Source organism: Pararhizobium sp. DWP1-1-3 (assembly GCF_049896125.1).
In the GTDB taxonomy this organism is placed as follows: Bacteria; Pseudomonadota; Alphaproteobacteria; order Rhizobiales; family Rhizobiaceae; genus Pararhizobium.
Window position 1 is genome coordinate 1 of the sequence record NZ_JAFCTR010000023.1, and the last position, 55,376, is coordinate 55,376.

At 58.5% G+C, this 55,376-nt stretch carries 43 protein-coding genes and 2 pseudogenes; 25 read left to right on the forward strand and 20 right to left on the reverse strand.

What is annotated here, in order from left to right:
* Positions 1 to 3,305 (reverse strand): beta strand repeat-containing protein (locus ACP7BS_RS27760; RefSeq protein WP_426240680.1); only part of this gene is annotated, 3,305 nt, incomplete at its 3' end.
* Between the two features lie 373 nt (positions 3,306 to 3,678).
* Positions 3,679 to 4,974 carry an ABC transporter substrate-binding protein gene (locus ACP7BS_RS27765; RefSeq protein ID WP_426240714.1) on the reverse strand — a complete coding sequence of 432 codons (1,296 nt, stop codon included), beginning with the start codon at positions 4,972 to 4,974 and terminating at the stop codon, positions 3,679 to 3,681.
* 235 nt (positions 4,975 to 5,209) lie between these two features.
* On the opposite strand from ACP7BS_RS27765, the gene ACP7BS_RS27770 reads away from it, so the two are divergent.
* A complete protein-coding gene (locus tag ACP7BS_RS27770; RefSeq protein ID WP_426240681.1) occupies positions 5,210 to 6,175 on the forward strand; it encodes a transglutaminase-like cysteine peptidase in 966 nt (321 codons plus the stop codon).
* Positions 6,176 to 6,309: 134 nt separating this feature from the next.
* Here the strand turns inward: ACP7BS_RS27770 and ACP7BS_RS27775 are convergent, their stop codons facing one another.
* From ACP7BS_RS27775 to ACP7BS_RS27785, 3 genes and pseudogenes are all read right to left on the reverse strand, one after another.
* Positions 6,310 to 6,708: an MATE family efflux transporter gene (locus ACP7BS_RS27775; RefSeq protein WP_426240682.1), complete on the reverse strand. Its 399-nt coding sequence runs from the start codon at positions 6,706 to 6,708 to the stop codon at positions 6,310 to 6,312.
* Positions 6,654 to 6,881, reverse strand: coding sequence for an MATE family efflux transporter (locus ACP7BS_RS27780; protein WP_426240683.1), 228 nt, complete (start codon positions 6,879 to 6,881; stop codon positions 6,654 to 6,656). Before ACP7BS_RS27780 ends, ACP7BS_RS27775 begins: the two co-directional genes overlap by 55 nt.
* 92 nt (positions 6,882 to 6,973) lie before the next feature.
* A pseudogene (locus tag ACP7BS_RS27785) lies at positions 6,974 to 7,447 on the reverse strand (polysaccharide biosynthesis C-terminal domain-containing protein); the annotation flags it as partial.
* Positions 7,448 to 7,753: 306 nt separating this feature from the next.
* Between ACP7BS_RS27785 and ACP7BS_RS27790 the strand changes: the two are divergent.
* The gene (locus ACP7BS_RS27790) at positions 7,754 to 8,155 is read left to right on the forward strand and encodes a hypothetical protein (protein ID WP_426232610.1); all 402 of its coding nucleotides are present in this window, start codon (positions 7,754 to 7,756) and stop codon (positions 8,153 to 8,155) included.
* A 372-nt stretch (positions 8,156 to 8,527) separates the two neighbouring features.
* Here the strand turns inward: ACP7BS_RS27790 and ACP7BS_RS27795 are convergent, their stop codons facing one another.
* The gene (locus tag ACP7BS_RS27795) at positions 8,528 to 10,606 is read right to left on the reverse strand and encodes a carboxy terminal-processing peptidase (RefSeq protein ID WP_426232609.1); all 2,079 of its coding nucleotides are present in this window, start codon (positions 10,604 to 10,606) and stop codon (positions 8,528 to 8,530) included.
* 311 nt (positions 10,607 to 10,917) lie between these two features.
* On the opposite strand from ACP7BS_RS27795, the gene ACP7BS_RS27800 reads away from it, so the two are divergent.
* Positions 10,918 to 11,523: a J domain-containing protein gene (locus tag ACP7BS_RS27800; protein WP_426232608.1), complete on the forward strand. Its 606-nt coding sequence runs from the start codon at positions 10,918 to 10,920 to the stop codon at positions 11,521 to 11,523.
* 189 nt (positions 11,524 to 11,712) lie between these two features.
* Here the strand turns inward: ACP7BS_RS27800 and ACP7BS_RS27805 are convergent, their stop codons facing one another.
* On the reverse strand, positions 11,713 to 12,612 hold the full coding sequence (locus ACP7BS_RS27805) for a LysR family transcriptional regulator (protein ID WP_426240684.1): 900 nt from the start codon (positions 12,610 to 12,612) through the stop codon (positions 11,713 to 11,715).
* Between the two features lie 119 nt (positions 12,613 to 12,731).
* On the opposite strand from ACP7BS_RS27805, the gene ACP7BS_RS27810 reads away from it, so the two are divergent.
* The 7 genes from ACP7BS_RS27810 (at position 12,732) to ACP7BS_RS27840 (ending at position 19,961) form a co-directional block, all read left to right on the forward strand.
* Positions 12,732 to 13,661, forward strand: a complete 930-nt coding sequence (locus tag ACP7BS_RS27810; protein ID WP_426240685.1) for a VOC family protein — start codon at positions 12,732 to 12,734, stop codon at positions 13,659 to 13,661.
* A gap of 105 nt (positions 13,662 to 13,766) precedes the next feature.
* Complete coding sequence (locus ACP7BS_RS27815; RefSeq protein WP_426240686.1) at positions 13,767 to 14,456, forward strand: hydrolase; 690 nt, start codon at positions 13,767 to 13,769, stop codon at positions 14,454 to 14,456.
* Positions 14,457 to 14,526: 70 nt separating this feature from the next.
* The gene (locus tag ACP7BS_RS27820) at positions 14,527 to 14,817 is read left to right on the forward strand and encodes a XapX domain-containing protein (protein WP_426240687.1); all 291 of its coding nucleotides are present in this window, start codon (positions 14,527 to 14,529) and stop codon (positions 14,815 to 14,817) included.
* Positions 14,817 to 16,799, forward strand: a complete 1,983-nt coding sequence (locus ACP7BS_RS27825; RefSeq protein ID WP_426240688.1) for an amidohydrolase — start codon at positions 14,817 to 14,819, stop codon at positions 16,797 to 16,799. Before ACP7BS_RS27820 ends, ACP7BS_RS27825 begins: the two co-directional genes overlap by 1 nt.
* 10 nt (positions 16,800 to 16,809) lie before the next feature.
* Complete coding sequence (locus ACP7BS_RS27830; RefSeq protein WP_426240689.1) at positions 16,810 to 17,241, forward strand: DoxX family protein; 432 nt, start codon at positions 16,810 to 16,812, stop codon at positions 17,239 to 17,241.
* On the forward strand, positions 17,238 to 18,839 hold the full coding sequence (locus tag ACP7BS_RS27835) for an MFS transporter (protein WP_426240690.1): 1,602 nt from the start codon (positions 17,238 to 17,240) through the stop codon (positions 18,837 to 18,839). Before ACP7BS_RS27830 ends, ACP7BS_RS27835 begins: the two co-directional genes overlap by 4 nt.
* Before the next feature lie 285 nt (positions 18,840 to 19,124).
* Positions 19,125 to 19,961, forward strand: coding sequence for an alpha/beta fold hydrolase (locus ACP7BS_RS27840; RefSeq protein ID WP_426240715.1), 837 nt, complete (start codon positions 19,125 to 19,127; stop codon positions 19,959 to 19,961).
* A 99-nt stretch (positions 19,962 to 20,060) separates the two neighbouring features.
* Here ACP7BS_RS27840 and ACP7BS_RS27845 read toward each other — a convergent pair whose 3' ends face one another.
* A complete protein-coding gene (locus ACP7BS_RS27845) occupies positions 20,061 to 20,966 on the reverse strand; it encodes a helix-turn-helix transcriptional regulator (RefSeq protein ID WP_426240691.1) in 906 nt (301 codons plus the stop codon).
* A 284-nt stretch (positions 20,967 to 21,250) separates the two neighbouring features.
* Here ACP7BS_RS27845 and ACP7BS_RS27850 point away from each other — a divergent pair, with 284 nt between their 5' ends.
* Complete coding sequence (locus ACP7BS_RS27850; protein WP_426240716.1) at positions 21,251 to 22,084, forward strand: helix-turn-helix domain-containing protein; 834 nt, start codon at positions 21,251 to 21,253, stop codon at positions 22,082 to 22,084.
* A gap of 301 nt (positions 22,085 to 22,385) precedes the next feature.
* On the opposite strand, the gene groL is transcribed toward ACP7BS_RS27850, so the two are convergent.
* Both groL and groES read right to left on the reverse strand, forming a co-directional pair.
* A complete protein-coding gene (groL, locus tag ACP7BS_RS27855) occupies positions 22,386 to 24,011 on the reverse strand; it encodes a chaperonin GroEL (RefSeq protein ID WP_426240692.1) in 1,626 nt (541 codons plus the stop codon).
* Between the two features lie 64 nt (positions 24,012 to 24,075).
* A complete protein-coding gene (gene groES / locus ACP7BS_RS27860; protein ID WP_426240693.1) occupies positions 24,076 to 24,372 on the reverse strand; it encodes a co-chaperone GroES in 297 nt (98 codons plus the stop codon).
* 816 nt (positions 24,373 to 25,188) lie between these two features.
* Between groES and ACP7BS_RS27865 the strand changes: the two genes are divergently transcribed.
* Positions 25,189 to 25,413 carry a hypothetical protein gene (locus tag ACP7BS_RS27865; protein ID WP_426240694.1) on the forward strand — a complete coding sequence of 75 codons (225 nt, stop codon included), beginning with the start codon at positions 25,189 to 25,191 and terminating at the stop codon, positions 25,411 to 25,413.
* Positions 25,414 to 25,505: 92 nt separating this feature from the next.
* On the opposite strand, the gene ACP7BS_RS27870 is transcribed toward ACP7BS_RS27865, so the two are convergent.
* Both ACP7BS_RS27870 and ACP7BS_RS27875 read right to left on the reverse strand, forming a co-directional pair.
* Complete coding sequence (locus ACP7BS_RS27870) at positions 25,506 to 26,102, reverse strand: hypothetical protein (protein WP_426240695.1); 597 nt, start codon at positions 26,100 to 26,102, stop codon at positions 25,506 to 25,508.
* 423 nt (positions 26,103 to 26,525) lie between these two features.
* Positions 26,526 to 27,503, reverse strand: a complete 978-nt coding sequence (locus tag ACP7BS_RS27875) for a helix-turn-helix transcriptional regulator (protein ID WP_426240696.1) — start codon at positions 27,501 to 27,503, stop codon at positions 26,526 to 26,528.
* Positions 27,504 to 27,681: 178 nt separating this feature from the next.
* On the opposite strand from ACP7BS_RS27875, the gene ACP7BS_RS27880 reads away from it, so the two are divergent.
* The 4 genes from ACP7BS_RS27880 to ACP7BS_RS27895 all read left to right on the forward strand — a co-directional run bounded on the left by ACP7BS_RS27880 (position 27,682) and on the right by ACP7BS_RS27895 (position 32,540).
* Complete coding sequence (locus tag ACP7BS_RS27880; RefSeq protein ID WP_426240697.1) at positions 27,682 to 29,886, forward strand: TonB-dependent receptor; 2,205 nt, start codon at positions 27,682 to 27,684, stop codon at positions 29,884 to 29,886.
* Position 29,887: 1 nt separating this feature from the next.
* On the forward strand, positions 29,888 to 30,271 hold the full coding sequence (locus tag ACP7BS_RS27885) for a hypothetical protein (RefSeq protein ID WP_426240698.1): 384 nt from the start codon (positions 29,888 to 29,890) through the stop codon (positions 30,269 to 30,271).
* Positions 30,268 to 31,563 carry a RhtX/FptX family siderophore transporter gene (locus tag ACP7BS_RS27890; RefSeq protein ID WP_426240699.1) on the forward strand — a complete coding sequence of 432 codons (1,296 nt, stop codon included), beginning with the start codon at positions 30,268 to 30,270 and terminating at the stop codon, positions 31,561 to 31,563. Before ACP7BS_RS27885 ends, ACP7BS_RS27890 begins: the two co-directional genes overlap by 4 nt.
* A 386-nt stretch (positions 31,564 to 31,949) precedes the next feature.
* Positions 31,950 to 32,540 (forward strand): 3'-5' exonuclease, encoded by a 591-nt coding sequence (locus ACP7BS_RS27895; protein WP_426240700.1) that lies wholly within the window; start codon positions 31,950 to 31,952, stop codon positions 32,538 to 32,540.
* 156 nt (positions 32,541 to 32,696) lie between these two features.
* Here the strand turns inward: ACP7BS_RS27895 and ACP7BS_RS27900 are convergent, their stop codons facing one another.
* The 4 genes from ACP7BS_RS27900 to ACP7BS_RS27915 all read right to left on the reverse strand — a co-directional run bounded on the left by ACP7BS_RS27900 (position 32,697) and on the right by ACP7BS_RS27915 (position 37,837).
* The gene (locus tag ACP7BS_RS27900) at positions 32,697 to 33,629 is read right to left on the reverse strand and encodes a sugar phosphate isomerase/epimerase family protein (protein WP_426240701.1); all 933 of its coding nucleotides are present in this window, start codon (positions 33,627 to 33,629) and stop codon (positions 32,697 to 32,699) included.
* 53 nt (positions 33,630 to 33,682) lie between these two features.
* The gene (locus ACP7BS_RS27905) at positions 33,683 to 35,206 is read right to left on the reverse strand and encodes a glycerol-3-phosphate dehydrogenase (RefSeq protein WP_426240702.1); all 1,524 of its coding nucleotides are present in this window, start codon (positions 35,204 to 35,206) and stop codon (positions 33,683 to 33,685) included.
* A 74-nt stretch (positions 35,207 to 35,280) separates the two neighbouring features.
* Positions 35,281 to 36,852 (reverse strand): FGGY-family carbohydrate kinase, encoded by a 1,572-nt coding sequence (locus ACP7BS_RS27910; RefSeq protein ID WP_426240703.1) that lies wholly within the window; start codon positions 36,850 to 36,852, stop codon positions 35,281 to 35,283.
* Between the two features lie 25 nt (positions 36,853 to 36,877).
* Entirely contained in the window at positions 36,878 to 37,837 is a 960-nt protein-coding gene (locus ACP7BS_RS27915; protein ID WP_426240704.1) for a sugar-binding transcriptional regulator, read from the reverse strand.
* 591 nt (positions 37,838 to 38,428) lie between these two features.
* Between ACP7BS_RS27915 and ACP7BS_RS27920 the strand changes: the two genes are divergently transcribed.
* The 7 genes from ACP7BS_RS27920 to ACP7BS_RS27950 all read left to right on the forward strand — a co-directional run bounded on the left by ACP7BS_RS27920 (position 38,429) and on the right by ACP7BS_RS27950 (position 47,155).
* A complete protein-coding gene (locus ACP7BS_RS27920; protein WP_426240705.1) occupies positions 38,429 to 39,085 on the forward strand; it encodes a DUF2291 family protein in 657 nt (218 codons plus the stop codon).
* Positions 39,082 to 40,623, forward strand: a complete 1,542-nt coding sequence (locus tag ACP7BS_RS27925) for a sugar ABC transporter ATP-binding protein (RefSeq protein ID WP_426240706.1) — start codon at positions 39,082 to 39,084, stop codon at positions 40,621 to 40,623. The genes ACP7BS_RS27920 and ACP7BS_RS27925 overlap by 4 nt, the downstream gene beginning before the upstream one ends.
* A gap of 26 nt (positions 40,624 to 40,649) precedes the next feature.
* Complete coding sequence (locus ACP7BS_RS27930; protein WP_426240707.1) at positions 40,650 to 41,780, forward strand: ABC transporter permease; 1,131 nt, start codon at positions 40,650 to 40,652, stop codon at positions 41,778 to 41,780.
* A 34-nt stretch (positions 41,781 to 41,814) separates the two neighbouring features.
* On the forward strand, positions 41,815 to 42,774 hold the full coding sequence (locus ACP7BS_RS27935; RefSeq protein WP_426130044.1) for a D-ribose ABC transporter substrate-binding protein: 960 nt from the start codon (positions 41,815 to 41,817) through the stop codon (positions 42,772 to 42,774).
* Between the two features lie 360 nt (positions 42,775 to 43,134).
* Positions 43,135 to 44,670 (forward strand): FGGY-family carbohydrate kinase, encoded by a 1,536-nt coding sequence (locus tag ACP7BS_RS27940; protein WP_426240708.1) that lies wholly within the window; start codon positions 43,135 to 43,137, stop codon positions 44,668 to 44,670.
* The gene (locus ACP7BS_RS27945) at positions 44,667 to 45,443 is read left to right on the forward strand and encodes a DeoR/GlpR family DNA-binding transcription regulator (RefSeq protein WP_426240709.1); all 777 of its coding nucleotides are present in this window, start codon (positions 44,667 to 44,669) and stop codon (positions 45,441 to 45,443) included. Before ACP7BS_RS27940 ends, ACP7BS_RS27945 begins: the two co-directional genes overlap by 4 nt.
* Positions 45,440 to 47,155, forward strand: a complete 1,716-nt coding sequence (locus tag ACP7BS_RS27950; RefSeq protein WP_426240710.1) for a glycerol-3-phosphate dehydrogenase/oxidase — start codon at positions 45,440 to 45,442, stop codon at positions 47,153 to 47,155. The genes ACP7BS_RS27945 and ACP7BS_RS27950 overlap by 4 nt, the downstream gene beginning before the upstream one ends.
* Before the next feature lie 139 nt (positions 47,156 to 47,294).
* On the opposite strand, the gene lhgO is transcribed toward ACP7BS_RS27950, so the two are convergent.
* From lhgO to ACP7BS_RS27970, 4 genes are all read right to left on the reverse strand, one after another.
* Positions 47,295 to 48,503 (reverse strand): L-2-hydroxyglutarate oxidase, encoded by a 1,209-nt coding sequence (gene lhgO / locus ACP7BS_RS27955; RefSeq protein WP_426240717.1) that lies wholly within the window; start codon positions 48,501 to 48,503, stop codon positions 47,295 to 47,297.
* Positions 48,504 to 48,575: 72 nt separating this feature from the next.
* A complete protein-coding gene (wecC, locus tag ACP7BS_RS27960) occupies positions 48,576 to 49,832 on the reverse strand; it encodes a UDP-N-acetyl-D-mannosamine dehydrogenase (RefSeq protein ID WP_426240711.1) in 1,257 nt (418 codons plus the stop codon).
* Positions 49,825 to 50,655, reverse strand: a complete 831-nt coding sequence (locus ACP7BS_RS27965) for a WecB/TagA/CpsF family glycosyltransferase (RefSeq protein ID WP_426240712.1) — start codon at positions 50,653 to 50,655, stop codon at positions 49,825 to 49,827. The genes wecC and ACP7BS_RS27965 overlap by 8 nt, the downstream gene beginning before the upstream one ends.
* A gap of 1 nt (position 50,656) precedes the next feature.
* On the reverse strand, positions 50,657 to 51,946 hold the full coding sequence (locus ACP7BS_RS27970) for a hypothetical protein (protein ID WP_426240713.1): 1,290 nt from the start codon (positions 51,944 to 51,946) through the stop codon (positions 50,657 to 50,659).
* Positions 51,947 to 52,284: 338 nt separating this feature from the next.
* Here ACP7BS_RS27970 and ACP7BS_RS27975 point away from each other — a divergent pair, with 338 nt between their 5' ends.
* Entirely contained in the window at positions 52,285 to 53,211 is a 927-nt protein-coding gene (locus ACP7BS_RS27975) for a glycosyltransferase family 2 protein (protein WP_426232577.1), read from the forward strand.
* A 636-nt stretch (positions 53,212 to 53,847) separates the two neighbouring features.
* Positions 53,848 to 55,376: pseudogene (locus ACP7BS_RS27980) on the forward strand (hypothetical protein); the annotation flags it as partial.

A 55,376-nucleotide genomic window follows, 5' to 3' on the forward strand; every position in this document is an offset into this window, starting at 1 on the left:
GCGGGGGTGTTGTTCGTGGCGGTGAACGCAACCGAGCGGTCGCCATTGCCACCCAGGTCGCTGTCGGCGTTATCCGCACCCCAACGAATGTTCAGCGCACCCGTGGCAACAGCCGTCAGGCCGTCGCTCTCATTATTGCCGCCATTAACCGCTTCGTCTTCCGCAGTGCCACGAACCTCTTCGCCACGAACAGGAACATCGTCGATGACATTGACCTTGAAGGTGTTTTTGGCGATATCGCCGTCGCTGTCAGTGGCGGTGTAGTTAAAGGTCAGCGACAGGCTGTTCTCGCCATTGGTGCCGTCGCCGGCCGCATGATCGAGCGGCTTGACCAGCGTGAAGTCATAGCTGCCGTTGGCAACATCCGAGACTTTGGCAAAGAACACGAGATTGCCCGAGCCTTCGCCCGTCAAGGCGGTCGGGGCCGTGGGGCCGGTGTAACCGACCAGTGTACCGTCCGGAAGAACTGTCGTTGTGACCGCCAGACCAAGCGAGGTCAACGTCGCGCCATGGGCGCCGGAGACGGCAACCGTGGCATTGGTGAAGGCAACCGAACGGTCGTTCAGACCGCCGGCATTGGCATTGTCGGAACCCCAGTTGATGTTGAGAGACACGCCAGTGACGGCAGCCGAGAAGTCATCATCCTCATTGTTGCCGCCGTTGACGGCTTCGTCCTCGACCGTCGAACCCGTGCCTACGTTGGCAACCGGTGCATCGTCGATGACACCAACGGTGAAGGTGTTGCTGCTCTTGTCGCCATCGCTGTCGGTGGCGGTATAGTTGAAGGTCAGCGACAGGCTGTTCTCGCCATTGGTGCCGTCGCCGGCCGCATGATCGAGCGGCTTGACCAGCGTGAAGTCATAGCTGCCGTTGGCAACATCCGAGACTTTGGCAAAGAACACGAGATTGCCCGAGCCTTCGCCCGTCAAGGCGGTCGGAGCCGTGGGGCCGGTGTAACCGACCAGTGTACCGTCCGGAAGAACTGTCGTTGTGACCGCCAGACCAAGCGAGGTCAAAGCTGTGCTGCTGGCACCGGAGACGGCAACCGTGGCATTGGTGAAGGCAACCGAACGGTCGTTCAGACCGCCGGCATTGGCATTGTCGGAACCCCAGTTGATGTTGAGAGACACGCCAGTGACGGCAGCCGAGAAGTCATCATCCTCATTGTTGCCGCCGTTGACGGCTTCGTCCTCGACCGTCGAACCCGTGCCTACGTTGGCAACCGGTGCATCGTCGATGACACCAACGGTGAAGGTGTTGCTGCTCTTGTCGCCATCGCTGTCGGTGGCGGTGTAGTTGAAGGTCAGCGACAGGTTGTTCTCGCCATTGGCGCCATCGCCGGCCGCATGATCGAGCGGCTTGACCAGCGTGAAGTCGTAGCTGCCGTTGGCAACATCCGAGACCGAGGCAAAGAACACCACGTTGGACGAGCCTTCGCCGGTGATCGCCGTGGGGGCCGTATCGCCGGTGTAGCCGACCAGCACGCCGTTGATCAGGACGGTCGAGACGGTCAAACCAAGCGAGGTCAACGTCGCGCCATGGGCACCGGAGACGGCAACCGTGGCATTGGTGAAGGCAACCGAACGGTCGTTCAGACCGCCGGCATTGGCATTGTCGGAACCCCAGTTGATGTTGAGAGACACGCCAGTGACGGCAGCCGACAACAGGTCATCCGGCTCGTTGTTGCCGCCGTTGACGGCTTCGTCTTCGACCGTCGAGCCCGTACCCACGTTGGCAACCGGTGCATCATCGATGACACCAACGGTGAAGGTGTTGCTGCTCTTGTCGCCATCGCTGTCGGTGGCGGTATAGTTGAAGGTCAGCGACAGGCTGTTCTCGCCATTGGTGCCGTCGCCGGCCGCATGATCGAGCGGCTTGACCAGCGTGAAGTCGTAGCTGCCGTTGGCAACATCCGAGACCGAGGCCAAGAACACCACGTTGGACGAGCCTTCGCCGGTGATCGCCGTGGGAGCCGTATCGCCGGTGTAGCCGACCAGCACGCCGTTGATCAGGACGGTCGAGACCGTCAGGCCAAGCGAGGTCAGGGCTGTGCTGCTAGCGCCGGAAACTGCGACAGTGGTGTTGGTGAAGGCGACAGAACGGTCATTTGCACCACCCAGATTGGCGCTGTCGGCACCCCAGTTAATGTTCAGTGAAACGCCGGAGATACCGGCGGTGAAACCGTCGGCTTCGTTGTTGCCGCCGTTGACGGATTCGTCCTCGACCGTCGAGCCCGTGCCCACGTTGGCAACCGGGCCGTCATCGCGGATATCGATCGATGCGTTGCCGATGACGGTGTCGCCGTCCTTGTCGGTGACGGTGTAGGTGAACTGCAGGCGCAGGAGATCGTCGGCGCCGCTCTGGCCCTGATCCGGATGATCGAGAGCGTGCAGTTGCTGGAAGGTGAAGGCGCCGGTCGCCGTATTGGTAACCGTCAGGGTAAACACCACGGCGCCACCGGCGGTGCCGGTGAGTGTCAGGCCATCTGCCGAGACGGTGACGACGACGGCGGCGCCGCCCGATGTCAGCGCGGTGGCGAAACCTGTCTGCGTGGGCTCATCGATATTCAGCGTGTTGACATAGGCGATCGACGCAATCTGGCCGGTATCGGCGCCGGGCACGAAACCGAAAATTCCGTCAATGGTCTGGTTTTCGAATGTACCATCGGCATTTGCCGTTTCCGTAATGAAGCTCAAGGCAGTTTCGGTGATGATCGGGGTGTCGTCGAACAGCAGACCGTTGCCATCGCCGTTCGGGTCACCGAATTCGGTGTTTGCCAGAAGATCGGCCAGAGGACCGGCCTCCTGGGTGCTTTGCTGCAACGTATCCTCGAAATTGCCGCCCGAACTCTGTGGTCCAGAACCAGTGGCCGAGTAGGAACCATCCGGACCGGCGGCGACGTTGACGCCATCCTGTTCAAGAACAGCAAGAAGCACCTGCTGGGGAACCTCAACATCACCAATGATGAAAGTCGGGATGCGCAGCGCGCCGTTGACGATGGTCACTTCCGTGCCGTCTGCCTGCACCAAAATGAGATTGGCTCCATCGACGCGGATTTCATCGACCGTCACATCAGCCGGGAGACGCGCGATGTTGTTCTGATCCGGCACGATCTCCTTCGGCCGTTCGCCAGCGGCGGCAACTTCGGCAGGCAGCCGGGCCGACTTGGAGGACGCGCCATTATCCGTCGCCTGGGCCATTTCAATATCAGTGGCTTGCCGGCCATCGTCCTGAAATTCCAACGAGAACTCGGACGCGGACTGATCGGCATCGATGGCGGAAATATTCAGATCTTCAATAGACATAATGGCAAACCCCTCACAGAAACATGATCGCACTCAAATACCTGAGGTTCGCCGAACGCAATACTTCCTTAACTATGGAGACATATTCGGTTATACATCACCCCAAAAAAGGACAGGACTTGGTTAACTTTAGCGACGGAAAAAACGCCCTGGAACCGCTGTTGCAATCAGGCGGCCGGTCGTAGAAACATCGATCCCTGGTAGGCTGCCGGTTCGGCAAACGGACGCTTTTGGGCGAGCAAACAGCACCAGCGGCCTGCGGAGCGATCCACAGGCAGTCAGCACCACACAGACGGCGCCAGACAGGTTTTTTGCATGCAGGCGTCACGCAGCCGCAAAGCGGTGCACGGGCGGCAACCCGGTTAGTGCCGGGTCAGTTCTTCACGGAAGCCGGTCCGGACATTCGTTCGAGCCTGCCGTTGCTTATGACGTATGGCGTCAGCTTGCGCTCGGCCTGACCGGACGCAGTCAGGCGAAACAGGCCGGTTATGCCGGTAAAGCCTGCTTTCCGGGTCAGAAGCTCAGGCGTCAGCCCCGCTGGACCCTTCGCCCTGATGATCCCCGATGCGAGCGCGACCGCATCATATCCGTAGGCTGCAGCCGCCGACAACGGACGGCCGTAGCGCCTGTTATAACGCTCAGCGATCAAAGCGCGGTTTTCGCGATCAACCGAGGCAATCATGACGCCCGTTACACCGGGGGCCGACAAAACCTCCTCTGGCCAGCCGCTCGTTCCGATGAACGCCATTTTCGGCGGCGCGCCGGATGTTTTGACGGCAGAGACCAGTCCGGCCACTGCGCTGGTATTGCCAAGCACGAGGACAGCATCGGCACTTTTCAAAACAGCCTGCGCGCTCAATGCCGCTTCTGACACGCCAGCACTGCTGGCGACGTAACGCGGCGATGCCAGAACCATGCCGCCAGCGGCACTCGCCGCTGACAGTATCCCCGCCTCATAGCCTGCCGGATAGTCCGACGGTACAAAGAAAACAAACTTGCGGCGTCCACTTGCGGCTGCGGCCTTCACACCTGCAATTGCACTATCGACTTCATCGGACGCGAAATTGAACACGCCGCCGGAAGCGCTCACCCGGCGCCCGACATTGATGAGCAACGGACGCTGATCGGCTGGCATTGCAGCGATAGCGGACGTCACGTCGCCAGGCGCATAGCTGACGAGAACAACGGAACCACGGGCCTTGGCGGCGGCCGCTTCCGAAACGCCGGCTGTAGCGCCCTTGGATACATCGGCCACTCGGGCATGCACCATGTCCTCGCCGAGTTCACCGGTCGCAAGTGCCGCGCCATCGCGGACATCCCGCGCCTCGCCCATGACGTATCCGGCCGGCGCCTTTGCCAGGATGAGGGTGATCTCCGCACCCTTGTCGCCGAAAGCTTCGGTAACGGACGTCGAAGGCGGTGGCCTCAGGTCATTCTTTCCCTTGACGCCACCCAGACCGTCGACTTCGGACTGACACGAGGCAAGCGCCAATACCAAGCCCGAGGCCAGAACGAGGTTGGAAAGGCGGCCGCTGATGGATTTCCTCAAGTGGAATGAGAAAGCCAGCGGTCCGGTCCGGATAGCCTCAACATCTCCAGACGGCGCCTCAAGACAAGGGCTCAAACGTCCGGCGCCCGGCAGGATGCCGGCGCTCCACGATCCACGCATTTTCAGCAAAGCTCTCTCCCCAACGCATGCACTTAAGTTTCGGTTCTGCCGATGTTCTTTTCCGCCCAATAAAGCCGACTGCGAGCAAGGACGCTGATTGATAGAACATTAAAAATTTCTTTCAATGTCTTTTCTCATTCGACGTTTTATTTTTATCCAAGGTTATCTACGCCTCCTCACGGTAACTTTATCGATCCGTCCTAATGTTTCTCCAACCGCCGGAGAACGTGGACAAATGAAAAAGAAAATGAAAAACTATATCTTCGCCATTGCTTTTGCCACAGCTGTAATTCCAAGTCATTCCTTGGCAAATTCGACAGGCGTAGTTGAAAATAAACAATTTGGGCAAAATTCTACTTATTTCCCGCCGCTGTCCTTGATTCCAAAAACGATCTTCTATTCTGCCCTTGCGTTAAAGCAGCAGATCACAACGCTGTATTTCCCACCGGCCCCAATTCTGACAACAACCGTGGATGGCAACATTCAAACCGGCGCGATCCCGGCCAAGCTGGCCGATCCCGCAGCCGTTCGCTCCGAAGAAACCAGAGGCACGACCCAGACCGCGTCGAAAGCGGTGTTCGGCACCGTGGCGTTTCCATTGAAACGCCTTGGCGCCCTGAAGAAGTTTGCGCCGTCTTTCAGTCAGATAAAGGATGGTTCCGAATGGAACTGCCCGGCAGGAACCTGCAACGCGGCGGCGCTTGCGATCAAAGCGTCCGCTTCCCGCGTGGCTCAGGCTTCATTGCGCGACAAGTTGAACGACATCAATGCGACGGTAAACGGCTCGATCCGCTATAGTCGCGACGCCGATACCTACCAGACGACGGACAACTGGGCCAAACCCAGCGAGACGCTGAAGCGCCAGACCGGCGATTGCGAAGATTTTGCCATTCTGAAGATGGCGGCTTTGCATGCCAGCGGTGTCAGCCTGGATGATATGTCCGTCGTCGTTCTCTACGATCAGAAACGCCGTTTCTATCACGCCGTTCTCTCGGTTTCGGCCGGCAACCGATTTTACATACTCGACAATATGCGCAATGCGGTCCTGAGCGACGACCAGTTGACGGACTACGTACCGCTCTACTCGATCCTCAATGGCCGCGGCTATTTTCACGGACTGCCGGTTTCGCGGTCCAAGCAGATGGCGGGCAATGTACTGCCATTGGAAAAGGTCGCACCTGGCGAAGGCTCCGTCCCCTGAAATTCAGGCCACAGACGTCCAGCTTTGCCGCAAGCCCCTTTTCGGAAACAGGCAGTCGCCCCCATCTGGTCGGCCAGACAGCATTGATTAGGCACGGAGACTGCGACTTTGCTGTGTGCATTGCCGCTTGCTGCCTATGGGTTGTTCGCCCGGATCCGCACCAGCCGGAAAAATCGCGCAGGCAGCACGATGGCACTCATGGAAAGACCAGCGGCAAATCCAATCCACACGCCCAAGGGGCCTACCGACGTGTGGAAGGCGAGGCAATAGCCCAAGGGTAGCGCCAGCAGCCAATATGAAACGATGGACACAGCCGACGGCCATTTGGTGTCGTTCAGCCCACGCAAAGCCCCAAGTCCGGTAGACTGCAACCCGTCTGCCACCTGCATCAGCGCAATGACCACAAACATGCTGGACGCCAGCGCAACGACGGGCGGGTCCGTGCTCAGCATCCCGGCAATGAAACGGCCTGCGAAGATCAGTGCAACCATCGTCGCCAGCATCCACAGCGCCACGAAGCCGAAAGTTGCCATGCCGATAGGCCTGAGCCGTTCCGGTGCCCCGAGCCGTCGGCCTGCGCGATACGGATGGCAACGGCAGTCGCCATCCCCAGCGGCAGCATGTAAAGCGTTGCGCCAATCGAGTTGACGATCTGGTTGGCGGCGAGTGCGCCGGCGCCGAACCAGCCGAGCATGAAGGTCGCCATGGCCACAGCCCCGTCTCGGCGAGATAGCTGACCCCAAGAGGCAATCCCAGTAGGAACTGCTGCCAGACGCCTTTGCCCGTGACCAACGCCCGCAACCGGAAACGGCGCATTGCCAATGCACGGCGCCAGTAGAGATAGGCTGCGGCAAGTGCGATCGTTTCGGCCAGAACGCTGGCTATTCCCGAGCCAAGAATGCCAAGAGCCGGTATCGGGCCAAGGCCATAAATCAGGAGATAGTTCAGCGGCACGTTGATCGCCACACCGAGAAAAGCAAACCCGACGGCCAGCCAAGGCCTGTCTGTCGCGTCCAGAAGGGACTTCAGCACCAGAAAGACCGAAAAGGGCAACATGAACAGCGCCATCGGCACCCAGTAAAGCCGCGCCTGCGTCTCGGGCAGGTCCATCAATCGAACAATCGGCAGCAGCGCCAGCATAATCATCGCCGCCAAAACACCGCATATCAGCGCCGTGATCATTCCATGCCGGACGGCTGAACTGACCATGCGGGCATCCTTGGCCCCAAAGCCGCCGGCCGTCGAAACGACGACATGTTGAAATATTTTCACCCCGATAACGCCAGCCAGCCATGCGCTCTCGCGAGCATTCAGCTCAGCGAGAAGGACTGCGGCGGTACGCAAACTCTATGGTTGGCCAACACCTCACGGCCCAGTCCCCATAGTGGACATCTCGGCTGAAACAACCGAGATAGCCGCGATTACGGTGCGACTTAGCGCATCGCCGAACAGTAATACACTCTGACGACAATGTAAGAAACGGAAACACTTTGTGACTAAGTGCTTCCGAAATCAGCCATTTTTGACTTGCCGCGCGCCCGCACATGACAGATATTGCTCCCACCTAAGGAAGCGATCATGATTAGAATGATACAAGACCCGGCTGAACTCTCCGGCGAGGATATTACTGGAAAGTATATTCTGCGGAGGCTGAACTATCACTGGTTCGCCTACGGCAAGGCGGCCATCGTGACCGACTGCAAGGGCACTATTCTGCATCTCGAACGCGAGGAAACGGTCTATTCCGAGCGCCTGGGGCGCCGCGCCTATAGCGGCAACGGAAAGCGTTACCCCGGCGGGGTCTGCCCTATTTCCGCAGTGGCTTGCGTTTGCGATACGGCAGATGACGTGAATGCCGTGATCCAGTTGGATGTCGAGGCGCACGACGAATTTTACCAGTTGATCGCCAAAGCGGATGCCAGGGTTCAAGCCTTGGCAGCGTCGTCGCAGAGTAAATTATTCCTGGCCGCCGCGGAGTAAGGCCGAGAGGGCAGCGTGCGACCGGATTGAACCGGTAGGCATCTCAGTTCAAGGAAACTTTGTGCCGCAGCTTGACCGGTGAATTGCGCGGGCCATATCAGATCTCATCGACCATAAAAGGCTCGTTGTCGCTGAATGCGGCGGTTGCGGCGCGGGTATTCGTTGAAATTATCGCGTGGACCGCCAAGGGTGCAATAAACCTGTAGTTATCGCCTTGATGAGAGAGACCTGCTGCCACGGGGATCGCAGGTCGCTCCACAGCCTCCGAGAACCTCTGCCTTGAAGAACACGGACCTGTCCCACCAGCGCATTCCCTTGCGCCGGTCGCATTGGTCAGTGTCCCGCATGCCGTCCGCATTGTTGTATCGCTGCCTATTGCACGCCTTCCAGCAGATCGGCTTCATCCGCAAGAATGGCGGCGGCCTCAGTCAGCAAGATGTCCTTTGCATTCTTGCGGGCGTTTTCGATTGCAATATCAGCGCTCAGGCTGCGTTCGTCCGACTGCAGGCCATCGTCTTCACCGAGGCCCACACCGTCACTTATTTTTGCACGCTCCTTGAGACGGACTGTTTGGGCAGCCAGTTCGTTTCGACGCTGGGTTAGATTGAGGGAGACAACGCCTTTTTCGCGCTGCGCTTTCAGTTCGGCAACGTCTTCAACAAAGCGTTGGAAATCCCGATCGTTGCTTACCCGGGCATCATGGCGCGTTTGCAGCTTCGGCAGCAAAGCCGTCATATCACCAGCGGGCGCATATTTTGCTGGCTTGATCTGTTTCCATGGCAGAGCGTTGTCGTAGCTCGCTTCACCAAAGCTCTTGATATCTGAAAGGCCTGGCAGGTTGATGTCAGGCGTGACGCCGCGCAGCTGTGTCGTCCCACCGTTAACGCGGAAAAACTGGGCAATCGTCAATTTCAATTGGCCGAATTTCGGTTGGCTGTTGTTTGCCGCCTTATCAAGATTGACCACGGTTTGCACTGTGCCTTTGCCAAAACTGGGTTCGCCGACGATCACACCACGGCCGTAGTCCTGTATCGCTGCGGCAAAAATCTCGGAAGCCGATGCCGAACCGCGATTGATCAAAACGCCGACGGGTCCTGTCCAGGCTGGCGCTGCACGATCATTTCTTTCGATCTCTACCCTGCCGTTGGCACCGCGTTGCTGAACCACCGGACCTTTGGCGACAAACAGCCCCGTCAATTCTATCGCCTCGGTCAACGATCCACCGCCATTGTCGCGCAGATCTATCACGACACCTTCGACATCGTCCTGCTTCAGTTCGCGAAGAAGCTTGGCGACGTCGCGGCTTGCACTTCTGTAGTCCGGGTCGCCTTTTCGCCGCGCTTCGAAATCTTCATAGAACGCCGGCAAGGTGACGATTCCGATTTTGCGCGTTGCCGCGCCCTCCTTTATGGACAGTATGGTCTTCCTGGCGGCCTGCTTTTCGAGGCTTATCTTGTCACGTGTCAGACTGATGAGGCGATGGCTGCCATCTGGCCCGGCGTCCGCTGGCAAGATGTCCAACCGGACGACGGAGTCTTTTTCGCCTCGTATCATTTGCACGATCTCATCAAGCCGCATGCCCACCACTTCCTTTACGGGGCCGTCCTTGCCTTGACCGACACCGGTAATGCGGTCTCCGACGGTCAGCTTGCCGGACAACTGCGCCGGGCCACCTGGCACGAGCTCGCGGATCGTCGTGTAGTCATCGCGTTCCTGCAAGACCGCGCCGATGCCGACCAGCGAAAGCTTCATGGAAATATCGAACTCTGTTGCAGCCCTCGCGCCGAAATAGTCCGTATGCGGATCAACCGACGTCGTATAGGCACCCATGAAAGACTGAAAAACGTCGTCGCTTTTGTACTTGAAAGCGCGATCGAGGGAATTTTGATAGCGTTTGTCGAGCGTATCGCGAATAACCGCGTCCGCTTTGCCCGCCAGCTTCAGCCGCAGCCAGTCGCCTTTGACGCGTTTGCGCCAGAGATCATCGCTTTCGGCTTCAGATTGGGCCCAAGGGGCGTTGTCGCGCAACGAGGAATACGATTCCTGCACATTGAAATCGAAGTTCTGTCTGAGCACGCTACGCGCATAGTCCATACGGTCGATAACGCGCTGCTCATACACGTTGAAAATGGAAAACGGGATCCTCAGGTCTTCCCGTTTGATGGCATCGTCAATCTTTGCGCTGTCGACCATGAACCTATCGATGTCTGCCTTTAGGAACAGCATACGGTCCGGATCCAGCGACTTGATGAAGCGGGTCATGATCTTCGCTGACAAGGCGTCATCAAGCGGAACAGGCCTGTAACCGAAGCGCGTCATGAATTGCGCGCTCAAACGCGCGGCTTGCGCCTGCTGCGGTAGTGGTGCCAGAACGGGCGGCGATGCTTCCAGAGCATATGCGGACGGCGCGATTGCCAGGAACATACCAAGCAAGCAGTAGTGTATACGCATTCAGCTGTGATCCAATTCTAAAGTCGTTCGTTGACGAGTACGTTGGTGGAACAATTATGGTTTTTTGGCAACCAAAGGAGTGCGCATGCCTGGAAGGATCAGCTCTTTCGCCAGCTGCTGTGACCAGTCCCGTTATTTGGATCAATTCACGATTGCGTGACGTAAAGCGCCTCAGGGGTGGCAATTAGGCTGATTTTAGAGGATGCCTGTTTAACAAGATCGCCTGGGCGCCCAGTGACACCTCACCGAAAGAGCTTACCGCTCGTCCGCAAATTCTTGCCGTGGTGACGCGCTGCGTCCATATAGGCGACATGACGGTTGATTCGAAAATATTCGTCGGGCTTAAATCTGCCCGTAAAAAAGCCCCCGCCAGCGAACCCGCAGGTCCGAAGTGCCAGTGGGACGGTTGCGAGAAGAGTGGCACGCATCGCGCCCCTGTCGGTCCGGGTGCGGAAGGCCTGTACCTTTTGTTCTGTCTTGAGCATGTGAAAGAATACAACAAGGGATACAGCTTCACTACGGCTCCATCGAGCCCAGAGGTCGCCCGCTACCAAAAGGAAGCGACGACCGGCAGTCGTGCGACCTTCGGAACCCGGGTCACCCAAGCGACCGAAATCCCGATCCCGTCAACTGTACGCTCCGGTTCTGCAAAGACATTGAATGCGCGCAGAACCGCCACACAGCACCAGGCAAAAAGCAGCAGTCTCCAGAGACGGAAACTCAAGGTGCTCGAAGCCAAGGCTTTCGAAACACTCGGCCTGTCGCCGGACGCGACGCCGGAGGAAATCAGGAGCCGCTATAAAGAAAGGCTCAAAATGCACCATCCCGACGCCAACCAGGGAAACCGCAATTCCGAAGACGAGCTTCGCGCATCGATTGAGGCGCACAAGATCCTTAAACTGAACGGATTTTGCTGAGCTCCACAGATGATGCCGTATAGGCCCAAACGATCCAGTGTCGATTGTCTGCCCACCTCTGGGTTCAAGAAAATCCAAACGTGGTGGCCTTGAAGGGGATGGTCTATTGGACGGGAAGTTGGACGCGTGGATGGTCTAATGGCGGCGGCTTGTTGCAGACCCGCCTTTTCCGTTCGCTCTCGCAATAGGCTATTCAATCGCCGTCATGAACGCGGGAACCTGTTGTTCAAAGAACTTCGAAAACGATGCGATGCGCGGTGGTAGCGCCTGATATGGCGGGTAATAGAGGGTAAGCCATAGGTCGGGCGGGGACCAGTTGTGAAGCACATGAACCAACCTTCCCGTGCGCAGATGTTCGGCAATGTGGAATTTCGGCAGCATCGCCACCCCTGCCCCTTCAGCAGCCATATCGGCCAGAACGCCGCCGCTGTTGGCACTAAACGCCCGGCCTGCCGAGATCGTCGCACTCCCACTTCCATCTGATAGCGTCCAAGTCTCCCGCTTGCTTTCGCCACTATAGGCAAGGCAATCATCGGGGTTCAGTTCGTTCGGATGCTGCATTTCGGCAAACCGGCTGCCCGGTGCGGCGACGAGAATACGGCGCACGACGCTGATCTTTCGCCAGATCGTAAACTTGTCCGATGGTGCGGAAGAGATACGGATCGCCAGATCGTAGCCGTCGTCAATGATGTTCACCAGTCCGTCCGCAAGCGAGATTTCGAAGCTGATCTTCGGAAACCGCTCCCTAAAGCCGGCCAGGATGGGTGGCAGGACTTGCTGACCGAACCAGGTCGGCGCGCTGATCCGCAGCCGTCCGTGATCCGCCTTGTGCGCGTTCATTACCTCCTTGCGCGCATTCTCCAACACCTCCATCGCTGGCTGAACCTGGGCGGCGTAGATCGCTCCATCCGTCGTCAAAGATACCTGGCGCGTCGTTCGAACGAAGAGCTGGACACCGAGATCGTCCTCCAGTGCCGCGATTGCCCGTGTGACGGCTGCGGGAGTCATGTCCAATTCGCGTGCCACCCGGGCAAAGTTCCGCTTCTCGGCAGCCAGCAGGAAGGTTCGAAGGGCCTTGTAGTCGTTCATTCTATTATTTCACCCCGCGCAATTCACTGACAATTATTATTGCAATTCAATGGTTGGATCAACCGGCATATGTTTTCAATCACACCAAACGAACAACACCGCATCCAAGGATGGACATCATGATCAAGGATATCAAAGGACTGCATCATATCACGTCGATGGCTTCCGATGCCCGTCAGAACAACGGGTTTTTCACGGATACCCTTGGCCTGCGCCGCGTGAAAAAGACCGTGAACTTTGACGATCCAAACGTTTACCACCTCTACTACGGCGATGAGGCCGGCACCCCGGGCACCGTCATGACCTACTTCCCATTCCCCGATGTGATGCGCAGCAGGCCAGGCGTTGGCGAAGTCAGCGAGACACAGTTCGCAGTGCCGAAAGGCGCCCTCCCCTTCTGGCAGGATCGCCTGGCATCAAAAGGTGCAAACAACGTTCAGGCCGATGTGATTTTCGGCACCAACAGCCTGCGGTTCAATGGACCGGACGGTGAAGGGTTTGCCCTGATCGAAACGGACGACGGCCGCAGAGCTTGGACAGGAGCCGGCATCGCCGACAGCGTCGCCATCCGCGGATTTTCCGGCGCCAAGTTCCGCCTGCATGAGACCGCGGCCACCGCCGAACTGCTCGGGTTCATGGGCTACCAGCGAGCCGAGACCGAAGGCAACGTTACCCGCTTCGTCATGACCGGCGGCAACGGCGCCGACACGATTGACCTTGAGGCTCTGCCCCAGACGCCCTTCGCGAGACAGGGCGCCGGCTCGGTTCACCACATCGCCTTTGCAGTCGAAAACCGCGAAAAGCAACTCGAAGTTCGCAAGGTTTTGATGGATACTGGATATCAGGTTACGCCGGTCATCGACCGTGACTACTTCTGGGCAATCTATTTCCGCACCCCCGGCGGCGTGCTGTTCGAGATCGCCACCAACGAGCCTGGTTTCGACCGCGACGAAGACACCGCACACCTTGGCGAGGTTTTGAAGCTGCCAGCTCGGTACGAACCTTACCGTGATCAGATCGAAGCCGGGCTGACGCCGCTGGCAGCCTAAAATTCCAGCCAGATTGCTTTCCGACAATTCAGCGTACGAACCTTCAAGACGAAACGTCGCCCCTGCCCCATGCCTTTACTCAATCCAATGAAAGGGAAACACCAGATGTCCAATAAACTCCAGGTCCTCACCCCCCAGAACAGCCAGATCATCTTCATCGACCAGCAGCCGCAGATGGCCTTTGGTGTCCAGTCGATCGACCGGCAGGTCCTGAAGAATAACGTCGTCGGTCTCGCCAAGGCGGCCAAGATCTTCAACATTCCGACAACGATCACCACCGTCGAGACCGACAGTTTTTCGGGCAACACCTTTCCAGAGCTGCTCGCCGTGGTTCCCGGGAACGACATCCTCGAGCGAACCTCGATGAACTCCTGGGATGACCAGAACGTACGCGACGCGCTAGCCAAACATGCTGCCGACGGCCGCAAGAAGATCGTCGTCGCCGGCCTGTGGACCGAGGTTTGCAACACGACCTTTGCGCTGTCCTGCATGAATGACACCGATTACGAAATCTACATGGTTGCCGATGCGTCCGGCGGCACCTCGGTTGATGCGCACAAGTATGCAATGGACCGCATGGTTCAGGCTGGCGTGGTCCCCGTCACCTGGCAGCAAGTCCTGCTCGAATGGCAGCGCGACTGGGCCCGCAAGGAAACTTATGACGCGGTTACGTCCCTGGTAAAGGAGCATTCCGGTGCCTACGGCATGGGCATCGACTATGCCGTCACGCATGTTCACGGTGGCGCCGAGCGCGTCAGCCATGGCAAGCGGATCGGTCCGAACCCCGCGAAGTAAAGCCGTCTTCCCTCCGGCAGGACGCCACCTGCCGGAGGGAATTGCTTCCTCCAAGCGAAGGTCATCCCTGATGAAAATCTATCTCCTGTCACTCGGCGCCGGTCTGCTGGTGGGCGTGATTTACAGCCTGCTCAATGTCCGCTCGCCTGCCCCGCCTGTCGTCGCTCTCATCGGCTTGCTTGGCATTCTCGTCGGAGAGCAGCTCGTGCCCTTGGCCAAAAGCATCTGGGCCCGCGAGCCTGCCGCCATTTCCTGGCTTCACCAGGTCAAGCCGCACATGTTCGGTCACCTCCCGAAGGGTGGTTCGAACATGGCGAAGACGGCCTCCCCTGGCGACGATCCGGCATCGGGGGAAAGCTGATGACCACGCGCCGCACATTCCTGGGAGCAGCATCGAGTCTCGCCTTTTCAAACCTGTTTTCAACGGCCAATGCCGCCGATCCCACCAAGACCGGAGCCCCTTCCATGCACGCCGATATCGTTTTCCACAATGGATTGATCACGACGCTTGACCGCGCAAATCCGAACGCCACCGCCGTCGCCGTCAAGGACGGGCTGTTCATCGAGGTGGGGACAGACAGCGACGTCATGGCGCTTGCCGGGCCGGACACGAAGGTCGTTGACCTCAAAGGCAAGCGCATGCTGCCGGGCCTGATCGACAACCACACCCATGTCGTGCGCGGTGGTCTCAATTTCAACATGGAACTCCGCTGGGACGGCGTGCGCTCGCTTGCCGACGCGATGGACATGCTGAGGCGGCAAGTCGCCATTACGCCCGCGCCACAATGGGTGCGTGTCGTCGGCGGTTTCACCGAACACCAGTTCGCCGAAAAACGTCTCCCGACGATCGACGAGATCAATGCCATCGCGCCCGACACGCCTGTCTTCCTGTTGCACCTGTATGATCGCGCACTGCTCAACGGTGCTGCGCTTCGCGCTGTCGGCTACACCAGGGATACACCGAACCCGCCAGGCGGCGAGATCACCCGCGACGCCAACGGCAATCCGACCGGGCTGCTGCTCGCCAAGCCGAACGCCGGCATTCTTTATTCAACGCTCTCCAAGGGGCCGAAGCTTCCGTTCGAATACCAGGTCAATTCCACCCGCCATTTCATGCGGGAACTGAACCGGCTGGGAATTACCGGGGTTATCGACGCGGGGGGTGGTTTCCAAAATTATCCGGATGACTATGCCGTCATTCAGAAACTGTCGGACGAAGCCCAGCTCACGGTGCGCCTCGCCTATAACCTGTTCACGCAGAAGCCGAAGGAAGAAAAGCAGGACTTTCTCAACTGGACGCAATCGGTCAAATACAAGCAGGGCAATGACTATTTCCGCCACAACGGCGCTGGCGAAATGCTCGTCTTTTCCGCCGCCGACTTCGAAGACTTCCGCCAGCCGCGGCCCGAAATGGCGCCGGAGATGGAAGGCGAACTTGAAGAGGTGGTCCGGGTGCTTGCCGAAAACCGCTGGCCGTGGCGCATGCACGCCACCTATGATGAAACCATCAGCCGGTCGCTCGACGTCTTCGAGAAGGTCAACAAGGACATCCCACTCGAAGGGTTGAACTGGTTCTTTGACCATGCCGAGACGATTTCGGATCGCTCGATCGACAGGATCGCGGCACTCGGCGGCGGTATCGCCACCCAGCACCGCATGGCCTATCAGGGCGAGTATTTTGTCGAGCGCTACGGCCATGGCGTAGCCGAGGCCACGCCGCCGATCAAGCGCATGCTTGAGAAGGGCATCAACGTCTCCGCTGGAACGGATGCCACCCGTGTCGCATCGTACAATCCCTGGGTCTCGTTGTCCTGGATGGTCACGGGCAAAACCGTCGGCGGCATGCAGCTCTATCCGCGCACCAACTGCCTCGACCGCGAGACGGCGCTGCGCATGTGGACGGAAAAGGTCACCTGGTTTTCCAACGAGGAAGGCAAGAAGGGCCGGATTCAAAAGGGTCAGTTCGCCGACCTCATCGTGCCGGACAAGGATTTTTTCACCTGCGCCGAAGACGAGATCTCGTTCCTGTCCTCTCAGTTGACCATGGTCGGCGGCAAGATCGTCTATGGTGCCGGCGACTTCAAGGCGCTCGACGAGAACGATGTACCGCCCGCCATGCCTGACTGGTCTCCCGCGCGCACGTTCGGCGGCTATGCGGCTTGGGGCGAACCGCAGGGTGCAGGTTTGAACTCCTTGCGCCGCACTGCGATCTCGACCTGCGGCTGCGCCAGCTCCTGCAATGTCCACGGCCATGACCATGCCGGAGCCTGGACGTCGAAATTGCCGATAGCCGACCTCAAGGGCTTCTTCGGGGCACTTGGTTGCGCCTGCTGGGCCGTGTGAGGAGAGGATGATGATATTGAACGCCCGAAGCCGGAGCGGCCTCGTCTTGCTCATCACATCGCCTTTGGTCCGCCTCGTGGCACTCCTGGCTCTCTGTGCGGCCTATATCCAGGGGCCGTTCACCAAGCTGTTCGATTTTCAGGGTGCGATTGCCGAGATGGAGCATTTCGGCCTCCACCCGGCAACTCTTTTCGCCGTCGTCGTCATTGCGTTCGAACTGACGGCTTCGGCAATGATCCTGTCCGGCGTCCTGCGCTGGCTTGGCGCGCTCGGCCTCGCCGTTTTCACGCTTCTTGCGACCTTCGTTGCGCTGCGGTTCTGGGAGATGCCCGCCGGCATGGAGCGCATGATGGCGACCAACGCTTTCTTTGAACATCTTGGCCTTGCCGGTGCGTTCGTCATTGTCGCCATAATCGACCTTGCAGAGGGAGCGGGCAAATGACCGTCGCGAAATCTTCAGGCGGCAGTTTCGCCCCGCTCCGCCAGCCTGTCTTCGCTGTCCTCTGGGCCGCGACGGTTCTCGGCAACACCGGCAGCTTCATGCGCGACGTAGCCAGTTCCTGGTTGATGACCGATCTTTCGGCAGCCCCCGCAGCCGTCGCGATGGTTCAGGCGGCTGGCACGCTGCCAATCTTCCTGCTCGCAATCCCCGCCGGCGTGCTCTCGGACATCCTCGACAGGCGCAAGTTTCTGATCGCCATCCAGCTCCTGCTCGCCAGCGTCAGCATATCGCTGATGACATTGTCCCATATGGGCATGCTATCGGTCAGCGCACTGATCGGATTGACGTTTCTGGGCGGCATCGGAGCGGCCCTGATGGGACCGACCTGGCAGGCGATCGTGCCGGAACTGGTACCGCGCGAGGACGTGAAGGGGGCAGTTGCGCTCAACTCGCTCGGGATCAATATCGCGCGCTCGATCGGTCCGGCGGCTGGGGGGCTGCTGCTGGCCGCCTTCGGAGCCGCCGTGACCTATGGTGCAGATGTCGCAAGCTACGTTCTCGTCATCGCGGCCCTCGTCTGGTGGCCGCGCGCCAAAAATGCCGATGACGCGCTGTCCGAAAACTTCTTCGGTGCGTTCCGTGCCGGGCTCAGGTACACCCGTGCCAGCAAGCCGCTTCATGTCGTGCTTTTGCGGGCGGCGATCTTCTTTGCTTTTGCCAGTGCCGTCTGGGCGCTTCTCCCGCTGGTCGCCCGTCAACTGCTGGGCGGCGATGCCGGCTTCTACGGCCTCCTTCTCGGCTCGGTCGGTGCAGGCGCTATCGGCGGCGCGCTGGTAATGCCGCATCTGCGCCAGCGCTTCGATTCCGACGGTCTTCTTCTCGGTGCCGCTGTCGTAACGGCTCTGGTCATGGCAGCACTTTCACTCTCTCCGCCGCAATGGTTGGCAATCGTCGTTCTTCTTTTTCTGGGTGCTGCGTGGATCACGGCCCTCACCACTCTGAACGGTGCAGCGCAGGCCGTCTTGCCGAATTGGGTGCGCGGCCGTGGGCTTGCCGTCTATCTCACCGTCTTCAACGGCGCGATGACGGCAGGCAGCCTTGGATGGGGTGCCGTGGGGGAGGCGGGCGGCGTCCCCGCCACGCTTCTGATCGGAGCCGCAGGCCTGCTCATCGCAGGCTTCATCATGCACCGGATCAAGCTTCCGTCCGGCGAAGCCGACCTGGTGTCCTCCAACCATTGGCCGGAGCCTCTCGTTGCCGAGCCGGTCGCACACGACCGCGGCCCCGTGCTCATCCTGATCGACTACCACGTAGAGAAGCATAACCGCGCCAAGTTCCTGCATGCTCTCAACGACATGTCCTCGGAACGCCGGCGCGACGGAGCCTATGGCTGGGGTGTGACGGAGGACTCGGCCGACCCTGAAAAGATCACCGAGTGGTTCATGGTCGAATCCTGGGCGGAACATTTAAGACAGCACAAGCGCGTCTCGAATGCGGATGCCGACCTGCAGAGCAAGGTTCTGGCTTTTCACAGTGGCCCGGAAAAACCGGTCGTTCGACATCTGCTGTCGATCAACAAGCCTGGAAGAGCAACCTGAAGCGACCTATTACCCAAAATCCGCAATTGCGATCTATGCAATTAAATCGACATATTTATTGCAATTGCGGACGTTTATCGCCCGGTTCATTCTTCCTCCATGAACGGGAACAAGACCAAAAAGACTGCAACCAACCTCGCAGGAGCCGCCATGACTGAAAGTCTTTTTCCACTCACCCGCCGTGACGCACTTCGCGCCGGCGCTGTCCTTGCCGCCGCTGTCGCGCTGCCGATGTGGTCCACCTTCGCTGCTACCGCAACACACGCAAACACAGGAGAAAATACCATGGGCTTCGTTACAACCACAGACGGCGTGGAGATCTTTTATAAGGACTGGGGTCCGAAGGAAGCGCAGCCGATCGTTTTCCATCATGGCTGGCCTTTGTCGTCCGACGACTGGGACGCGCAGATGCTGTTCTTCCTGGCGAAGGGCTATCGCGTCGTTGCCCATGACCGTCGCGGTCACGGCCGCTCCGCTCAGGTTTCCGGCGGTCACGACATGGACCACTACGCCGCCGACGCCTTCGCCGTCGTTGAAGCACTCGACCTGAAAAACGCGGTCCATATCGGGCACTCGACGGGTGGCGGTGAAGTTGCCCGCTACGTTGCCAAGCATGGCGAACCCGCTGGCCGCGTCGCCAAGGCTGTCCTCGTTTCTGCAGTGCCGCCCCTGATGCTGAAGACGGCTGCTAATCCTGAAGGTCTGCCGATGGAAGTCTTCGACGGCTTCCGTTCCGCACTGGCCGCCAACCGGGCGCAGTTCTTCCGCGACGTGCCTGCTGGTCCCTTCTACGGCTTCAACCGCGAAGGTGCCGTCGTGCACGAAGGGGTCATTCAGAATTGGTGGCGGCAGGGCATGATGGGTGCCGCAAACGCACACTATGATGGCATCAAGGCGTTTTCGGAAACCGACCAGACCGAGGACCTCAAGGCCATCAATGTGCCGACACTGGTTCTGCATGGTGAAGACGACCAGATCGTGCCGATCGCAGATGCCGCGCACAAGTCCATCAAGCTGTTGAAGAATGGCACGATAAAAACTTATCCCGGCTTTTCGCATGGCATGCTGACCGTCAATGCCGATGTGCTGAACGCCGACCTCCTTGCTTTCATCAAGGCGTGACGTCACAAACGCAATGACGCCGATGGCAATTTGCCGTCGGCGTCTCCTGAATCTCCCGGAACCGCAGCGCCGTTTCGGGAGACATCCTTATCCCCAGCATTAGTGCCGGTTGCGTGAGCGCCACTCGTGCGGTGGTACGCCTGCCGCTTTCTCGAAGACTTCGGCAAAGGCATCCTCCTCGGGAAAACCGCATGTTTCAGCCACTTTGGCGATGGTTTCACCGGTCTTGCTCAAAAAGGACATGGCCATGCTCACCCGGCATCCCGAAATCCATTCGAGCACCGTCTGTCCGGTTGTTGCCATGAAGCCTGAACAGAGGTCGTCCGCCCCAAACCCGCTTGCATCGGCAATCTGATCGATCGTCATAGGCCGTGAGAGGTTCGCAGTTATGTACGTCTTGATACGTTTTTCCTGCATGGACGTCAGCCGGCCGCTGGCCGAAAGACTTTGGGCCGGAGACCGTCCGTAGCGATGCGCAAGATGTGCATTGAATGCCAGCCCAATATGCGGAAGCAGCATGTCCCTCACCTCGTCCGGCATGTCGAACATCGGCATCAAAGCGGCGCCAAGGTTGCGGATGACCTGATCGTCAATTCCGCGGCAAATCTCAAGATCATCGATCTGCGGCTCGCCCGCTTCCTCAGCAAGCTCGGAGAGATGCGCACTTGGGATATGGAAGGCGAGCGCTTCGAAACGTCCCCGCACTGAAATTGCGGAACCGTCTCTTAAATTGATCAGGCAGATCGAGCCTTTGGGATATCTTTTCACAGGTGCTGGGGGCCGGTCCGGCCAGATGTCGCAATGATCGACATCAGCGAGATAGAGCATCACCAGAAACGCATCGTCCGGCGGAAGAATGACCGGGTCGTCGCCCTCTTCGTAAGAACGATCCAGATAGATGACGGAGAGTTGCGCGTCGCGAAGAGGCCTGATCGCCAGTGCTTTTATCGCTTTGACACCGAACCCTGCCGCAATCCTGTCACCCGCCCCCAACACTTCACTCACATTTGCCTCGATCATCTGAACAGCGAATTCTGTATCTGCAACTCAGGCTCCGCCATTTGAACCTATCTATCCTTCATTCAAGCGGTTATCTTGTAGAAAAGCATCCTGAGCGAGGAATTCGATTGATTGTTAGTAGTGGGGAATCCTTGAGCAACCACAGTCTACTGATTCAGCATCCAGCGTTTTCGAGTGGGAGGTAATGTGTCTTGGCCCCAGTCCCCACCGGTAATATTGGATATTCTGCTCGGCAAGTGACCGATGGGTTCGGTTGCTCTTTGACGCAATTGGCTGTCAATCAATCGCTGAAGACCTCCGACATCGCTGTCTTTCGCAAGGCGACATCCGGCACCCGGCTCGATCAGGTGAAGACGCCGGCAAGCAATCGAGGTTTTGTTCTCGGGGTCTCGGCCGTTGCAGGCCATACGCGCCGCATATTCCACAACCATCATGCGACGACCCACGTTTTCCCGGAGAACTCGATTTACATCCGCGATCTCGCCGAAGCCTACAAAGCAGATTTGAGCACGCCTTTCGATTTCCTTTTGTTCGAAATTTCGCAAGCATCGCTCATTAAATTCGCCGATGAGGCCGAACTGACCGGGGTGACGTCGATATCCGCTGCAACCGCATCCAAGGATATCGTACTTGCCAATCTTGCGCGTGCGCTAATCCCGGCTCTTGAAAGGCCAGAGGAAGCAAGCGCGCTGTTCGTCGACCAGATGACGACGGCGATCGGGACCTATCTGGTTCAGCGTTATGGCGGACGACGAAACGCCACCCCCCTCCGGGTGAGAACGCTTTCGCGTGCGCATGAGGACCTGGCGAAGAGCATTCTTCTTGAAAAGATCGAGGGCGACATCTCGATCGCAGAAGTCGCTGAGGCTTGCAACTTGTCACGTGGTTACTTCATTCGCGCCTTTCGGGAAACGACCGGGATGACACCGTATCAGTGGCTTCTCAGCGAACGGATAGACCGCGCCCGTGGGATGCTGCGAACGTCCAACGCTTCGCTTGCCGAAGTGGCCATCACTTGCGGTTTTGCAGATCAGAGCCATTTTACCAGGGTGTTCTCGACTGTCGTCGGCGCAACTCCGGGTGCTTGGCGCCGAAGCTCGTAACCGATGTCCGATCAGCTTCGTGACCAATCACCATCCCAAGATGGAGTGCCTGGGCGCAGCCGTCGTTGGTCGATTACGATAACACAATTTCGATGTGCCGGCGCTGGCCCGCTCCTGGCAACTCTGCCGCAACCCGGATTTCGTGCTGGACTGCGCCAGCCGAAACGCGCGTCCGTGGAAATGCGGGCATTAGCGTACGGGTCAGTTTAAAGATCGTTCTGTATCAAACAATTAAGAGGGATCCGGATGCCGAACCCCTCCTGGTTTGGAATGCTGTCGTTGTTTGCGAAACGAAAACCCGTTACATCATGCCGCCCATGTCAGGCATGCCGCCACCGGCCGCATCCTTCTTGGGCAGTTCGGCAATCATGGCTTCCGTGGTGATCAGCAGCGAAGCAACCGAAGCTGCATTCTGCAGGGCCGTACGGACAACCTTGACCGGATCAACGATACCCATGGCGATCATGTCGCCGAATTCGCCGGTCTGGGCGTTGTAGCCGAAGTTGTCGGTGTTGCTTTCGAGAATCTTGCCGACGATGATCGAGCCTTCGTCGCCTGCATTTTCAGCGATCTGGCGAACCAGCGACTGAAGTGCCTTGCGCACGATGTTGATGCCTGCTGTTTGGTCGTCGTTGGCACCTTTGAGATCGAGAACGATCGAGGCACGCAGCAGAGCGGTGCCGCCGCCTGGAACGATCCCTTCTTCGACCGCTGCACGGGTTGCGTTCAGCGCGTCGTCGATACGGTCCTTCTTTTCCTTCACTTCGATTTCGGTCGCACCACCGACGCGGATGACGGCAACGCCGCCCGAAAGCTTGGCAAGGCGTTCCTGCAACTTTTCCTTGTCGTAGTCGGATGTGGTTTCTTCTATCTGGGCCTTGATCTGGGCGACGCGGCCATCGATCTCGGCCTTCTGACCGGCACCATCGACCAGGATGGTATTTTCCTTGGTAATGGTAACCTTCTTGACCCGGCCGAGCATGTCGAGCGTGACGTTTTCAAGCTTGATGCCGATATCCTCGGACACCACCTGCCCCGAAGTCAAAATCGCAATGTCTTCGAGCATGGCCTTGCGGCGATCGCCGAAGCCAGGAGCCTTGACGGCAGCGATCTTCAGGCCGCCACGCAGCTTGTTGACGACCAGCGTCGCAAGAGCTTCGCCTTCGACGTCTTCCGAGATGATCAGCAGCGGCTTGCCGGTCTGGACGACGGCTTCCAGCACAGGCAAAAGAGCCTGGAGATTGGAGAGCTTCTTTTCGTGCAGCAGGACATAGGCGTCTTCGAGCTCGGCAACCATCTTTTCAGCATTGGTGACGAAATACGGGCTGAGATAGCCACGGTCGAACTGCATGCCTTCGACGACTTCAAGCTCGGTTTCGGCGGTCTTGGCTTCTTCAACCGTGATGACGCCTTCATTGCCGACCTTCTGCATCGCGTCCGCAATGTACTGGCCGATTTCCGTTTCGCCGTTGGCAGAGATCGTGCCGACCTGGGCCACCTCTTCCGACGTGCTGATCTTCTTGGCCTTGGCCACCAGTCCCTTGACCACTTCCGTCACGGCAAGGTCGATGCCGCGTTTCAGGTCCATCGGGTTCATGCCGGCAGCAACGGCCTTGGTGCCTTCGCGCACGATGGCCTGGGCAAGGACGGTCGCGGTCGTGGTGCCGTCACCGGCAATGTCGTTGGTCTTCGAAGCCACTTCACGCACCATCTGGGCGCCCATGTTTTCGAACTTGTCTTCGATCTCGATTTCCTTGGCGACCGTCACACCATCCTTGGTGATACGCGGTGCGCCATAGGATTTGTCGATGATGACGTTGCGGCCCTTCGGGCCGAGCGTGACCTTGACGGCGTCTGCGAGGATGTCGACGCCGCGCAGCAGCTTTTCACGAGCGTCACGGCCGAATTTGATTTGTTTGGCAGCCATAGAAAGAACTCCCGGGCGTATCGCCCAATGGTCTTCATGAGAAGGAAAAACGATGAGGCTGAGATCAGCCGATAACGCCCATGATGTCGGCTTCCTTCATGATCAGAAGGTCTTCGCCGTTGAGCTTGACTTCGGTGCCCGACCACTTGCCGAACAGGATGCGGTCGCCCGCCTTGACGTCGAGCGCGATGAGAGCGCCCTTGTCGTCACGGGTGCCGCTGCCGACAGCGACGATTTCGCCTTCCTGCGGCTTTTCCTTGGCGGTGTCCGGAATGATGATGCCACCCTTGGTCTTGGCTTCGGCCTCGATACGGCGCACGACGACGCGGTCATGCAGCGGGCGGAAATTGGTATCAGCCATGTTTGGATTCCTTAATGGGGCACAGCCGGATGGCTTCTCCCCTGCTGGAGGAGTAGCACTCTCCGCTTAGGAGTGCCAGCAATCATTCTGTGCCAATGAACAATCACAATCCTTGTGTGTTCCAATAATTAAAACATAAATACAGTGTAGTGTGTTAAAGCAGCGGATATCCGATTTATCACGGGAGTCCTGCGATGAAATCATTCTTCGATTCCATTTATCACTTTCAATATGTTCTCTTCTTCATCCAGTGGACATTGACTTTGTCTTTGGCGCTCGGCGCCTGCATGGCTGTCGACAAGGCATATTTCTGAACAGTTCGCTCGTTTTACCTTGTTTTCTTGGCGCAAATGCCAGCTCTCCACCGTCCCGAGCACAACCGAAAGACCATCGAGATGATCAAGTTTCGCCCCAAGACTGAAGAAGAGCTGAAGCTGCCGTCTGCGCCCGCAGCAGACAAGGCCGTCGCCGACAAGCCGGCCGATTCCAAGAAGCGCCCGAAAGACTGAACGCGCCGGGTTTTATCAGCTCGGTGCGGAGAACGCCGTGCTCGACGCGAACGTCTACCAACAGCGCAAGACAAGCACCCCATATCAGGGCAAATGCCAGAACTGTCTTCCGAAAATAATTTTGTCGGCTTCGAAGGCGGTATCCCGATCGCGCGGATACTGCGGAGCCGTGTCTGCCCACCGCCAGCGGCTTCGGTCGAGATTTTTATGAAAAATCACCGGCCTTCAACAAGCCCGATCCGCACACGAACACCACTGAAATCCATGACAAGCCCTGGGGCTTTGCATGTACCGAAAAGGAAATTCCATGAACGTCGATTTTGCCATCACCGGACGCTATGTGCATGAAATAAAAGCGGTTCTTCAATCCGTGGGCATTAACGAGGGCACCGAATATGATGCGCTGCCTTTCAGCCCCGCGAGCCGCGCAAGTGGCAAGCACAGCTTCGCGTTCCGCAACAAGCAGGCTGCTGCCGAGGCCGCCACAACCTGGGAAACGCACGTCAAGCAGCGCGCCCTCTTGCATCGCTGATCTCTAACGCCCGGCGCTGCAAAGCACCGGGCCTCCCGGTGGCGCGCAGGGTGCCGAACACACTCTGCGCACTGCCGGTGCGCGCGTCTGCCCTATTTGGGAAAATCGCGGGTAAAGGCATCGAGCACGTCGATCAGAACTTCGTTGACCTTATCCGTGGTGAAATCGTCCAGTCCGATCACATTATGCCCCACCGATACGCTTTGGGCTGATGAACGGCGGTAATGCTGGAACTGGATATGATCTTCGGTCAGGCTGACCGCGCTTCTGATCGAGCGTCCGGTCAGTTCGCTGGCGATTTCCATCTCGACTTTTGACGACGTTCCCGGAGCGGGCTCCGTGAGGCGCATTTTCGGCATATCCGCCATTTGAAGCTTTTGGTTGAGAATCTCGATAAGGCTTTCGATTTTCGGACGGAAGACCTGTACCCAATTCTCCTCCACCCATTGTTTCCGATCAGCCTTCTTGGATTTGGCCAGTTCGATTTCCTGCTGCTTCCGCCTGGCTTCGCTCTCGATGCGGCTTCCCAGTGCGAGAAGTTTATTCAGGCGCTCATCGGTAAATTTGGACATGGTCATTCCTGGAAACGTTGAAACAGACGGCCAGCAATCGAACATATGGAATATACATTCAGCAAACGCCCGGCATGTTAGACTCAATTCTCTGCCGCAAGAGATATCGGCATGCATCGATAGCATCCAGCGCGGATATCCTTGCATAAAATCGATGCATCGCGGGCAATGCACCCTGCCGGAGTTCTGGAATCGGAAGCCGTGCCGACCCCGCCCCTGAGTTTTCTTCAAATTTAGGGTAGTGCAGGTGAAGGGCAAGAAGGCCAGCATCCCGGCCTGTGCATGGTATTTTCCGCCTGCGCATGATGATGTTAAATCTGCGCCACGACTGTTTCGTCACCAACCCCGCAAGCGATAAACGATGCCGGAATGGCGAACACGGCGTCACGGCATAGTCATCGACCGCCACAAGCCGCCCAAATCACCGCCACACGCCGCCAATGGAGCTTATGCAGATGTGGCCGTGTGACGGAATTTATCGGGCGCGGCCAATGTTCCTGTAGAGGCGCAGAGGATGTCTTCATGCGTTGCAGGCTGCTGCTAACCAATCCGGGCCTTGCCGACGCTGGATGGTGCCATTCCGTAGCGCTTGCGAAAGGTGCGATTGAAATAGGACAGGTCGCCGAAGCCAACATCATAGGCGATGGCGCTGATCGGTTTTGCACCGTTGTTCTGCAACAGCCGCTTCTTGGCCGCGGTCAGTCTCCTGTCGAGAAGGTACCGCGAGAAAGTCGTCCCTTCCTGCTGAAATAGCTTCTGGACATAGCGGGGCGTCACGCCAAGCACCGCAGCAACCGAGCCGATATGAAGGTCGCTGTCGATCAGGTTGGTGTTGATGTAGTCCTTCACCGGCAACAAGCGTCCGGCTGCCGATACCGTTTTGGGTTGCCGGTCGAGATAGGCGATAACAAGCGGCAGGATTTCGTTGAAGTGGGTGTTGGCCATCTCCGCCTCTTTCAGCGAGTGTGGCCCGCGCATCAAAAGGTAAGCCCCATAGGTGATCAGCAGTTGCAGGGGTGGAAATGATTTGGGGATTGGCCGTAACAGCAGCCGGTCGATCGCTTCCGGTGGCATGCCGAAGGAATGAGCCGGAACGCTGCCGCAATCCACTCGCCCTCCCTCCGGCAGCGACCACGTGAATGGCCGCTCACCCGACAGAAACAAAAAATCGCCTGACTGTGCCTCAACCCGCAGGCCATTCTGTTTGACCGACAAGGGACCCTCCATGCTGCGCAGCATCAAGATACGGCCACAGTCCTGTCGTCCCTCGCCCCGAATATGCAGCGACTTGGGCGGGAAAAAACATGAGGTGACACTGAGATCATCAACCTGGCACAGCATCCCATGCAGGCCCTTTAAGCCATCGGCTTCGGCGTCAAGGACGATACTGCCGACGACGCCGGAAAGAAGCTCCGTGCAGAGATCGCGGGTATGTGCCTCGTCGAACCCGGCGGTATCGAAATGAAGTGGGCTGAAGGTGCCGCGTTCGATGCCCGGATCATTGTGATATAATTGCAACTTTTTCACAGACCTTACAATTGTTCGTTTTCAGCAGTGTCTACTTCGCGCCAATCCAAGCCGCGCCTGCCCGAACAGTTTAAACATGACTAATAGACACATGTTTAAACCTTTCGGGCGCCGGGGACCAGAGCTTTCCCATGCTTTGTTGGCACCGAGGGACATTGAGGAGCATCGTATGCATCATCAACTGCGCGCAAGCACTTGCTTAGCGCTGCTTCCGCTCGTTTCGTTTCCGCTGTCGGCTTTTGCACAAGAAAAGCCAGGCGGTGGCGACGCCACGGCCCTGGAAACGCTGGTCGTGACGGCAACACGTGCCGAGAGGCCCATTTCCAGCATTCCCGGATCGGTGATCGTTATCGACCAGAACGAGATCGCCGAGCAGTTGAAGCTGACAAACGATGCCGCAACCGCGGTCTCGAAATTCGTCCCCGGCTTCTCCGTTGCCAACCAGACGCTTTCAGGTGCGTCGGAAAGCTTTCGCGGCCGCGGCGTTCTGGTGCTTGTCGATGGTGTTCCGCGTAACACGCCGCTGCGCGATGTCTCGCGGACCATGTCGTTGATCGATCTTTCCCGCGTCGAACGCATTGAAGTGGTCAATGGTGCCAGCAGCCTCTATGGCTCAGGCGCGACCGGCGGCACGATCAACTTCATCACCAAGAAGGATGCCACCGACAAACCAGTGGTCACGGTCGAGACCAAGGTCAAGGCGTTCACCGAGAATCTCGGCAAGTCGGCAGGCCCGGAAGTCTCTGTTTCAGCGACGCAAAAGATTGGCGATTTCGATTACCTGCTTTCGGCGACCGGCAAAAAAAGCCGCCTCGCCTATGACAGCGATGGCAACGAACTGCCCTCCGACGCGATGCTTGGACAGGGCGGCGGCGATCGCACGAAGTTCGGCGATCTCTATGCCCGCCTAGGCTATGAAGTCGATACCCGGCGCTTTGAAATTTCCGGCGAAATCGTGCGCATGGACCAGAGCCCCGACTGGTTCACCAATCTCAGGTCCAATCCGACCTCTCCCAATTTAGCAGCGCCCTATTCCGGGAAATCGGTCCAGGAAGATTCGAAATATTTCAACGCACGCTATACCGATACCGACTTCGCGCTCGGCTCGCTGGAGGTCAGGTCATTCTACAACGACATGGCGAAACGGTTTCCGTTCACTCAGTACGACGCGATCTACAACAATCAGGTTTACTATTCCGGCAACCCCGCAAGCCCGCAGGCGGCCTATGCGCAGACGACACTCTACACAAAGCGCGCCGGACTGAACGCCACCGTGGAATCCCCGCTGGACGCATTGCGTGAAGGCGCTTCGCTTACTTGGGGTGCCGATTTCACCCATGACAATACTTATCAGACACTGAACAACGGCCTTGATGTCATCAGCCCGATGACGCAGAATTCGATTGCCGCCTTCGCGCAACTGCAGGTGCCGCTCACCGACCGTTGGCAGGTTCAAGGCGGTCTGCGGTATGAACGCTATCACCTCAACGTCGAAAATTTCGTCCGCCCATCGATTTTCTATATCAACCGGGTCTTTCCCGGCATCAATGTCTTGGGCGGCACGTTCGACTATGACAACTGGACTTTCAACCTCGGCTCGACGTTTGATCTGACACCGGACGTTCAGCTCTTCGGCGGCTTCTCGCAAGGGTTTTCGCTGACCGATGTCGGCGGCTTTACCCGGCGCGCGGGTGCAAACAGCACTGCCGAATTGTGCGACGCCTACGGCGCCCTCGTTTGCCCTGGTGCCGGCGCTCCCGACTTCACGGTCAGCTACGCCGATATTGCCCCCGACCCGCAAGTCGTCAACAATTACGAAATCGGCCTGCGCGGCGGCACCGCCGATTATGGCGGCTCCCTGTCCGCCTTCCTTTCGACCTCCGATGACGGCGTCAATTACGACGTGGCGTCGAACCGCGTCTCGCAGCAGAAGGAGGAAATCTGGGGTATCGAAGCGACAGGCTGGTGGCATGCGACCGACAACCTGACCGTCGGCGGCATTCTGGGTTACCGCGAAGGGCGCTACGACACCACTGGCAGCGGCAGCGTAAATGCCTGGCTGCCAAACAACCGCATCGCAACACCAGTGCATGGGACGGTCTATGGAACCTACGCGTTTGAAAATGGCCTCAATCTGCGTGGCGAAGTTCAGTTCTTCACCGGCCGCGACAAGATCACCACGGCACCGGAAATCAAGAGCGCGGCCCTTGTCAACATTCTGGCAAGCCGCAAGGTCGGAGCGGGAGATCTGAGCGTTGGCATCGAGAACCTGTTCGATACGGACTACATGAACCCGACGGCCAGCGCGACGCGCAACAATGTCGTCAACGGCTATGGCCGAACGATCTCGGTCGGCTACAAGGTGACGTTCTAAAATGGTTCGTCTCGACATGGAAGGAGATGGCATAGTCCATCTCCACCTCGGTCCGCCACATGCCGAAAGCGATGAAGCAGCATATTTCGTGGCTCTCGAAACGATCGGTGCGCTCACCGGCGCCTATGTCATGGTGGTTGATATATCCGGTCACTTCCATCTTTCCCGCGACGGTGAAATCCGACAGGCGCAATGGGCCAAGGCGACCCGCGCACAGGTATCGAGCTGCTGCCGGGCACTGGCGCTTGTCCGCGACAAACCCAATCCCCGTTCACAGCAGTCCTTTGCACGGCTTTGGCAAATACCGGTGCACGTCACGTCCGACCTCGGTGAAGCCATGGAATTTGCCAGGACACATTTGTGCCAGGAAAGGCCACAAGCATGAGTACCCCCTCCGATCTCCAGGACACTTTCAAACGCCGGATCGACGGAAGGCGCCTGAGATTGTTTTCGGTGCTCGCCGGGCTTTATCTTGCGCAGGGTATTCCTGGCTATCTGCTGGTTGCCGCAGTTCCGCCGATCATGCGCGAACTCGGCGTATCTCGGACAGCCATAGGCTTGCTGGCACTTCTGATGATCCCGCTGACGGTCAAATTTCTCTGGGCGCCGCTTGTCGACCGGCTGAAGCTGATGGCGATCGGCCACCGGCGCAGCTGGATCCTGCCGACGCAACTCGGCACGGTTCTGGCGATTGCTTCGTTGGTTTTCGTCGACCCGACCAATGTCACCGCAATTCTGGTGATCGGTTTTGTCATTGCGGTGCTGACGTCGACGCAGGACATTGCGACCGACGGCTATGCGACCCTGGCATTAAGGCAAGAGGATCGTCCGGTCGGCAACGCCATTCAGGGCGCCGCAGTCGCCTTCAGCGTGATCATCGGTGGCACTCTGTCACTCCTGCTGTACGGCTGGGTTGGCTGGCAGGCGATGGTGCTGACGATCGCGGTCGTTTCAGTGCTTCCTCTATTTGCCATTGCCTTCATGCCGGAAGACGCCGACACTCAGGTCTTCAGACCTGCCGTCAAGCCATCGCTCAAATCCTTCCTCCAGCGCCCGGAAGCCGTGACCGTCCTTGCAATCGCTCTGACCTACCGCGCAAGCGAGGGTCTGGTAAAATCGATGGAAGGCTCTTATCTCGTCGATGCAGGGCTTCCCTTGTCGGCCATCGGCTATCTCAGCGGCATTGCGGCGGCAACGGCAGGTATCGCCGGCTCTTTCATCGCCGCGGGTCTGGTAAGGCGCACCGGAGCAGGCGGCACCTTGCTTTTGCTCGGCGTTCTGCGAACCATCTGCTTCCTGTTGTTTAGTCTTCACGCCATCGGCCATCTCACCGGCATGTGGGTCCTGCTCGGCGCCGCCGGTTTCCAGACCCTGATCCGCTACATGGAGATCGTCGCCCTCTACAGCCTCTTCATGTCCGTATCGTCAAAGGACCAGCCTGGAACGGATTTCACCATCCTGTCCTGCGCGCAGATCATTGTGTACCTGATCGGTTCGGTACTGGCAGGCAGCTTGGCGGATCGCTTCGGGTATGTTGTTCTTTTTTCGATTTCCACCATCATCTCGGCTGCAGCCGTGATCTTTACCGTCAGGCTGTTGGCAAAGCTGAGCCGTATCGACAAACAAGATCCGGAGGCGGCATCATGCGGCGAGCTGAAAGCCCACGAGACGGTCTAACCACACCGCAGTTTCTTACACTTGAGAAAACGGATTCAAGGAAACCTGCCCAAGCCGGTTTTACCCCTTGCGTACAGCCCAAATCCTTTGACGCTGACGAGTCTGTTGGCGTGCCAGTATAGGAGGCGGTCTTGTCAAATCACATGACGATTGATGGCTAAAACCGCGCAAGGACGTAAGACACGAACAATCGGTCTTCTTTAACGCCTTCCGGGCACATGGATCGGTGCAAAACCAAGATTTACAGGAGCGCCTCTAACGGAAGGAGAAAACGCTGGCGTCGTAACAGGTCGATTTTGTGATGACATGCAACAGTTGCAGAGCTTGTCTTTTCCAAATGAATCGCCCAACGCTAGAAGCACGGCAAGACCAACCGAGATCTCCCCTTGAAGACAATCGCAATTGATTTCGAAACCGCCAACGAGCAGCGTGGCAGTGCATGTTCCGTTGGTTTGGCCTGGATTGAGGATGGCCGGGTCACCCGGGTGGAGGAACGGCTGATCCGTCCCAGAGACATGCGCTTTTCATCCTTCAACATTGCCATTCATGGCATCCGCCCTGAGCATGTGGAGAATGCTGGCGAGTTTCCGGAGGTGATGGACGAATTCACTGATGACTTTCGCGGAGCGACGATGATCGCCCACAATGCCGCTTTCGATTTCAGTGTCTGGCGCTCCTGCCTCGATCTCTACCGGCGGGCTTACCCGGAACTATCCTATCTCTGCTCGGTAAAGATGGCGCAAAAGGTCTGGCCGCATCTCGGATCGCACAAGCTCAATATCCTCGCCAGTCATCTCGGCCTGACCTTCAAGCATCACAACGCTGCTGAAGACGCGGCAGTCTGTGCGGAAGCCGCGATTGCGGTTGCCCGGTCTCTGCGCGTTCCGCATATCCGCGACATTCCGGCGCTGATCGGCATGAAGGCCGGCCGGCTGTTTTCAGGCGGCTACGACGCTTGCACCTGCAGAAAAAAATGAAGACGTCGACTGCCGGGAGCTTTGGAAGCTCGAAATTGCAGCTGGGACAGGCCGGCTTCCATCGCCCAAGATGTGCCGCATCTTAAGCAATATTATACGCGCACGTTTGCGAAACCGGCCGCGATAGCCATCGTGGACAGCCACAATCAGGCTTCCTCAGATTTTCAGATCCGCTGCACCCGTATCGATATGCGGAGCCCAGAAGGCGATGCTTTCGGCAATGGCGGGAATGACGTTGCGGTCATCCGGTTCGCGTTCCTTGAACGACAGTTCCAGGCAGATCTCGTTGTCCACCGCACCGCCCTTGAGGAACGCTGCCAGCAGGGGCTCCGGCTGAACCCGGCCCGTGGCATTGTGTTCGGCGGTGAAGGGACGGTGACCGCCCTTGTCCATTTTGCTCTGCTTGATATGGATGATCGGCGAGACCTTCGGCACTGCCCGCGCCCAGGCATAGGGGTCGGTGTCGTCTGGATCCGGTGAGGTGATGTCGCCATGATCGATATCAGCCATCATCCACATCGGGATTGCCATATTGGCTGCACTCAGCCTGTCCTGCAGCGCCATGCATTCTTGAATGGTATGGCCGAACTCCCGCCCCACCGACATCGGCTCCCAGAACACGTAATCCAGCCCGGCCGACTTGCCGTGCTCTGCCACCTCGGCCCAGCAGTCGATGGCGATCCGGGTGAGGTCTTCACGGCGTTGCGCATCATCGAAATCGGCAAAGGTGAAGATGGCGAACTGCGTACCGACGGATTTTGCCCCGAGGTCGGCGGAGATGTCGGCGAAGGTCTTGAACCAGTCGACATAATAGCGCCGCACGTCGCGGTCGGGGTGACCGAAATGGTTGAGCCGCCCATAGGGGCCGGTCATGCCGGACGTGACGCGCACGCCGGTTCGATCGAGGGCGGCGCGGAAACTGCGTGTCACCCGGCGGATCACCGGCGCTGGCCATGACGGATTGATGAATTCATGGGTCAGTTGCAGGTCGCGGATCTTCAGGTCACGCGCAACGGTGTCGATAAGGTCGTCGGGCGCGGCGAAACGGTTGACCAGTGGATTGGTATTCAGCGACAGGGTCAGGGACATGGCAGCTTCTCAGGTTCAGATTGCAGACGATGACGACGTAGGTAGTGCGCATTTTACCCGGAGGCTCGGGCGCCTTGTGCACTGTCCGCCTCAAACCAGGCGGCAAAGGCTGCCTTCTCGCTTGCGCTCAAATGCAGGCCCTGCTTTGTCCGGCGCTGAAGGATGTCTTCGGCCGTCATCGCCCATTCGTGCGCCATCAGGTACCGCACTTCGGCCTCGTACAAATAGGCACCGAAATGCCGGCCAAGACCGTTCAGCGTGGTTGCGTTGCCGATGATCTTGTCGATCCGCGAGCCATAGAGGCGGCCATAGTGGTGGATAAGGGCGCGCGGCATCCAGGGATAGGCGCGGCGCAGGCTTTCGGTGAACTGGATAAAATCGGCGTTCGGGATTTCGCCGCCCGGCAGCATCGATTGGCGTGTCCAATTTCCGCCCATGGCCGGGAAGAATTTGGCAATTTTCTCGATCGCATGTTCGGACAGTTTGCGGAACGTGGTGATCTTGCCGCCGAACACGCTCAGAAGCGGCGCACCATCGGTTTCATCGAGATCGAACGTATAATCGCGTGTTACCGCAGACGGGTTGCCTTGGCCGTCGTCGAACAGCGGCCGCACGCCGGAGAAGGTCTCAAGCACATCCTCCCGCCGCAGCGTTTCCTTGAAGTAGCGGTTGACGGCAGCCAGCAGGTATTCGACTTCGCTTTCCTCCGCTTTCACCTCTTCCGGGGCGCCGTCATAGGGAATGTCGGTGGTGCCGATCAGCGCCTTGTCACCTTCGTAGGGGTTGATGAAGATGACCCGCTTGTCGTGGTTCTGCACCAGGTAGGCGTGCTGGCCTTCCCAGAATTTCGGCACGATGATGTGGCTGCCTTTGACGAGACGCACATTGCGGCGGCTGTTTGAGCCGGCAACACGGCCGACGATATCGTTGACCCAGGGGCCGCCGGCATTGACGACGACGCGGGCGCGCACCGTGCGCATTTCCCCAGTGCGTTCGTCGCGCATCTGGATGGTCCAGCCGCCATTTTCGCGCCGTGCACTGGTACAGGCCGTGCGGGTCAGGATCTCGGCACCCTTTTCCGCAGCACCGACGGCGTTGAGAACGACAAGGCGGGCATCGTCCACCCAGCAATCGGAATATTCGAAGCCCTTGACGTATTTGTCCATGATCGGTGCGCCTTCGGGATCGCGGCGCAGATCGAGCGAGCGGGTGCCCGGCAGCTTCTTGCGGCCACCGAGGTGATCGTAGAGAAACAGGCCAAGCCGCACCAGCCAGGCCGGACGATCGTCCGGGCTGTGCGGCAGGACGAAGCGCATCGGCCATATGATATGGCTGGCTGAATTCAGAAGGACTTCACGCTCGATCAAGGCCTCTCGTACGAGACGGAATTCGTAATATTCAAGATAGCGCAGGCCGCCGTGGACAAGTTTACCCGATCGGGACGATGTTCCCTGCGCGAGATCATCCTTTTCGCACAGGATAACCGATAGACCCCGGCCCGCCGCATCACGCGCGATGCCCGCGCCGTTGATGCCGCCCCCGATAATGAACAGGTCGATCATCCGGGAATCATTCATGTCACTCTCCTTTGGCATGGCCAATCGTGATGGAGGCGCTGTACCAGCCTTCGGGCCGTTAGCGCCAAAATTCGTCAATTTGGTCCGCCGCTTGTACGCTCTGCCATCGCGTCCCACACCGGCTCAAGCGCGCGGCGGGCGTTCAGGTAGGCCGGAAACATTCGGGAATAGGTCTCTACCAGCCCACGATCCGGTGCTTCCGCAGGACCAAGCAGCGGCGTCACCCATTCGGCGATGCAGGCGTTCATGTCCTCGTACACACCGATGGCGACGGCGGCGATCATCGCAGCGCCTGCGGCACCCGCCTCCTCACGCGATGAGACGCGGGTCGGCGATCCGACGGCGGCGGCGATAACCGAGCGCAATGCCGGTGAACGCGCGGCTCCGCCCGTCATCCGTAGTTCGGCAGGCATTCCACCCATTGCCGCATAACAATCGCGCGTGCCCATTCCAAGCCCCTCGACCACCGCCCGCAGAAGATCGGGAAATCGGTGTCCGCTGCTCAAGCCGATGAACCCGGCGCGGGCATCCGGGTTGACGAACGGCCCGCGTTCTCCGGCCTCCGAAATATAGGGGTGATACAGGATAGCACCCGGACGGCTTGCCGCAAGCCAACCCTCGATCCGCCCGACCAGCTCGGCATGGGTAACCGGATGCCCCATTTCGCTCAACAGATCGCCGGCCATCCGGAGTGCCCAGTCGATATTGAGCGTCGCTGCCATATTTGATTGTGCCGGGGCGACGATGCCCGATATCGGCAGGACGACCATATAGCCTGTGCATTCGGCATTCAGGACGACTTCATCAACCGCCATCGCGCGCATGTGCATGCCGGTGGAGCCAATTGTCGAGCAGGCCGATGCCTTTCCCTCCGTAAAGATGCCGGCGCCGAGTGCGGTGCAGGCGAAATCGACATAACCAAGGCTCACCGGCGTGCCTTCCAGAAGCCCGGTCTGCGCGGCCGCAGCTGCGGAGAGCGGATGGCTGACCTGCGTTCCGTCGATGATCTCCGGCAACAGCCGGCGCTTTGCGGTTAGGCCAAGCATATCGATGACGGTGTCGTCATACTGGCGCGTGCGAAAATTGCCGAACGTGAAACTTGCCTCCGACGGATCGGTGGCCCGCACGCCGGTCAGGTTCAGGTAAAGCCAGTCCTTGCAGTGCAGGGCAATATCGGCATGCTCGAGCAGCTCAAGGCTTTGGGACGTCATATGCGCCAGTTGAGCACCTTGCTGACAGGTGGAAAGACCGGTCCCCGTGGCTTCGAAACGGGCGCGGTCGTTCGGAGAAGCGCAGAGCTTACGCACGGTGGGTGCCGCGCGCGCATCGAGCCAAAGCCAGGCGTCCGCTGCCGGTGTGTCATCCCTTCGCACAAGCCAGGTGCCGTCGCCCTGCCCGGTCACGCCGAGTGCTGCCGTGCGCTGCGCAAGACCCTCGACCTTGGTGCCGAGATCGCGGATCGTGCGGGCGCAATCGGCCCAAGTCTTTGCCAGCGACTGAAATGCCGCACCGTCCTCACCCGTGGAATAGCTGTTCGGCACGGAAGCCTCAGCAATCTGGCGGCCCGCCAGATCGAAGGCGACTGCCTTGATCACCGAAGTTCCAGCATCGATGCCGATCAGGATATCTTTGCCGGCATGGGGCATCAGGGTCTCCAATTCTTTAACGACTTCAGGACGCATCGTTGATTAGCGCCGATGCCGTCTGTTCGTCGATGATCAGTCCACTGAGACAGCCGCTCAGCAATGCCGAGCGAATTGCCGGGATTTTGCCCGGCCCACCGGCGATGGCGACGATGCGGCGTGCCTTCATGCTTTCCAGGCTTGGTGATAGCGTCCGTTCACCCAGCGTCGTCTCGACAGGCTTGCCACCCGCATCGAAGAAATGGCCGAGCATCTCGCCGACCCCGCCGTGATCGCGGACATCCTGCATCTCGGGAACCTCGATCATCTGCGACACGACGAGTTGCGAATCGAGTTCTGCCGTGCCGATACCGATCAGCATCAGATCGGCGCGGGCGGCCAGGTCGAAGACGTGACGCACGCCACGCTGAGACAGGAGCACCTCCCGGTCCTCGACCGAGTTGGCAAAGAACGGCACGGGCATGACATAGGACACCGCGCCGGTTTTTTCGGCCAAGCGATGCATGACGTCGTGGGGGTTTGCCGCATAATTGCGCGTCAGGCCGCCAAGAAGTGACACAAACCGCACATCTCCGGCGTCCACATTCGGCATGGCGGCAATAGCCGCAGCCAATGTGCGGCCGTTGCCGATGCCGATCACCTGGCCCTGCAGATTTTTGATTTCACGTTGCAGGAATTCAGCGCCGGCAACGCCGAGCGCGCGCATCAGCAGGCTCTTGTCATAAAGGTCCGGCAAGACTTCGCAATAATCCAGCCCGAACAGGCCAGCGATCTTGGTTTCGATGGCAACGCATTCGGTCACTTCACCATGGATGGAGAACTTTACCACCCCATTCTGGTTTGCCCACATGATCAGCCGATGTGCTTTCACGTTCGGTATGCCGAGCCGGGAGGCAACCTCCGCCTGCGTCAAGCCGCCGACGTAATGGAGCCATGCTGCGCGGACGGCCAGGCTGTCGTCGCGGTCGCGAGTTGTAACCGTTCGCACCCTCTCTCCTCCCATACCTATCGCTGCAAAAATGTAATTAATTTCACCTATTGCATTTTTTTACACAAAGCGTAGTTTAAGTCAACAAGATCACACGATATCCCTTGATTATCACATGCAGATTTTTGAAGGAACATGATGAAAGAAAAGGGCTTTTGAGGCTGCTGACTTCAGCTTGAATGCGAGCCTTCCAACTTGGAAAACGTTGGGATCCATGCGGTTTTTAAGGGTTACTGGTTGCGCGGCCTTGCTGGGGTTTGGGCTTCCCTCCTGGGCTTCGGGTTTGCTCAACATGGAAACGTATCACTCCATAGCTTTATCTTAACGCTGTAGGCGTTGACATGCGTGGAAACGTATCACACTATTGGGGTAAGTTATAATGCTTGGGTAACAAGACTGATGGGGTTCTGGCAAAGATGCGGAAATGCGCTGCGCGGGTGGGGGGATATCGCCGCGCGCAGAGAGCTGAGGAGGAGTAATCATGCAGACGATCACGGTTCGAAGCGCTGGCATTAGCCATCTCCCGCAAACTGCACCGCTACGAGCGTTGCGCCCGCTATTGATCCAACATCAAGTACAGGTCGGCACGATATGAGTTCACAGTCTTACATCGCAAAGAAGGGCCGCAAGCAGTCCAACACGGGCCGGATCATGGCCTCGGCTGCCGTGCTGATTGTCCTTGCCGCAATGGCGCTCGATACCAAGGTCATTAGAATCGGCTCGAGCGATGACGTGAAGGCCGGGGTATTTTCCGCTGCCGATTACGGCGCAACGGAGTTCCCGAAGGTAAAGGCCGGTGTTGAAGAGCGCGCGGTCGATGCTGCAACGCTGGCTGCTGCCATCGCCAGCGACCGGCCTGCCGCCGAGAAGACGTATGGCGTTTCTGCAGGTACTGGCGCTGTTATGTCCGTCAAGCTGACCGGCGTTTTCGGCGAAGCGAAATCGGGGATCTACGACGTCAAGGTCGAGGGCATCCCCGACACGGTGCGCGTCCGCGTGCAAACCGGTCCAGCCATCAATGGAACGGAACTGCGTGATGCCACCGGCACGATCGCGTTCGGCCAATTTACCAACCAGATCGAATATCAGGATGCGGGTTCAGCTCTCAACAACCAGCTGAAGAAAGACGTTCTTGCCCAGATCGACACAAGCCAGCTGACCGGCAAGACGGTATCGATCATTGGTGCGTTCAAACTGATAAATCCGAAAAACTGGCTGGTCACGCCGGTAAGGCTGGACGTGCAATGAAGCCTTTACCTGCAACGCCTCCGGCGTCCGACGACGCCGTCCTGTCCGCGCGGAACATTGCCAAGTCCTATGGCAACGTCCATGCGCTCAAGGGCGTCAACTTCGATATCCACCGCGGCAAGGTCACCACACTTTTCGGGGAGAACGGTGCCGGCAAGTCGACGTTGATGAAGATCCTGTCCGGCGTGGTGACGCCGACGTCTGGTGATATCGTGCTTGACGGCGAAGTGGTGCATTTCTCATCGGCTTCCGATGCCCGCGACTGCGGCATATCGATCATTCATCAGGAACTCAGCCTGGCGCCCAATCTCAGCGTCCGCGACAATATCTTCATGGGGCGCGAAATCCGCACCGCAACCGGCGTGGATTTTGCCGAAGAAGCGCGGCAGGCAAGAGCCCTGATGGCCGACCTTGAGGAAGACATCGACCCAATGACCCTTGTCGAGGATTTGCGGCTCGGACAGCAGCAGATCGTCGAGATCGCCCGCGCTTTGTCGGTCGATTCCCGCATTCTGATCATGGACGAACCGACATCTGCGCTGAGCGCGACGGAAGTCGAAGTGCTGTTCAAGGTGATCCGTGACCTGACCAGCCGGGGCGTCTCGATCGTCTATATATCCCATCACCTGGAAGAAGCGCTGCAGATCACCGATTTCGCCGTCGTGTTGCGCGATGGCGCCATGACGGCCAATGCCGAGGCAAAAGACATCGACCTGGAGTGGATCGTTCGCAACATGGTCGGCGAAAACTTCGATCTCGGTTCCCCGCCAACAGGCTACGCGTTCGGCGAGACTGCCTTGTCGATCGAGAATGTCAGCGTCGATGACGCCTCAGGATCCGGCTATTCGGTCGTCGATCAGCTGTCGCTTGAGGTCAAGGCCGGCGAGATCGTCTGCATCTATGGACTGATGGGGGCGGGCCGCACAGAACTGCTGGAAGCGGTTGCCGGACGGATGCCGCTGAGCGGCGGCCGTGTGATCGTCGAAGGCGACGACATCACGCGCCTCAGCATCTCGCAGCGCATCGACAGGGGTTTGGTCCTCGTCCCGGAAGATCGCCAGCGGGACGGCCTGGTTCAGACCATGTCGGTTGGCCAGAACCTGTCGCTCGCCAGCATCGCAAGCTTCACCCGGCGCATGCTGATGTCGCGCTCCGGTGAGCAGGCCGTCGTCAATGAAGCGATCAGCAAGGTTCATATCAAGACCGATGGTGGAAGCGCTGCGATCAGCTCGCTGTCAGGTGGCAATCAGCAGAAAGTCGTCATCGGCAAGATGCTGGCGACCAATCCGCGCGTCATTCTTCTCGACGAGCCAAGCCGCGGCATCGATATCGGCGCAAAGGCCGAGGTGTTCCGCCTGCTGAGCGAACGGGCGGCCAAGGGCCTCGCCGTCGTTTTCTCCACGTCCGAAGTTGCCGAATGTCTCAGCATTGCGCACCGGGTTGTGGTGATGCGGCGCGGCAAGATTTCAGCGCAGTTCGGCGCCAATGTTTCAAAAGAAGAGATCATGGCCGCCTCGGGCGAAGCCGTGCATGTCTGATTACCGAGTTTAATGGAGCCCTGACTATGGCCAGTTCAGTCACCACCCCACCTCGTTCAGGTCTTTTCCGCGATGGCTTTGACCTGGGCAGGCTGCTGCTTGAAGGGCGGGCATTTTTCGCGCTGATTGCCATCATCGTCGTCTTCTCGTTTCTGTCGCCCTATTATTTCTCGGTCAGCAACTTCCTGATCATGTCGTCGCACGTGGCGATATACGGGATTCTCGCGATCGGCATGCTGCTCGTCATCCTGAATGGCGGCATCGACCTCTCTGTCGGCTCGACGCTTGGCCTTGCCGGCGTCGTTGCAGGCTTCCTGATGCAAGGCGTGACGCTTAACGCGCTTGGCGTCGTTCTCTACCCACCGATCTGGGTCGTCGTCTTGCTCGTCTGCGCACTCGGTGCCTTCGTCGGGATGATCAACGGCATTCTCATCGCCCGCTTCAAAGTGCCGGCCTTCGTTGCAACGCTGGGCGTGATGTATGTGGCGCGCGGTTTTGCGCTTTTGATGACCAATGGCCTGACCTACAACAATCTTGGCGGCAAGGCGGAGCTGGGCAATACCGGCTTCGACTGGCTTGGCTTCAATCGTCTCGCCGGCATTCCGATCGGCGTCGTCGTTCTGGTCGTCCTGGCGCTCATCGGCAGCCTCGTGCTCAACCGCTCGGCTTTCGGCCGCTGGCTGTATTCCACCGGCGGCAATGAGCGCGCTGCAGAGCTCAGCGGCGTTCCGGTCAAGAAGGTTCAGGTGGCAGTCTACATGCTGTCCGGCATCTGCGCCGCCATCGCCGGCCTCATCCTGTCCTCGCAACTGACCTCTGCAGGTCCTACGGCCGGTACATCCTACGAGCTGACGGCCATCGCCGCCGTGGTGATCGGGGGTGCCGCACTGACGGGTGGCCGCGGCAATATTCGTGGGACCCTGCTCGGCGCCTTCGTCATCGGCTTTTTGTCCGATGGCTTGGTGATCATCGGCATTTCCTCCTACTGGCAAACAGTCTTCACCGGCGCGGTCATCGTGCTCGCGGTGCTGCTCAATGCCGTTCAATATCGCCGCCGCGTCAAGAAGACGACCGAGACCGACGGCCCATCCGCTTCTCTGCAACCGACCGGCAAAGGCCAGACCGCCAATGCCACTCACGGGAAGATCGCCAGCTGACTGGCATACGACCAACAATCAAGGGAGAGAGTATATGTTGAAACTGACAAAGAGAATGCTGCTGGCCAGCTTCATTCTGGCTGCACCGGTCATGGCGCTGTCGGCAACGGCCGCTTCGGCCGAAGGCCTGATTTCGATCATCGTCAACGACCCGTCGAACCCTTATTGGTTCACGGAAGGCGAAGTGGCCGCTGCAAAGGCCAAGGAACTTGGCTACACCGCAACGGTTGGTGCCTCCAAGGGCGACACGAACACCGAGAGCAACCTGATCGACACCGCGATCACCAACAAATCGGTCGCGATCATCCTCGATCCGGCCAACGCTGATGGTTCCATCGGCGCCGTGAAGAAGGCCATTGCTGCCAACATTCCGGTTTTCCTCGTCAATGCCGAGATCAACCAGGAAGGCTTGGCCAAGGCACAGCTCGTTTCCAACAACGCGCAAGGTGCAGCACTCGGTGCCCAGCAGTGGGTCCAGAGCATCGGCGAAAAAGGAAAATACGTCGAGCTTTTCGGCGCCCCTTCGGACAACAATGCGGCAACCCGCTCGAACGGTTATGAAACGGTTCTCAGCCAGTATCCTGACCTGGAAAAGGTCGGTTCGCAGGTTGCCAACTGGGACCGTACACAAGGTCACGACAAGATGCAGAGCCTGCTCCAGGCCAATCCGGACGTCATCGGCCTGATCAGCGGCAATGACGAAATGGCGCTCGGTGCGATCGCCGCACTGAAGGAAGCAGGCAAGCTTGCCAACATCAAGGTCGGCGGCTTCGACGGCTCCCCGGACGCTGTCGCAGCCATCAAGGCTGGCGAACTGGAATATACTGTGCTTCAGCCAGTGGCCATCTTCTCGGCCGAAGCCGTCAAGCAGGCTGATTCCTTCATCAAGACGGGCAAGACCGGCGCTGCGACTGAAAAGCAGCTGTTCGATTGCCTGCTGATCACCAAGGACAATGTCGACAAGTACACGGCTCCGTTCACGCTCTCCGAGTAACACTATCCGAGGGCGCCTCTGGCGCCCTCAATCTCGACTTCCGATCGACAAATCATCGATCAACGGCTCCGGAATGAACGGAAGAAGCCTTGATGGTGGCCATCCCGGCATCCCCAGCGTGTTCTGCAGTGAATGCGCTTCTTGGCAGTTCTATAGTCTCGGGTATCGCCGGAATCGCGATGCATTTCCGCGCACACGCTTCTGCTTACAGACGGTAGCATACCCCGAAAAAGCCTCCTCAAAAAGATAACAATCCTTGACGTTAATTTCACACTGAAATACGATATCGTATCACAATATGGTATCGTCTTCTGCGCTGGATGACGGTGTCTCGATGCCCGATTAACGACGAGAAAAGCCATGGCGAGCCTGCTGGGGATCGACAACGGACTGACTGTGACGAAGGCGGTCATCTTTGACGCCGACGGGACGCAGCTTTCAGTCGCGCGGCGGCGCGTGCCGCAATCCATGCCCCAGGCACGCTTCGTCGAACGCGACATGGTGGGACTTTGGAGCGCCACGGCCGAGGCAATCCGCGAAGCGATTACCCTTAGCGGCAGGTCGGCATCCGATATCAAGGCGGTCGCGGCGACGGCCCACGGCGACGGCCTTTATCTGCTCGATGAAGACAAGCAGCCTCTGGGTCCGGGCATTCTTTCACTCGATAGCCGCGCCGGCGCAGTCATCGACAAATGGTCTGACGGCAAGGTGTCCAGCGAAGCCCTGGCCCTGACCGGCCAGATTCCCCACGTATCCGCTCCCTCGGCCCTGCTTGCCTGGATCAAACAGCACGAGCCGGATCGTTACAAACGCATCGGCCATGTGCTTGGCTGCAAGGACTGGCTGCGCTTCTGCCTCACGGGCACGATCGGAATGGACCGGACCGAGGCAAGCACGTCTTTTACCGATGTCCACACCCAGGCCTTTTCACTGGAAGCAATGCACCTGTTCGGCCTCGGCGACGTGTTCGAAGCCCTGCCGCCGATGGCGCATTCCGCCGAGATCGCCGGATACGTCACGTCCGATGCTGCCGCACTGACAGGGCTTAAGGCCGGAACGCCGGTTGCGTTCGGCCTGCATGACGTCACCGCTTCCGCACTTGGCATCGGCGGCCATGCCGATGATATCGTCAGCATCGTCGCAGGCACCTATTCGATCAACCAGGTTGTCTCCACCAATGTGCGCGTCGATCCCCGCTGGTTCTGCCGCAATGCCATTGATGCTGGGCGATGGAACAACATGGCGATCTCGCCTGCTTCAGCCGCAAACTACGACTGGTTCCTCGACACGCTGTGCCGCAAGGACCAGGACGCAGCAGCCGAAAGCGGCACGTCGATCCATGAGACGCTGGCGCACGAGATAGACGCCGCCCTGCAAAGACCATCGACTATCCTTTTCCATCCCTATCTCTTCGGCTCTCCCCATGGGAATCTTGCCAGCGGCAGTTTTCTTGGGCTGCACGGCTGGCACGATCGCGGCGATATGCTGAAGGCCGTCCTCGAAGGCATCGCCTTCAATCATAAAATCCATATCGACGCGCTGCATGACGGTTTCGCCTTTAAGGAGGCGCGGCTTACCGGCGGCGCGTCGCGCAACCCGGCCTTTGCGCAGATGTTCGCCGATATCCTCGGTATGCCGGTCATGGTGACATCGACCGATGAGGCGGCTGCATTTGGCGCAGCCCTGTGCGCTGGCGCAGCCGTTGGCCTGTTCGCTTCGGTCCAGGACGATCCACGCGACCTGAGCGCGACAGGACGCCAATATCGGCCCGATCCGGCCCGCAGCGCAGAATTCAACCGGCGCTTCTCGCTCTACTGCCGCATTGCTGAAACACTGAAGCCGGTTTGGCCGGATATCGAACAACTGGCAGAAAAAACCGAGGGGGACGGCGCGTGATCAAGGCAGACGAACGGCGGGAAGAAATTGCCAACTATGTCATCAAGCTCGGCCAGGTGCGGCTAGACGATCTGGCCGAACATTTCGGTGTGTCGCGCATGACCATCCACCGCCACATCGATCATCTGGCGCAGCAAGGGGTCTTGCGCAAGCTGCATGGCGCCGTGACCGCGCAGCCATCCGGTGTCTACGAGAGCGCCTTCCGTTACCGTATGACGGTGGGAACCGCCGAAAAGAACGCTTTGGCGCGCGCTGCGCTTGATTACATCGAAGCCGGTCAGGTCATCATGCTCGACGATTCGACCACGACCTGCGCCATTGCACCGCTATTGCTGGATATCAAGCCGCTGACGGTTATCAGCAACAGTCTATCGACGGCAGCTTTGTTGACGGCGGCCGACGATATCGATTTCATCTGCCTTGGCGGCCAGTATCACCGGACATACAATGCCTATATCGGCATCGTTTGCGAAAACGCCGTTTCCAGACTGCGCGCCAATGTCCTCTTCTGCTCGGTCTCCGCCATCACCGGGACGACCACCTATATCCAGGATCCGCAGGTGGTGCGGGTCAAGCAGGCGATGATGGCAGCGTCGAACCAGCGCATTCTGCTAGTCGACCATTACAAGTTCAACAATGTCGCTCTGCATGCGTTGGACGAACTCACCGCATTCGACACTGTTCTGGTGACCGACGGCATTAGCGACGCTCAAGCGCAAAAACTCGAACAGGCGGGCGTACGCCTGCGCGTCGTCAGGACAAACCCGGCATGAACCAACTGCAAAAAGAACCATCTCCGCGTCCAGTCGATCGCTTGACCGTCTTGGGTAATGAACAGGATTTCGATGTCGTCATTTTCGGCGCCGGCATCAACGGCGCCGGCCTGTTCCGCGATCTCTGCGCGCAGGGGCTGAGATGCCTGATCATTGATAAAGGTGATTTCGGCTCCGGCACCAGTGCTGCCCCTTCGCGGCTGATCCATGGTGGCCTTAAATATCTCGAGACGGGCGAATTCGGCCTCGTTGCGCAATCGACGCTGGAGCGCAATCTTCTCCTCAAAAATGCGCCCCACTATGTCACCCCGCTACCGACGCTCATCCCGATCTTTTCGTGGTTCAATGGCATAACTGCTGCTCTACGCACGCTGTTCGGCTCGACCAGCGCACCGCGCAGCCGTGGCGCTGTCCTCATAAAAATCGGATTGGCACTGTACGATTTCTACGGATCGCGCGACCGGGTCATGCCGCGCCATCGCTTGGTCGGGCGCAGCCGCGCGCTAAAAGAGATGCCTGTCCTGACCAATTCGATCGTTGCAGCAGGCACCTATTACGACGCAAAGATCAGCCATCCCGAACGGCTGGTCCTTGAATTGATCGAAGACGGCCTGGCGGCCAGCAAAACCTCTGCGGCGGCCAACTACACCACGATGACGTCAGCCTCGAACGGTCTTCTGACCTTTCAGGCCCCAAAGGGCGGCACATTTTCAGCGCGGCCAAAACTGGTCGTCAACGGTGCGGGCCCGTGGATCGACCACGTCAACGCCGCGCTCGGCGCGCCCTCAAAAATGATTGGCGGCACCAAGGGTTCGCATATTCTGCTCAACAACGACGAATTGGTGCGCAGCCTTGCGGGCCGCATGGTCTATTTCGAGGCCGACGACGGGCGTATCTGCCTGGTATTCGACTACCTCGGCCGTGCCCTTGTTGGATCGACCGATACGAAGGCTGACAATCCGGATACGGTTCGCTGCGAGCAGGACGAAGTCGATTATTTGCTGGCAAGCGTCAGCGCCCTGATGCCGGGCGTGAATGTTGCGCGCGACCAGATCGTCTATGCCTATAGCGGCATCCGGCCCCTGCCCGCATCGGATACATCCATCGCTGGCCTGATCAGCCGCGATCATTCGGCCCCGGTAACTGAGCCGGATCAAACGCGTCCTTTTGCGATCATTTCGCTGATCGGCGGCAAGTGGACGACTTTCCGCGGCTTCGCCGAAGAGGTTGCCGATACGGTACTCAAGCGCCTGGGGCGGAGCCGTGCCGTCAGCACCCGCTCGATGCCGATCGGTGGCGGCCGGAATTTCCCGGCAGACGCAGCGCAACGTTTGCAGTGGCTGACCGAAACATCGGCTGTATCTGGGCTCGACCTACAGCGGATCGACACCCTTCTATCCCGCTACGGGACACGCGCCCTTCAGGTCGCACGACATGAAGGCGCCTGGAGCGGCACTGAACGCCTGCCGGATTCGCATGATTACAGCCTGGCGGAAATCGACTACATCGTCCGCAACGAATTTGTAGAACATCTCGCAGATGTCGTGATGCGCCGCACGACACTGGCCGTCACCGGGTCTTTGACGATCAAGGATTTGCAGGCGATTTCATCGGTTGTCGGTGCTGCCTATGGTTGGGACTGCGAACGGGCAAACGAGGAATTTGCAGAGACTGTGACGCAACTCGAAGGCAGAAACTTGATGCACATCTGAAGGAGCGGGATCGAGGCTCGCGGGACTGCTTTCGAGCCGGCCAGCAGACCGTGCATAACGGTCTGCCCCCATACCGCTCGTTTGCAACTGTCTCCGTGTTGTGACACCGAACCGGCCGCGAAGATATCGCTCAGGTAAATCATGAACAGCCGAAATGCACCTCGGCGATATCGGCAATATATTTGCCGATCGGCAGCGCGGACGTGGCAGCAGGCGATGGGGCGTTGAGGACGTGAACTGTGCGGGCCGTGCGTTCGATCAGGAAATCGTGCAGCAGGCGGCCGTCGCGGCTGACCGCCTGGGCGCGGATGCCGGCCGGATGCGGGTGCAGATCTGCCAGCTCCAGCTCCGGGCAATAGCGTTGACACAACGCAAGGTACCGGCGACGGCTGAGTGAGTTGGCCATCTCGCCCAGCCCATAGCGCATGTTGCTCGCCATGACGTGGCGAAACCCGGGAAAGCGCATCATCTCCCAGAGATCCTTGGGACTGATATTGCCAAAACTGTATCCGTTGCGGGCAAATGCCAACACGGCGTTGGGGCCGACCGTCACGAACCCACCCACCATCGGTGTCAGATGCACGCCAAGGAATGGCAGTGATGGTTCCGGAATGGGATAGATGAGATGTTTAACGATGTGGCTCTTGTCGGCGCCGAGACGGAAATATTCGCCACGGAAAGGAACAATCGCAATATCCTTGGCAAGGCCACACATCCGCGCGAGGCGGTCGGCGTTGACGCCGGCGCAGACGATGACATGGCGGGCACTCAGCAGCATTCCCGTGTCGAGGGTGATTTCGACACCTTCGGCGTGTTCGTCGATGCGCGTGACGTCAACATCGGTCATGATCGTGCCATCGGCTTCGATAAGAAGCGCACCCATACGCCGCGTAACTTCGCCATAATCGACGATGCCAGAAGCTGGAATGAAGAGGGCCGCAAGACCGGCAATATGCGGCTCTCGCTCTGTCAGCTCGGCCTTGCTGATCCGATGGACTTCAAGCCCGTTGGCGACAGCACGCTCTTGTAGTTTTTCCATGCGCGGCAACTCTTCCGGGCTGCTGGCCACGAGCATTTTTCCACGCTGTTCGAAGCGGATGCCGTAATCCTTGCAGAACTCCATCGTCGCAACGCTGCCCTCGCGGCAGAATTTTGCCTTCAGGCTGCCGGGCTCATAATAAACGCCTGCATGAATAACGCCGCTGTTGCGCCCCGTCTGGTGACTGGCAAGCATCGGCTCCTTTTCCAAAACTGCAACGGTAAGGCCGGGAAACCGCTGCGACAGCTGCATGGCTGTCGATACCCCGACAATGCCACCCCCAATCACCACGATATCGAAATCCGCCACGCGCTCGAAATTCATTCTGCCCGTTCCCGTCGTATCCGCAGAAAGCCTTTTCTTGCTACACCAATGGCTGCTTCAGTGCCAGGCGCCACGCGTATCGTAGATCACTTTGCCTGCCAGGCGGGTGTGCCTCATGGCTTTGAAGGGTTCGTGCTCTACGAGAAGCACCACGATGTCCGCGCGCTCCACCGCCTGATACGCACCCTCAAGGTGAAGATTATCGTATTTTGATAGTGCTCCCGGCATAGCGCTGACATAAGGATCCGCCACAAGAATTTCGACATCCGGCAGCGCCTCGGCGATGAGCCCGACGACTTCTATCGCGGGGCTTTCGCGCACATCATCGACGTTTGCCTTGAAGGTTAGGCCCAGGCAGGCAATCGTCGGCGAACGGAACCGCTTTGCCTTCTCCACCACCTGCCCGGCGACGTGATGAGGCCGATGATCATTGACCTCGCGCGCCGTACGGATCAGCCGTGACAACTGGGGCGCGGCAGAAACGATGAACCAGGGATCGACCGGAATGCAATGACCGCCGACGCCCGGTCCGGGGCTGAGAATGTTGACGCGCGGATGCCGGTTGGCCAGGCGGATCACTTCCCAGACGTCGATATGGAGGCTTTCGCTGATCAGGGAGATCTCATTGGCAAAAGCAATATTGACGTCGCGATAGGCATTTTCCACGAGCTTGGCCATTTCGGCGCTTGCGGCATCGGTCAACAGGATCTCGCCTTGAGCAAACAAGCGATAAATCGACGCCGCCTTCTCCGCACATCTTGGTGTCAAGCCACCGACGACGCGGTCGTTGGTGATCATTTCGATCATGATGCGGCCCGGAAGAACGCGCTCCGGGCAATGGGCAACAAATATGTCGGCACCAGTCTCGCCATCACGCGGCATTCTCAGATCCGGGCGCAGGGCTCCGATCCAGTCTCCCACCTTCTGAGTGGTTCCGGGCGGTGAGGTGGATTCGAGCACCACGATATTGCCGGACTTCAACCTTGGGGCAATCTGCTCGGCGGCCGCCTTCACATAGGACAGATCAGCGGTTCGATCCTCGTTGAAGGGTGTTGGTACCGCAATAATGAAGGCTTCCGCCTCCGGTGTCTCGGTTGTCGCAGTCAGCCGCCCCATCGCGACGGCACCGCTGACAGCCACGGCCAGATCCGGCTCGACGAACGGCACTTCCCCGCGCGACAAGGCTGCGACGGTCGCCGGATTTATATCGACGCCGATCACGTCGACGCCGCGCGTTGCGATAGCAACAGCGGTAGGCAGTCCGATATACCCCATACCCAGGATGGCAACTCTGCTCTTGAACACTTCACTCATCGGCAATACTCCGGAGCTGCGCATCTGAAATGATGGACCTAGCAGGTGCCACGTTCCGGTTCGCACCGAACCTGAATGCACGCGCGGGATGTAGCAGTTCCCGGACGGTGAGTTGGACGAAGCTGGTGTTGGTCTTGAAATAGCGCCACCACAGTCGGCGCGGCTCTTGCAGCAGTCTGTAAGCCCACTCCATTCCAGTCTTCTGCCAAGCGATGGGTGCGCGTTTCGTGAGACCCGCCATGATGTCGAAGGAGCCACCGACGCCATGCAACACGGGGACCTTGAGGGACGCGCCATACGATCCCAGAAATATCTCCTTCTTGGGTGACGTCATTCCCAGGAAAAGCATATCGGCGCCGGATTCTCGGATATCGGCGGCGATCTGCCCTGCTTCTGCGGCCTCGTAAAATCCATGATGGCTATAGGCGATCCTCAAACCGGGGAAGCGCTGCGCGAGAACGCGCCGCATTTCCTGCAGGACCTCAGGTTTGGCGCCCAGCAGCGCAATGGACCGGTCGTCGCGATGCGCGAGAAAAAGAAGTCGCGTGAAGATGTCGATGCCTGCCACGCGCTCCGGCAAGGGCCGGCCGAGCAACTGACTTGCCCACACGACGGACTGACCATCCGCCAGCAAGAGATCGCATTCCATCAGAGATTCGCGCAGCAGTGTATTTCTGTGAAGCTCGACGATTTTTGCGGCATTGAGCACCCCTAGAAGGATTGGCCGACGTGTCGTCAGTGCCATGCGGCATCGCTCGATGACATCATCCATGCGCATCGCATCCATATACATACCAAACAGAAGCTGGCGTTGCCTTTGCATATCAAATCTCCTTGAAAACTGCAGGCATGTCCCCTGCCGGGTTGGGGGCAAGCTGGGCGACCACCCCTCCTGAAAGCCATGCGTACATCAGCCAGCCGAGTTCGTAGGGCCGGCATTCATAATCCACGCGGATCGGCGGAAAGAGCGTATCGAGCCCGGGAACATGCAATCCCGGCAGCAGAGACGTCGTCACAGCGGATACGGCTCTGACCAACTTGCGGGGTTCGCGGCGCGCCACCTTGCGCCAGATCACGCCTTTTTCCGATGCAACGAGCGGCGTTGAGACCTCGGGATGGTCGTCGAGCCAGTACATGCCTCTGATGATCGCTTGGGAATGGTCGGTACCTCCGGCTTCTCGAAGGTCGAGCAATGCCATCGGGGCCATCGCGTGCTGGTGAACGCTGTAGACCGGATAACCCTCGACGACGACGCCGTTGCGCGTATCGTAGTGCCACCACCACTGGCCGCCCGGCCCTTGCAGGGCGCAAATTCGTTCGGCACAGACTTCGGCTGCCGACAAAGCTTCTGTGTTTGACTGTGCCGCATAAAGGCGGGAGAGTGCCTGGATCGGGTAAACCTGATCGGCAAAACATCCAATATGCGCGCGGAAACGCCCGCTGGCCGATGCGGGCAACATATGCGGAAACAGCCCTGCCGGCGACCGCGCGGACATCAGCCGCGTCGTCGCCAGGGAGACGACATCCTGTGTGTCGCCGAATTGGCGAGCTGCCAAGCCGGCACTCAATGCCCACGCGCAATCGACAGTCGCGACAGGCGCATCAGAGGCAAGTATTTGCACCAGCTGGCGAAACAGCGGCAACGAATGGAACCGTCCTGCCTCAGCGGCGGCCCAGGCAGAAAGGGCGATAGCACCCATATCTGCCGATGTCGTGGCCCGAACTGCACACGCATGCGCGAGATCGAACGCCGTATCGCCATCCAGTACCTGTTGCTGTGTGGCTCTGTCAGCATAGGACAGCCCGAGTGCGGCGATAGCGGTGTAACGAAGGCTGTCTCCTTCGAGACGCTCCGTCCAATTGGAGTCCAGGTTGACCGCACGCAGCGTATGCACGAACGCACCGCGCCGATGCATGCGTGGCAGGCCTCGCTTTGCAACATTCAAGAAACGGTCGGCTTGAATTCTTGTCTTGCGCGAGACCGATTCGATGGCTTCCAGCCGGTCAACTACGCCTATCCCGGCTCGCTCAACAGGGGGCGGCTGCTGTCCACTATGGTCCGATGATACGCTTCGCGCACTGGATGGCAATGAATGCTGAAAATCAATCGGCATGAAAGCTCCTGATAACTTGCCGCATCAACGGAAATGGCAGTTGAGCAAAGGCGTCGTGATAAATTGAGAATCCTCGGTTGCTGTCCACATGCTAGAAAATCCTCACAGATATGCCAGCGCACTCAAAGACTTACAAAGCCGCCATCGGCATGCTGGCAATGGTATCGGCATGCGCCGATAGTATTACCCAAACTGGTGTTCCTTCAGCTTTGGGATTAGCGGTGGAGTTCGAGTGGACTGACCGGCTACCTCTCTCTCCAGTGTTTCGGCGCCGGCATTTTTCCAATAGGAATTGCAGGACTCCCGCTTGCGGGTCTCGCCGGACATGAGGGCGCGAAATGGATGCTTCGATAAAACAAAGAGAGTTCAACAGGATCGCGCCAGCTCCCATGATCCCGCGAAAACTCTCGATCGTAGCCGTCACCTACAACAGCGCTTCGGTGTTGCCGGGATTGCTTGATTCTCTGCGTGCGGGTCTGGAAGGCATCGAGGAGTATGAGGTGATTGTCGTCGATAATGACAGCTACGATGATTCCATAGCTATCGCACATGCGCATCCGATTGGAGCAAGAGTGATTGCGACGGGCCGGAATGGTGGCTATTCCGCAGGGATCAATACTGCGACCGCGACGATCGAGCCTTTGTCGGACCTGCTGGTTCTCAACCCTGATATTCGTTTGCAGCCCGGATCGATCAGCCGCCTATATGCGGGTTTGAGCAGTTCTTCGGTCGGCGTAGCCGTGCCGCAGGTGCGTGGGGAGGACGGCGTCATCGCCAAGTCCATTCGCCGCGAACCATCGCTAGCAACCGCCTGGTCGGAAGCGCTGCTGGGTGGCAGGCTAGCCGCCCGGTTGGGGCTGGGTGAAATGGTCGCCAGTTCTGCGCTGTACCAAGAGGGCGGACCCATTGAATGGGCGACCGGCGCGATCCTTCTGGTCACCGCCAATGCGCGGGCCGTGATTGGAGAGTGGGACGACAGCTTCTTCCTTTATAGCGAAGAGGTCGATTATCTGCAGCGGGCTCGAGCAGCCGGCCTAGACGTGCTGTATGTTCCGTCATCCCAGGCCATCCATATTGGCGGGGATTACCATAGCAGCGATTTTCTCACTGCATTGATGACGGCCAACCGCATTAAATATTACCGCCGGCATCACGGCGCACTGGCCTCCGCATTGTTCCGTTCCGGTATCGTGGTCGGCGAAACGATGCGTCTGGCCATAGGGACAGGACGCCGGGCGACCTTGAGCGCCGCGCTCCGCTTTTAGGCCGCGACCGGGATCCCTGGTATACAAGATGGCGCAAGCTTTTTGCATGGCCGCGTCAGCGGATCATTGGGCTGCCCATCAGCAATATTTCCAGCTCAGGTCTGTATTTCCGACACGGCTGATAGGCAGATTCGGCGTGAAACCCGGTTGATACGCGTGTCAGCGAACCCTTAAGGTTGAGCAAAATTAATTTTTGAAAAAAAAATACGCGCTGCTCCGCCTCTGAGGCCTTTATGTGAAATCGAACATCTTCCAACATTTTTTTGCAAATCTTTTCAGCACTTCCATTGCACTGCAGGTTGCAGTTTCGCGTGAGGATTTAGAATTTGCCTGCAAGTGTATTTAGTAACCAGCGGCCGCAAATTTGGCAAATATATCAATCGGAAGCGGAATTTTAAGCGTTTTGCGGCAATATTAAGACTGAAATCGGGCGTCATGCCTCATTATAGCCAGCCGCTATAGACCGATTGCACCTCATTGTGAGTTGCATTACTCCTTGCTGTTATAAGTTTGCCGTACCGAAATAGAGGTAGGCGGCTTACCCGTAATACTATGTTGAAACGGGGTTAAAGGGCTGAGGAGAAAGGCGATAGCACAGTGGCACGAACACTATTGAATGCAACCACTAGTGGGTTTTTGACTGAGGATAACATCCAGGGGAATTCTCTCGACGTCATCGATCTGAACGAAGCGAGCGACACTCAAGAGGCAACGGTCGCCTCCAAAGTCATGCCGAACGAATCCGGCGGCTTTGCACATCGCGCTCATAACGCCATGGAAGATTTTGGTGTACGCGATATTCGCCATGAGAGCAGGACGTCCGACCACAATTCATTCCACTTCCTTAACAAAACACCGGCCGCAGAGAGCGATGCCGAAAGCGCAACATTTGATGCGAGCGGCGTCTCATCAGGCACAACATCCGATACGGGAGCAACAGAGGCCTCCCAGAACGCTTTAAAATCTGCCGCCAGCATCAGTGCGGCAAGTACCGACGCGCCCGCCGCGACGTCTACGGTGAACAACAGCGCAGCGACAGCAGCGACAGCAGCGACAGCAGCGACAGCAGCGACAGCAGCGACAGCAGCGACAGCAGCGACAGGTTTCCCTGACGCAACCAATACCGGCGTCAAGACTGGTGTCGCAATAACGAAATATACCGGTTCGCTTCATATTACTGAGGACAATGCCGTCATCAGCAATATGGAAGTCACCGGCGATATAATCATCGATGCCCAGAATGTCACGCTGAGCAACATCAAGCTAATCTCAAATACCGAGTGGCATGTTCTGCGGATCATGGATGACGCGTCCGGCTTCACTCTGAAGGACAGTGAAATCGACGGACGTGGCTTGAGCGACAATGGCGTCTACGGCCATGGAACGTTCCTGCGCAACAACATACACGACGTTGAAAATGGCATGACCTTATGGGGACCGTCTTCGGTTCAGGACAATTACATTCACAATCTCCGGAATGGTAAAGCCGACCCGCATTACGACGGCATTCAGGTCAATGGCGGCCAGGATATCGACTTCATCCACAACACGATCATCAACGACCACGACCAGACAGCTGCCCTGATGCTGGAAAATACATTCGGCGGTCTGCGCAACATCACCGTTGACCACAACCGGCTGGTGGGCGGCGGTTACACCGTTTACATAGACGGACGCAAAGGCGGTGGCACTGTCGATGCGAACACAATCAAGATTACCAATAACGAGATCGGCGGCGGCCATTGGGGCGACTTCTCGCTGTATGACAACAAGCCGGTCCTGTCCGGAAACACCGGTCTAGGTGTTTCGCCGGAGACCCCACCCGTCAACCCGGAAACTCCACCTGTCACTCCGGAAACCCCAACCACGCCTGAGACACCCACGACACCGGAAACGCCAACCACCCCGGAAACACCTGTTGCGGGCAAGGCGACCAATGGCAATGACGTGCTTACCGGCACGGCGAGTGCCGACAAGATCGACGGCCTGGGCGGCAATGACAGCATCAAGGGTCTTGCGGGCAATGACGCACTCAAGGGCGGTGCGGGTAATGATATGCTGGACGGTGGTGCCGGTGCCGACACTTTGGATGGTGGAACGGGGATCGACACCGCTTTCTATGGCAGCGCAAAGACCGGTGTCACAGCCAGCCTTGCCGATGCCTC

Coding starts and splice junctions, on each gene's coding strand:
- ACP7BS_RS27765 (WP_426240714.1), bottom strand. CDS start 4,974: ATGCGTGGATCGTGGAGCGCCGGCATCCTGCCGGGCGCCGGACGTTTG.
- ACP7BS_RS27770 (WP_426240681.1), top strand. CDS start 5,210: ATGAAAAAGAAAATGAAAAACTATATCTTCGCCATTGCTTTTGCCACA.
- ACP7BS_RS27775 (WP_426240682.1), bottom strand. CDS start 6,708: ATGGCAACTTTCGGCTTCGTGGCGCTGTGGATGCTGGCGACGATGGTT.
- ACP7BS_RS27780 (WP_426240683.1), bottom strand. CDS start 6,881: ATGGCGACCTTCATGCTCGGCTGGTTCGGCGCCGGCGCACTCGCCGCC.
- ACP7BS_RS27790 (WP_426232610.1), top strand. CDS start 7,754: ATGATTAGAATGATACAAGACCCGGCTGAACTCTCCGGCGAGGATATT.
- ACP7BS_RS27795 (WP_426232609.1), bottom strand. CDS start 10,606: ATGCGTATACACTACTGCTTGCTTGGTATGTTCCTGGCAATCGCGCCG.
- ACP7BS_RS27800 (WP_426232608.1), top strand. CDS start 10,918: ATGACGGTTGATTCGAAAATATTCGTCGGGCTTAAATCTGCCCGTAAA.
- ACP7BS_RS27805 (WP_426240684.1), bottom strand. CDS start 12,612: ATGAACGACTACAAGGCCCTTCGAACCTTCCTGCTGGCTGCCGAGAAG.
- ACP7BS_RS27810 (WP_426240685.1), top strand. CDS start 12,732: ATGATCAAGGATATCAAAGGACTGCATCATATCACGTCGATGGCTTCC.
- ACP7BS_RS27815 (WP_426240686.1), top strand. CDS start 13,767: ATGTCCAATAAACTCCAGGTCCTCACCCCCCAGAACAGCCAGATCATC.
- ACP7BS_RS27820 (WP_426240687.1), top strand. CDS start 14,527: ATGAAAATCTATCTCCTGTCACTCGGCGCCGGTCTGCTGGTGGGCGTG.
- ACP7BS_RS27825 (WP_426240688.1), top strand. CDS start 14,817: ATGACCACGCGCCGCACATTCCTGGGAGCAGCATCGAGTCTCGCCTTT.
- ACP7BS_RS27830 (WP_426240689.1), top strand. CDS start 16,810: ATGATATTGAACGCCCGAAGCCGGAGCGGCCTCGTCTTGCTCATCACA.
- ACP7BS_RS27835 (WP_426240690.1), top strand. CDS start 17,238: ATGACCGTCGCGAAATCTTCAGGCGGCAGTTTCGCCCCGCTCCGCCAG.
- ACP7BS_RS27840 (WP_426240715.1), top strand. CDS start 19,125: ATGGGCTTCGTTACAACCACAGACGGCGTGGAGATCTTTTATAAGGAC.
- groL (WP_426240692.1), bottom strand. CDS start 24,011: ATGGCTGCCAAACAAATCAAATTCGGCCGTGACGCTCGTGAAAAGCTG.
- groES (WP_426240693.1), bottom strand. CDS start 24,372: ATGGCTGATACCAATTTCCGCCCGCTGCATGACCGCGTCGTCGTGCGC.
- ACP7BS_RS27865 (WP_426240694.1), top strand. CDS start 25,189: ATGAACGTCGATTTTGCCATCACCGGACGCTATGTGCATGAAATAAAA.
- ACP7BS_RS27870 (WP_426240695.1), bottom strand. CDS start 26,102: ATGCATGCCGATATCTCTTGCGGCAGAGAATTGAGTCTAACATGCCGG.
- ACP7BS_RS27880 (WP_426240697.1), top strand. CDS start 27,682: ATGCATCATCAACTGCGCGCAAGCACTTGCTTAGCGCTGCTTCCGCTC.
- ACP7BS_RS27885 (WP_426240698.1), top strand. CDS start 29,888: ATGGTTCGTCTCGACATGGAAGGAGATGGCATAGTCCATCTCCACCTC.
- ACP7BS_RS27890 (WP_426240699.1), top strand. CDS start 30,268: ATGAGTACCCCCTCCGATCTCCAGGACACTTTCAAACGCCGGATCGAC.
- ACP7BS_RS27900 (WP_426240701.1), bottom strand. CDS start 33,629: ATGTCCCTGACCCTGTCGCTGAATACCAATCCACTGGTCAACCGTTTC.
- ACP7BS_RS27905 (WP_426240702.1), bottom strand. CDS start 35,206: ATGAATGATTCCCGGATGATCGACCTGTTCATTATCGGGGGCGGCATC.
- ACP7BS_RS27910 (WP_426240703.1), bottom strand. CDS start 36,852: ATGCCCCATGCCGGCAAAGATATCCTGATCGGCATCGATGCTGGAACT.
- ACP7BS_RS27920 (WP_426240705.1), top strand. CDS start 38,429: ATGAGTTCACAGTCTTACATCGCAAAGAAGGGCCGCAAGCAGTCCAAC.
- ACP7BS_RS27925 (WP_426240706.1), top strand. CDS start 39,082: ATGAAGCCTTTACCTGCAACGCCTCCGGCGTCCGACGACGCCGTCCTG.
- ACP7BS_RS27930 (WP_426240707.1), top strand. CDS start 40,650: ATGGCCAGTTCAGTCACCACCCCACCTCGTTCAGGTCTTTTCCGCGAT.
- ACP7BS_RS27935 (WP_426130044.1), top strand. CDS start 41,815: ATGTTGAAACTGACAAAGAGAATGCTGCTGGCCAGCTTCATTCTGGCT.
- ACP7BS_RS27940 (WP_426240708.1), top strand. CDS start 43,135: ATGGCGAGCCTGCTGGGGATCGACAACGGACTGACTGTGACGAAGGCG.
- ACP7BS_RS27950 (WP_426240710.1), top strand. CDS start 45,440: ATGAACCAACTGCAAAAAGAACCATCTCCGCGTCCAGTCGATCGCTTG.
- wecC (WP_426240711.1), bottom strand. CDS start 49,832: ATGAGTGAAGTGTTCAAGAGCAGAGTTGCCATCCTGGGTATGGGGTAT.
- ACP7BS_RS27965 (WP_426240712.1), bottom strand. CDS start 50,655: ATGCAAAGGCAACGCCAGCTTCTGTTTGGTATGTATATGGATGCGATG.
- ACP7BS_RS27970 (WP_426240713.1), bottom strand. CDS start 51,946: ATGCCGATTGATTTTCAGCATTCATTGCCATCCAGTGCGCGAAGCGTA.
- ACP7BS_RS27975 (WP_426232577.1), top strand. CDS start 52,285: ATGGATGCTTCGATAAAACAAAGAGAGTTCAACAGGATCGCGCCAGCT.